General features: G+C 71.6%; 51 protein-coding genes and 1 tRNA gene (2 of these 52 running past the window's edge). 29 read left to right on the top strand and 23 right to left on the bottom strand.

The window, feature by feature from the left end; all coding sequences use genetic code 11:
- A protein-coding gene (metH, locus tag ACH4G3_RS32740; RefSeq protein WP_397627904.1) for a methionine synthase crosses the window boundary here: on the bottom strand, positions 1–1,038 show its 5' portion. Its footprint begins 2,475 nt before the window's first position; 1,038 of the gene's 3,513 nt are visible here — the first part of the coding sequence; the start codon lies at positions 1,036–1,038; its stop codon lies off the left edge, out of view.
- A gap of 362 nt (positions 1,039–1,400) precedes the next feature.
- Here metH and ACH4G3_RS32735 point away from each other — a divergent pair, with 362 nt between their 5' ends.
- The 6 genes from ACH4G3_RS32735 to ACH4G3_RS32710 all read left to right on the top strand — a co-directional run bounded on the left by ACH4G3_RS32735 (position 1,401) and on the right by ACH4G3_RS32710 (position 8,459).
- Positions 1,401–2,174, top strand: coding sequence for an IclR family transcriptional regulator (locus tag ACH4G3_RS32735; protein WP_020276830.1), 774 nt, complete (start codon positions 1,401–1,403; stop codon positions 2,172–2,174).
- Between the two features lie 279 nt (positions 2,175–2,453).
- Complete coding sequence (locus ACH4G3_RS32730; protein WP_397627903.1) at positions 2,454–3,248, top strand: MIP/aquaporin family protein; 795 nt, start codon at positions 2,454–2,456, stop codon at positions 3,246–3,248.
- Between the two features lie 84 nt (positions 3,249–3,332).
- Positions 3,333–4,871 carry a glycerol kinase GlpK gene (gene glpK / locus ACH4G3_RS32725; RefSeq protein WP_397627902.1) on the top strand — a complete coding sequence of 513 codons (1,539 nt, stop codon included), beginning with the start codon at positions 3,333–3,335 and terminating at the stop codon, positions 4,869–4,871.
- A gap of 8 nt (positions 4,872–4,879) precedes the next feature.
- Complete coding sequence (locus tag ACH4G3_RS32720) at positions 4,880–6,496, top strand: glycerol-3-phosphate dehydrogenase/oxidase (protein WP_397627901.1); 1,617 nt, start codon at positions 4,880–4,882, stop codon at positions 6,494–6,496.
- Positions 6,497–6,646: 150 nt separating this feature from the next.
- Positions 6,647–7,318 (top strand): FadR/GntR family transcriptional regulator, encoded by a 672-nt coding sequence (locus tag ACH4G3_RS32715; RefSeq protein WP_020276826.1) that lies wholly within the window; start codon positions 6,647–6,649, stop codon positions 7,316–7,318.
- A gap of 157 nt (positions 7,319–7,475) precedes the next feature.
- Positions 7,476–8,459 carry a PAC2 family protein gene (locus ACH4G3_RS32710; RefSeq protein WP_020276825.1) on the top strand — a complete coding sequence of 328 codons (984 nt, stop codon included), beginning with the start codon at positions 7,476–7,478 and terminating at the stop codon, positions 8,457–8,459.
- Positions 8,460–8,535: 76 nt separating this feature from the next.
- On the opposite strand, the gene mshC is transcribed toward ACH4G3_RS32710, so the two are convergent.
- The 4 genes from mshC to ACH4G3_RS32690 all read right to left on the bottom strand — a co-directional run bounded on the left by mshC (position 8,536) and on the right by ACH4G3_RS32690 (position 12,006).
- A complete protein-coding gene (gene mshC, locus ACH4G3_RS32705; RefSeq protein ID WP_397627900.1) occupies positions 8,536–9,765 on the bottom strand; it encodes a cysteine--1-D-myo-inosityl 2-amino-2-deoxy-alpha-D-glucopyranoside ligase in 1,230 nt (409 codons plus the stop codon).
- A gap of 94 nt (positions 9,766–9,859) precedes the next feature.
- The gene (locus tag ACH4G3_RS32700; protein ID WP_397627899.1) at positions 9,860–10,687 is read right to left on the bottom strand and encodes an SCO1664 family protein; all 828 of its coding nucleotides are present in this window, start codon (positions 10,685–10,687) and stop codon (positions 9,860–9,862) included.
- Entirely contained in the window at positions 10,651–11,241 is a 591-nt protein-coding gene (locus tag ACH4G3_RS32695; RefSeq protein ID WP_086563983.1) for a DUF3090 domain-containing protein, read from the bottom strand. The genes ACH4G3_RS32700 and ACH4G3_RS32695 overlap by 37 nt, the downstream gene beginning before the upstream one ends.
- A 78-nt stretch (positions 11,242–11,319) precedes the next feature.
- Positions 11,320–12,006 (bottom strand): histidine phosphatase family protein, encoded by a 687-nt coding sequence (locus ACH4G3_RS32690; RefSeq protein WP_397627898.1) that lies wholly within the window; start codon positions 12,004–12,006, stop codon positions 11,320–11,322.
- A gap of 61 nt (positions 12,007–12,067) precedes the next feature.
- On the opposite strand from ACH4G3_RS32690, the gene corA reads away from it, so the two are divergent.
- Positions 12,068–13,063: a magnesium/cobalt transporter CorA gene (gene corA, locus ACH4G3_RS32685; protein WP_397627897.1), complete on the top strand. Its 996-nt coding sequence runs from the start codon at positions 12,068–12,070 to the stop codon at positions 13,061–13,063.
- Positions 13,064–13,074: 11 nt separating this feature from the next.
- On the opposite strand, the gene ACH4G3_RS32680 is transcribed toward corA, so the two are convergent.
- Both ACH4G3_RS32680 and ACH4G3_RS32675 read right to left on the bottom strand, forming a co-directional pair.
- Positions 13,075–13,863 carry a ferritin-like domain-containing protein gene (locus ACH4G3_RS32680; RefSeq protein ID WP_397627896.1) on the bottom strand — a complete coding sequence of 263 codons (789 nt, stop codon included), beginning with the start codon at positions 13,861–13,863 and terminating at the stop codon, positions 13,075–13,077.
- 284 nt (positions 13,864–14,147) lie between these two features.
- Positions 14,148–15,203, bottom strand: a complete 1,056-nt coding sequence (locus tag ACH4G3_RS32675; protein WP_397627895.1) for an LLM class F420-dependent oxidoreductase — start codon at positions 15,201–15,203, stop codon at positions 14,148–14,150.
- Positions 15,204–15,371: 168 nt separating this feature from the next.
- Here ACH4G3_RS32675 and ACH4G3_RS32670 point away from each other — a divergent pair, with 168 nt between their 5' ends.
- Both ACH4G3_RS32670 and ACH4G3_RS32665 read left to right on the top strand, forming a co-directional pair.
- Positions 15,372–16,358, top strand: coding sequence for an aldo/keto reductase (locus ACH4G3_RS32670; protein ID WP_355848605.1), 987 nt, complete (start codon positions 15,372–15,374; stop codon positions 16,356–16,358).
- Positions 16,355–18,652: a helix-hairpin-helix domain-containing protein gene (locus ACH4G3_RS32665; RefSeq protein WP_397627894.1), complete on the top strand. Its 2,298-nt coding sequence runs from the start codon at positions 16,355–16,357 to the stop codon at positions 18,650–18,652. The genes ACH4G3_RS32670 and ACH4G3_RS32665 overlap by 4 nt, the downstream gene beginning before the upstream one ends.
- Before the next feature lie 60 nt (positions 18,653–18,712).
- Here the strand turns inward: ACH4G3_RS32665 and ACH4G3_RS32660 are convergent, their stop codons facing one another.
- Positions 18,713–19,423, bottom strand: coding sequence for a hypothetical protein (locus ACH4G3_RS32660; RefSeq protein WP_397627893.1), 711 nt, complete (start codon positions 19,421–19,423; stop codon positions 18,713–18,715).
- Between the two features lie 47 nt (positions 19,424–19,470).
- Between ACH4G3_RS32660 and ACH4G3_RS32655 the strand changes: the two genes are divergently transcribed.
- On the top strand, positions 19,471–19,659 hold the full coding sequence (locus ACH4G3_RS32655) for a DUF5703 family protein (protein ID WP_020276814.1): 189 nt from the start codon (positions 19,471–19,473) through the stop codon (positions 19,657–19,659).
- A gap of 97 nt (positions 19,660–19,756) precedes the next feature.
- Here the strand turns inward: ACH4G3_RS32655 and ACH4G3_RS32650 are convergent, their stop codons facing one another.
- From ACH4G3_RS32650 to ACH4G3_RS32640, 3 genes are all read right to left on the bottom strand, one after another.
- Positions 19,757–20,638: a chaplin gene (locus ACH4G3_RS32650; RefSeq protein WP_397627892.1), complete on the bottom strand. Its 882-nt coding sequence runs from the start codon at positions 20,636–20,638 to the stop codon at positions 19,757–19,759.
- 131 nt (positions 20,639–20,769) lie between these two features.
- Positions 20,770–21,003 (bottom strand): chaplin ChpH, encoded by a 234-nt coding sequence (gene chpH, locus ACH4G3_RS32645; protein ID WP_397627891.1) that lies wholly within the window; start codon positions 21,001–21,003, stop codon positions 20,770–20,772.
- A 150-nt stretch (positions 21,004–21,153) separates the two neighbouring features.
- Positions 21,154–22,479 (bottom strand): M20/M25/M40 family metallo-hydrolase, encoded by a 1,326-nt coding sequence (locus tag ACH4G3_RS32640; RefSeq protein ID WP_397627890.1) that lies wholly within the window; start codon positions 22,477–22,479, stop codon positions 21,154–21,156.
- Between the two features lie 195 nt (positions 22,480–22,674).
- Between ACH4G3_RS32640 and ACH4G3_RS32635 the strand changes: the two genes are divergently transcribed.
- The 4 genes from ACH4G3_RS32635 to ACH4G3_RS32620 all read left to right on the top strand — a co-directional run bounded on the left by ACH4G3_RS32635 (position 22,675) and on the right by ACH4G3_RS32620 (position 28,718).
- Positions 22,675–22,759, top strand: a tRNA-Leu gene (locus tag ACH4G3_RS32635).
- 291 nt (positions 22,760–23,050) lie between these two features.
- Complete coding sequence (locus ACH4G3_RS32630) at positions 23,051–26,917, top strand: Pls/PosA family non-ribosomal peptide synthetase (RefSeq protein ID WP_397627889.1); 3,867 nt, start codon at positions 23,051–23,053, stop codon at positions 26,915–26,917.
- Between the two features lie 69 nt (positions 26,918–26,986).
- Positions 26,987–28,330, top strand: coding sequence for a M1 family metallopeptidase (locus ACH4G3_RS32625; protein WP_397627888.1), 1,344 nt, complete (start codon positions 26,987–26,989; stop codon positions 28,328–28,330).
- Between the two features lie 13 nt (positions 28,331–28,343).
- Complete coding sequence (locus tag ACH4G3_RS32620; RefSeq protein ID WP_397627887.1) at positions 28,344–28,718, top strand: YchJ family protein; 375 nt, start codon at positions 28,344–28,346, stop codon at positions 28,716–28,718.
- A gap of 6 nt (positions 28,719–28,724) precedes the next feature.
- On the opposite strand, the gene ACH4G3_RS32615 is transcribed toward ACH4G3_RS32620, so the two are convergent.
- Positions 28,725–29,426, bottom strand: a complete 702-nt coding sequence (locus ACH4G3_RS32615; RefSeq protein WP_397627886.1) for a FadR/GntR family transcriptional regulator — start codon at positions 29,424–29,426, stop codon at positions 28,725–28,727.
- 137 nt (positions 29,427–29,563) lie between these two features.
- On the opposite strand from ACH4G3_RS32615, the gene ACH4G3_RS32610 reads away from it, so the two are divergent.
- Genes ACH4G3_RS32610 through ACH4G3_RS32595 form a run of 4 tightly spaced genes read left to right on the top strand, consistent with a single transcriptional unit; the run spans position 29,564 to position 33,362 of the window.
- Entirely contained in the window at positions 29,564–30,082 is a 519-nt protein-coding gene (locus ACH4G3_RS32610) for a gluconokinase (RefSeq protein WP_397620417.1), read from the top strand.
- 52 nt (positions 30,083–30,134) lie between these two features.
- A complete protein-coding gene (locus tag ACH4G3_RS32605) occupies positions 30,135–31,532 on the top strand; it encodes a GntP family permease (protein ID WP_354748217.1) in 1,398 nt (465 codons plus the stop codon).
- Between the two features lie 13 nt (positions 31,533–31,545).
- Positions 31,546–32,310, top strand: a complete 765-nt coding sequence (locus ACH4G3_RS32600) for an SDR family oxidoreductase (protein WP_397627885.1) — start codon at positions 31,546–31,548, stop codon at positions 32,308–32,310.
- 20 nt (positions 32,311–32,330) lie between these two features.
- The gene (locus tag ACH4G3_RS32595; protein ID WP_397627884.1) at positions 32,331–33,362 is read left to right on the top strand and encodes an L-idonate 5-dehydrogenase; all 1,032 of its coding nucleotides are present in this window, start codon (positions 32,331–32,333) and stop codon (positions 33,360–33,362) included.
- Between the two features lie 70 nt (positions 33,363–33,432).
- Here ACH4G3_RS32595 and ACH4G3_RS32590 read toward each other — a convergent pair whose 3' ends face one another.
- The 4 genes from ACH4G3_RS32590 to ACH4G3_RS32575 form a co-directional block, all read right to left on the bottom strand.
- Entirely contained in the window at positions 33,433–34,047 is a 615-nt protein-coding gene (locus ACH4G3_RS32590; RefSeq protein ID WP_397627883.1) for a cytochrome b/b6 domain-containing protein, read from the bottom strand.
- Positions 34,031–34,756 (bottom strand): molybdopterin-dependent oxidoreductase, encoded by a 726-nt coding sequence (locus tag ACH4G3_RS32585; RefSeq protein ID WP_397628126.1) that lies wholly within the window; start codon positions 34,754–34,756, stop codon positions 34,031–34,033. The genes ACH4G3_RS32590 and ACH4G3_RS32585 overlap by 17 nt, the downstream gene beginning before the upstream one ends.
- 111 nt (positions 34,757–34,867) lie before the next feature.
- Positions 34,868–36,418 (bottom strand): APC family permease, encoded by a 1,551-nt coding sequence (locus tag ACH4G3_RS32580; RefSeq protein ID WP_397627882.1) that lies wholly within the window; start codon positions 36,416–36,418, stop codon positions 34,868–34,870.
- 36 nt (positions 36,419–36,454) lie between these two features.
- Positions 36,455–37,405, bottom strand: a complete 951-nt coding sequence (locus ACH4G3_RS32575) for a hypothetical protein (protein ID WP_397627881.1) — start codon at positions 37,403–37,405, stop codon at positions 36,455–36,457.
- Between the two features lie 365 nt (positions 37,406–37,770).
- Between ACH4G3_RS32575 and ACH4G3_RS32570 the strand changes: the two genes are divergently transcribed.
- From ACH4G3_RS32570 to ACH4G3_RS32555, 4 genes are all read left to right on the top strand, one after another.
- Positions 37,771–38,676 (top strand): DMT family transporter, encoded by a 906-nt coding sequence (locus ACH4G3_RS32570; protein WP_397627880.1) that lies wholly within the window; start codon positions 37,771–37,773, stop codon positions 38,674–38,676.
- A gap of 48 nt (positions 38,677–38,724) precedes the next feature.
- A complete protein-coding gene (locus tag ACH4G3_RS32565; protein WP_397628125.1) occupies positions 38,725–39,240 on the top strand; it encodes an NUDIX hydrolase in 516 nt (171 codons plus the stop codon).
- Positions 39,241–39,348: 108 nt separating this feature from the next.
- Positions 39,349–39,741, top strand: coding sequence for a YidH family protein (locus ACH4G3_RS32560; RefSeq protein WP_397627879.1), 393 nt, complete (start codon positions 39,349–39,351; stop codon positions 39,739–39,741).
- Entirely contained in the window at positions 39,738–40,073 is a 336-nt protein-coding gene (locus ACH4G3_RS32555) for a DUF202 domain-containing protein (RefSeq protein WP_397627878.1), read from the top strand. Before ACH4G3_RS32560 ends, ACH4G3_RS32555 begins: the two co-directional genes overlap by 4 nt.
- Before the next feature lie 666 nt (positions 40,074–40,739).
- Here the strand turns inward: ACH4G3_RS32555 and ACH4G3_RS32550 are convergent.
- Complete coding sequence (locus ACH4G3_RS32550) at positions 40,740–41,684, bottom strand: NADP-dependent oxidoreductase (RefSeq protein ID WP_397627877.1); 945 nt, start codon at positions 41,682–41,684, stop codon at positions 40,740–40,742.
- Positions 41,685–41,882: 198 nt separating this feature from the next.
- Between ACH4G3_RS32550 and ACH4G3_RS32545 the strand changes: the two genes are divergently transcribed.
- Both ACH4G3_RS32545 and ACH4G3_RS32540 read left to right on the top strand, forming a co-directional pair.
- Positions 41,883–42,905, top strand: coding sequence for a phosphotransferase family protein (locus ACH4G3_RS32545; protein WP_397627876.1), 1,023 nt, complete (start codon positions 41,883–41,885; stop codon positions 42,903–42,905).
- Between the two features lie 5 nt (positions 42,906–42,910).
- Positions 42,911–44,125: an acyl-CoA dehydrogenase gene (locus ACH4G3_RS32540; protein WP_397627875.1), complete on the top strand. Its 1,215-nt coding sequence runs from the start codon at positions 42,911–42,913 to the stop codon at positions 44,123–44,125.
- Positions 44,126–44,194: 69 nt separating this feature from the next.
- On the opposite strand, the gene ACH4G3_RS32535 is transcribed toward ACH4G3_RS32540, so the two are convergent.
- From ACH4G3_RS32535 to ACH4G3_RS32525, 3 genes are read right to left on the bottom strand one after another with little or no spacing between them, the layout of a single operon-like run.
- Positions 44,195–44,788, bottom strand: coding sequence for a TetR/AcrR family transcriptional regulator (locus ACH4G3_RS32535; RefSeq protein WP_397627874.1), 594 nt, complete (start codon positions 44,786–44,788; stop codon positions 44,195–44,197).
- A gap of 28 nt (positions 44,789–44,816) precedes the next feature.
- A complete protein-coding gene (locus ACH4G3_RS32530) occupies positions 44,817–46,481 on the bottom strand; it encodes a class I adenylate-forming enzyme family protein (RefSeq protein WP_397627873.1) in 1,665 nt (554 codons plus the stop codon).
- Complete coding sequence (locus ACH4G3_RS32525; protein ID WP_397627872.1) at positions 46,478–47,251, bottom strand: SDR family oxidoreductase; 774 nt, start codon at positions 47,249–47,251, stop codon at positions 46,478–46,480. Before ACH4G3_RS32525 ends, ACH4G3_RS32530 begins: the two co-directional genes overlap by 4 nt.
- Before the next feature lie 195 nt (positions 47,252–47,446).
- Here ACH4G3_RS32525 and ACH4G3_RS32520 point away from each other — a divergent pair, with 195 nt between their 5' ends.
- Together ACH4G3_RS32520 and ACH4G3_RS32515 are read left to right on the top strand one after the other, a co-directional pair.
- Positions 47,447–48,682: an exo-beta-N-acetylmuramidase NamZ family protein gene (locus ACH4G3_RS32520; protein WP_397627871.1), complete on the top strand. Its 1,236-nt coding sequence runs from the start codon at positions 47,447–47,449 to the stop codon at positions 48,680–48,682.
- Positions 48,683–48,788: 106 nt separating this feature from the next.
- On the top strand, positions 48,789–50,105 hold the full coding sequence (locus tag ACH4G3_RS32515; protein ID WP_397627870.1) for a serine-threonine protein kinase: 1,317 nt from the start codon (positions 48,789–48,791) through the stop codon (positions 50,103–50,105).
- A gap of 19 nt (positions 50,106–50,124) precedes the next feature.
- Here the strand turns inward: ACH4G3_RS32515 and ACH4G3_RS32510 are convergent, their stop codons facing one another.
- A complete protein-coding gene (locus tag ACH4G3_RS32510; RefSeq protein WP_397627869.1) occupies positions 50,125–52,923 on the bottom strand; it encodes a penicillin acylase family protein in 2,799 nt (932 codons plus the stop codon).
- Between the two features lie 266 nt (positions 52,924–53,189).
- Here ACH4G3_RS32510 and ACH4G3_RS32505 point away from each other — a divergent pair, with 266 nt between their 5' ends.
- Both ACH4G3_RS32505 and ACH4G3_RS32500 read left to right on the top strand, forming a co-directional pair.
- Positions 53,190–53,792 (top strand): hypothetical protein, encoded by a 603-nt coding sequence (locus ACH4G3_RS32505; protein WP_243381225.1) that lies wholly within the window; start codon positions 53,190–53,192, stop codon positions 53,790–53,792.
- 75 nt (positions 53,793–53,867) lie between these two features.
- Positions 53,868–54,596 carry a 3-keto-5-aminohexanoate cleavage protein gene (locus tag ACH4G3_RS32500; RefSeq protein WP_397628124.1) on the top strand — a complete coding sequence of 243 codons (729 nt, stop codon included), beginning with the start codon at positions 53,868–53,870 and terminating at the stop codon, positions 54,594–54,596.
- Between the two features lie 236 nt (positions 54,597–54,832).
- Here the strand turns inward: ACH4G3_RS32500 and soxR are convergent, their stop codons facing one another.
- A complete protein-coding gene (gene soxR / locus ACH4G3_RS32495; protein ID WP_397627868.1) occupies positions 54,833–55,297 on the bottom strand; it encodes a redox-sensitive transcriptional activator SoxR in 465 nt (154 codons plus the stop codon).
- 121 nt (positions 55,298–55,418) lie between these two features.
- Here soxR and ACH4G3_RS32490 point away from each other — a divergent pair, with 121 nt between their 5' ends.
- Positions 55,419–55,880: a MaoC family dehydratase gene (locus ACH4G3_RS32490; RefSeq protein WP_397627867.1), complete on the top strand. Its 462-nt coding sequence runs from the start codon at positions 55,419–55,421 to the stop codon at positions 55,878–55,880.
- On the opposite strand, the gene ACH4G3_RS32485 is transcribed toward ACH4G3_RS32490, so the two are convergent.
- A protein-coding gene (locus tag ACH4G3_RS32485; protein ID WP_397627866.1) for a TetR/AcrR family transcriptional regulator crosses the window boundary here: on the bottom strand, positions 55,871–56,203 show its 3' portion. The gene runs 318 nt beyond the window's last position; 333 of the gene's 651 nt are visible here — the last part of the coding sequence; the start codon falls outside the window, past its right edge — the gene reads right to left on this strand; its stop codon occupies positions 55,871–55,873. The genes ACH4G3_RS32490 and ACH4G3_RS32485 overlap by 10 nt on opposite strands.

The raw sequence follows: 56,203 nt of genomic DNA, 5'->3' as shown, positions 1-56,203 counted from the left end.
GTCCTGCCGGAACGGCACGCTCTGGTAGAGGGAGGCGGCGCCCGGCTCGGGCTGCGGGGCGCGCTCGCTCGGGGTGACGTCCCGGACGCGCTCCACCAGCTGCCGCAGGTGCTCCGGCGTGGTGCCGCAGCAGCCGCCGACCAGGGACAGGCCGTAGTCCCGGACGAAGTTCTGCTGGGCGTCGGCCAGACCCTCGGCGTCGAGCGGGAAGTGCGCGCCGTCCTTGGTGAGGATCGGCAGGCCGGCGTTCGGCATGCACAGCAGCGGGATGCGCGAGTGGCGCGTCAGATAGCGCAGGTGCTCGCTCATCTCGGCCGGACCGGTGGAGCAGTTCAGGCCGATCATGTCGATGCCCAGCGGTTCCAGGGCGGTCAGCGCCGCGCCGATCTCGGAGCCGAGCAGCATGGTGCCGGTGGTCTCGAAGGCCATCGAGCACAGCAGGGGCACCTCGACGCCGGTGGCCTCCATGGCCCGGCGGGCGCCGAGGACGGAGGCCTTCGTCTGGAGCAGGTCCTGCGTGGTCTCCACGAGCAGCGCGTCCGCGCCGCCGGCGAGCAGTCCCTCGGCGTTGGCCTGGTAGCCGTCGCGGATGGTGCCGTAGGTGACGTGGCCGAGCGTGGGCAGCTTGGTGCCGGGGCCGATCGAGCCGAGCACCCAGCGCGGCCGGCCGTCCCGGGCGGCGTACTCGTCGGCCACCTCGCGGGCGATCCGGGCACCCGCCTCGGACAGCTCGTGCACCCGGTCGGAGATCTCGTACTCCGCCGCGGCCGTGTGGTTGGCGCCGAACGTGTTGGTCTCGACGCAGTCGACGCCGACCGCGAAGTACGCGTCGTGGACGGAACGGACGATGTCCGGCCGCGTCAGGTTGAGGATCTCGTTACAGCCTTCGAGATTCTCGAAGTCCTCGAGCGTCGGGTCCTGCGCCTGGAGCATGGTGCCCATGGCCCCGTCGGCCACGACCACACGGCTGGCCAGGGCCTCTCGGAGGGCGGACACACGGGTCCGGCTGTCGGAAGGGGTCGGTGGCAACGAGGCCATGTAAGGGGCTCCCTCGAGTGCGACGGCTGTCGGCTATGCGGCTTCCCGGACACACGGGGGGCATCCGGGGGAACGGCGCACGGCGCCAGCGTAACCGGGAGCGGGCCGGGATGGGCAGGGCGTCCACGGGACGGACGCGAGTGGCGTCCCGAACGGCCGTTGTGCCACTGATGTGCCCCTGATGAGCCATCTGTGTCGCACCAGCGCGCGGCGCCGGTGCGACACAGGGCGACCCGCCGACGCAACAAATGGTGACCCGCCATTAGCGAGAGGTCGGCAACGACCGGTAGTGTTCGGCATTGCCGAACAAAGGCTGCGGGCGCCGCTGGTCGGCGGTCGAAGGGGACGGAGGCAGTACGGCGATGGCACGGAACATCCAGTCGCTCGAACGGGCGGCCGCGATGCTGCGGCTGCTCGCGGGCGGCGAGCGGCGGCTCGGCCTGTCGGACATCGCCTCGTCGCTTGGCCTGGCCAAGGGCACCGCTCACGGCATCCTGCGCACCCTGCAGCAGGAGGGCTTCGTGGAGCAGGACGACACCTCCGGGCGCTACCAGCTCGGCGCGGAGCTGCTGCGCCTGGGCACCACCTACCTCGATGTGCACGAGCTGCGGGCGCGCGCCCTGGTGTGGACCGACGACCTGGCCCGCTCCAGCGGCGAGAGCGTCTACCTGGGCGTCCTGCACCAGCAGGGCGTGCTGATCGTGCACCACGTCTTCCGGCCCGACGACAGCCGGCAGGTCCTGGAGATCGGCGCCATGCAGCCGCTGCACTCGACGGCGCTGGGCAAGGTGCTCTCCGCCTACGACCCGGTGGCGCACAGCGAGGCCCTGGAGGCCGACCGCAAGGCGTTCACCGACCGGACCGTGTGCGAGCCGGAGGACTTCGAGCACATCCTCGACGTCACCCGCGCGCGTGGTTACGCGGCGGACGTCGAGGAGACCTGGGAGGGCGTCGCCTCCCTCGCCGCGCCCATCCACGACCGGCGGCGCATGCCGGTCGGCGCGGTCGGCATCACGGGCGCCGTGGAGCGGCTGTGCCGGCCCGACGAGGAGCGAGCACTGCGCCCCGAGCTGATCGCGGCGGTCCGGGACTGCGCCCGCGCGGTGTCGCGGGATCTGGGCGCCGGACGGTTCTGACGGAACACGCGAGGACCGGGGCGCCGCAGGGGCGTTCCGGTCGTCGGCATGCCCGCGCTCACCGGCCACCGGCGACCGCGCTGGAGATCCACGAGGCCGCGGCGATCAGTAACGATCGTGTTTTCGACAACACAGCCCTTGACGTGCTCGTAACGCCGAAGCAAGACTCCCGTCCATCGGTCGACATTGTCGAACAGCTACCGGCAATACGCGCTAGAGTGTGACAACGCCAGGCCGGTATAGAACTTCACCCCTGGACGAAGGACAAAGGAGTCGCGGGTGTCCAGCTCCGACATCTTCATCGGCGAGACCATCGGTACCGCCATACTCATCCTCCTCGGCGGCGGAGTCTGCGCCGCCGTCACGCTGAAGGCTTCCAAGGCCCGCAACGCCGGCTGGCTCGCCATCACCTTCGGGTGGGGCTTCGCGGTGCTCACGGCGGTCTACACGACGGCGCCGCTGTCCGGCGCCCATCTGAACCCGGCCGTCACCCTCGCTCTCGCGATCAAGGACGGCGACTGGAAGAACGTCCCGGTCTACTGGGCCGGACAGATCCTCGGCGCCATGATCGGTGCCGCCCTGGTCTGGATCGCCTACTACGGCCAGTTCCACGCCCACCTCACCGACCGGGAGATCGTCGGCGGTCCGGGTGCGCAGGACACCGCCGCCAAGGCCGTCGAGGCCCAGGAGAAGGGCGCCGGCCCCGTGCTGGGCATCTTCTCCACCGGGCCCGAGGTCCGGGTCGCCTGGCAGAACGTGGCCACGGAGATCATCGGCACCGTCGTGCTCGTGCTCGCCGTGCTCACCCAGGGCCTGAACGACAAGGGCAACGGCCTGGGCACCCTGGGCGCCCTGATCACCGCGCTGGTCGTGGTCTCCATCGGTCTGTCCCTCGGCGGCCCGACCGGGTACGCGATCAACCCGGCCCGTGACCTCGGTCCGCGCATCGTGCACGCCCTGCTGCCACTGCCCAACAAGGGCGGCTCCGACTGGGGCTACGCCTGGGTCCCCGTGGTGGGTCCGCTGATCGGCGGCGCCATCGCGGCAGGCATCTACAACGTCGCATTCGCTTAAGAAGCAATCCTCGCGCCCGTTCGCGAAACTTCCAGCACGCGCCGTACGTAAAGCCCCTTAAACCGGAATTATCAGGAGCACACAGTGACCGACGCGCACACCGCCGGCCCCTTCATCGCCGCCATCGACCAGGGCACCACCTCTTCCCGCTGCATCGTCTTCGACCGCGACGGCCGGATCGTCTCCGTCGACCAGAAGGAGCACGAGCAGATCTTCCCGAAGCCGGGCTGGGTCGAGCACAACGCCACCGAGATCTGGACCAACGTCCAGGAGGTCGTCGCCGGGGCCATCGAGAAGGCCGGCATCACCAGCGACGACATCAAGGCCATCGGCATCACCAACCAGCGCGAGACGACCGTGCTGTGGGACAAGAACACCGGTGAGCCCGTCCACAACGCCATCGTCTGGCAGGACACCCGCACCGACGCCCTCTGCCGCGAGCTCGGCCGCAACGTCGGCCAGGACCGCTTCCGCCGCGAGACGGGCCTCCCCCTCGCCTCCTACTTCGCCGGTCCCAAGGCCCGCTGGCTGCTCGACAACGTCGACGGGCTGAAGGAGCGCGCCGAGGCGGGCGACATCCTCTTCGGCACCATGGACACCTGGGTCATCTGGAACCTGACCGGTGGTGTCGACGGCGGCAAGCACGTCACGGACGTCACCAACGCGTCCCGCACGATGCTCATGAACCTGCACACCATGGAGTGGGACGACAAGATCTGCGAGTCGATCGGCGTCCCGAAGCAGATCCTGCCCGAGATCCGCTCCTCCGCCGAGGTCTACGGCGAGATCACGGGCGGCAAGCTGGGCGACCTGCTCGGCGGCATCCCGGTCGCCTCCGCGCTCGGCGACCAGCAGGCCGCCCTGTTCGGCCAGACCTGTTTCGCCGAGGGCGAGACCAAGTCGACGTACGGCACCGGCACCTTCATGGTGATGAACACCGGTGACAAGATCATCAACTCGTACAGCGGCCTGCTGACCACCGTGGGCTACAAGATCGGCGACCAGGACACGGTCTACGCCCTGGAGGGCTCGATCGCCGTCACCGGCTCGCTGGTGCAGTGGATGCGCGACCAGATGGGCCTGATCTCCACGGCCGCCGAGATCGAGACGCTGGCGCTGTCGGTGGAGGACAACGGCGGTGCCTACTTCGTGCCGGCCTTCTCCGGCCTGTTCGCCCCGTACTGGCGCTCCGACGCACGCGGTGTGATCGCCGGTCTGACCCGGTACGTCACCAAGGCGCACCTGGCGCGTGCCGTCCTGGAGGCCACCGCCTGGCAGACCCGCGAGATCGCCGACGCCATGACGAAGGACTCCGGCGTGGAGCTGGCCGCCCTGAAGGTCGACGGCGGCATGACCTCCAACAACCTGCTGATGCAGACCCTCGCCGACTTCGTGGACGCCCCCGTGGTGCGCCCGATGGTCGCCGAGACCACCTGCCTCGGCGCCGCCTACGCCGCCGGCCTCGCCGTCGGCTTCTGGAACAGCACCGACGACCTGCGCGCCAACTGGCGCCGGGCCGCCGAGTGGACCCCCCGCATGGACGCGGACACCCGCGCCCGTGAGTACAAGAACTGGCTCAAGGCCGTCGAGCGGACCATGGGCTGGCTCGAGGACGAGGAGTAAGAAACCGCATGACCAGTCAGTCCACCCTGCAGTCCGTGCCTGCCCTGGGAACGCACCCGGCCTCCGGCTCGAACCCGAGCCGAGCCGAGACCAGGGAGCAGCTCGCCAAGGCGTCGTACGACCTCCTCGTGATCGGCGGCGGCATCCTGGGCATCTCCACCGCCTGGCACGCCGCGCAGTCCGGCCTCAGGGTGGCTCTGGTCGACGCCGGCGACTTCGCCGGTGCCACCTCCTCCGCCTCCTCCAAGCTGCTCCACGGCGGTCTGCGCTACCTGCAGACCGGCGCGGTGAAGCTGGTGGCGGAGAACCACTTCGAGCGCCGTGCGGTCTCCCGCCAGGTGGCCCCCCACCTGGCGAACCCGCTCACCTTCTACCTCCCCGTCTACAAGGGCGGGCCGCACGGCGCGGCGAAGCTCGGGGCGGGCGTCTTCGCCTACTCCGCGCTCTCCGCCTTCGGTGACGGCGTCGGCCACCTGCTCTCGCCGGCCAAGGCCGCGCAGGACGTGCCGGAGCTGCGCACCGAGAACCTCAAGGCCGTGGCCGTGTACGGCGACGACCAGATGAACGACGCGCGCATGGCGCTGATGACGGTCCGCGGCGCGGTCGAGGCGGGCGCGGTCGTCCTCAACCACGCCGAGGTGACGGGCCTGCGCTTCACCCAGGGCCGGGTCACCGGCGCCGAGCTCAGGGACCGTCTCTCCGGCGACGACTTCGGCGTCAGCGCCCGGCTGGTGCTGAACGCGACCGGCCCGTGGGTCGACCACCTGAGGAAGATGGAGGACCCGAACGCCGCGCCCTCCATCCGCCTGTCGAAGGGCGCGCACCTGGTCCTGAAGCGCACCTCCCCGTGGAAGGCCGCGCTCGCGACCCCGATCGACAAGTACCGCATCACCTTCGCCCTCCCCTGGGAGGACATGCTGCTCCTCGGCACCACCGACGAGGAGTTCGAGGGCGACCCGGCGGACGTCGCGGTCACCGAGAAGGACATATCCCAGATCCTCGACGAGGCCGCCTTCTCCGTCCGCGACCAGCAGCTGAGCCGCGACCTCATCACGTACGCCTTCGCCGGCCTGCGGGTGCTGCCAGGCGGCCCCGGCGACACCGCGAAGGCCAAGCGCGAGACGGTGGTGACCGAGGGCAAGGGCGGGATGCTGTCCGTCGCGGGCGGCAAGTGGACCACCTTCCGCCACATCGGCCGGACCATCATGCAGAAGCTGGAGTCGCTGCCGGGCCACCCGCTGGGCGACGACTTCGAGCCCATCAGCTCGCTGCCGAAGAAGCTTCCGCTGCCCGGCATCGCCAACCCGCGCGCGGTCGCCCACCGGCTGCTGACCGACCGCCCGGCACCCGGCCCGCGCATGGCGGCCGACACCGCCAGGCACCTGGCCACGCACTACGGCTCGCTCGCGTTCGACATCGCCCGCCTGGCGAACGAGAGCCCCGAGCTCGCCGAGCGCGTCCACCCGGACGCCCCGGAGATCTGGGCGCAGGTCGTCTGGGCCCGGGACCACGAGTGGGCCGAGACACAGGACGACGTGCTGCGCCGCCGCACGACCCTGACGATCCGCGGCCTGGCCACCGACGACGTCCGCGCCAAGGTCCAGGACCTGCTCGACAAGAAGTAGGCACGACCCGGGAGGGGTCCCACTGGAGGGACCGGGGGATCCCATTGCCGGAAGGGGCGGTTCCACGCCGACGGAGCCGCCCCTTCCGCGTCCCCGACCCCCCATAATGACCTGATACGTCGGAGGTCTTGAGCGACAGGGAGGCCGGCCATGGCAGTCACCGACGAGGCGATCGAGAAGATCAAGGGCATGATCGTCTCCGGCGCGCTGCGGCCGGGCGACCGGCTGCCGAAGGAGAGCGAACTCGCCGCCGATCTCGGCCTGTCCCGCAACTCCCTGCGGGAGGCCGTGCGCGCGCTGTCCCTCATCCGGATCCTGGACGTCCGGCAGGGCGACGGCACCTACGTCACCAGTCTCGACCCGCAACTCCTGCTGGAGGCGCTGAGCTTCGTCGTGGACTTCCACCGCGACGACACGGTCCTGGAGTTCCTGGCCGTGCGCCGCATCCTGGAACCGGCCGCGACGGCCATGGCCGCGCTGCGGATCAGCGAACAGCAACTGGACGCGCTCACGGCCCAGCTGGACAAGCTCGGCGACGCCCCCTCCGTGGAGGATCTGGTCGCCTGCGACCTGGAGTTCCACCGGGGCATCGTGCAGAGCTCGGGCAACTCGGTGCTGTGCTCACTGCTCGACGGGCTGTCGGGCCCCACCACCCGGGCCCGGATCTGGCGCGGTCTGACCCAGGAGGACGCGGTCAGCCGCACCCTGCGCGAGCACCGGGCGATCCTCGCGGCCCTGCGGGACCGGGACGCCGAGGCGGCGCGCTCCTGGGCGACGGTGCACATCGCGAGCGTGGAGCAGTGGCTGCGCTCCACGCTGTGACCAGGGCCTCACGGACAGCTCGGATCAATCCGGGGTGTTCAGTGGCGGATCGCGGGGCAGTGATGGGTTCACTCCCCCTGCGAGGGGGCTGCGGGCGCCCCCTTGGCACGCCGTAAGGTTGGGGGGTACGCGAGGGCACGTCGGAAGGAGGCGCTGGGTGATCGAGCTCGAGGGGGTTCCCGAGCTGATCGACCCGGTCATGGTGGCCGCGTTCGAGGGCTGGAACGACGCCGGCGACGCCGCCTCCACCGCGGTCGCGCATCTGGACAGGGAGTGGAAGGGCGAGGTCTTCGCGGCGCTGGACGCCGAGGACTACTACGACTTCCAGGTCAACCGCCCCACGGTGTTCATGGAAGCGGGCGTCCGGAAGATCACATGGCCCACCACGAGGCTGTCGGTCGTCCGGGTCGGCGGGGACAAGCCACGTGATCTCGTCCTCGTCCGGGGTATCGAACCGTCCATGCGATGGCGTTCGTTCTGCAACGAACTGCTGGGCTTCGCGCACGAACTCGGCGTGGAACTGGTGGTCGTCCTGGGCGCCCTGCTCGGTGACACCCCGCACACCCGCCCGGTTCCGATCAGCGGGACGACGTCCGACCCGGACCTGGCCCGCCGCATGGACCTGGAGGAGACCAAGTACGAGGGGCCCACGGGCATCGTCGGCGTCCTCCAGGAGGCCTGCACGCACGCGGGCGTGCCGGCCGTCTCACTGTGGGCGGCGGTGCCGCACTACGTGTCGCAGCCGCCGAACCCGAAGGCCACGCTGGCTCTGCTGAACCGGCTGGAGGACCTGATCGACGTGCGCATCCCGCTGGGCGAGCTGCCCGAGGACGCGCGCGCCTGGCAGGTCGGCGTGGACCAGCTGGCCGCCGAGGACAGCGAGGTCGCCGAGTACGTCCAGTCGCTGGAGGAGGCCCGGGACACCGCCGAGCTGCCGGAGGCGTCGGGTGAGGCGATCGCCCGCGAGTTCGAGCGCTATCTGCGGCGCCGGGACGGCGGCGGACCGACCGCCTCCGGCGGGCACGCCACGGCGGACGGCAGCGACAGCACGTCGTACCTGCGGGACAACCCCAGCGGCCGTACGCGCCCGCCGAAGCCGCCCAAGCCGGGCACGGACGACGAGGAGTCGTCGGAGGACTGAGCGGGACCGAGTACGGCAGAAGGACAGCAGAAGGGGCGCCTCCCGGCCGGGAGGCGCCCCTTCGCGTTCCGTACGGCTACAGCGCCACGCCCAGCAGGGCGTCCACCGCCCGGGAGACCACCCCGGGGGCGCCCTCGTCCGTGCCGCCGCTCCGCTCCTGGAGCGCGGCCCAGCGGTCGACGGCGGTGAGCGCGGCCGGTGCGTCCAGGTCGTTGGCGAGTGCCTCGCGGATCTCCTGCACGAGCGCCTCCGCCGGCGGCCCGTCGGGCCGGGACACGGCGGCCCGCCAGCGGCCGAGCCGTGCGACGGCGTCCTGGAGGACCTGGTCGGTCCACTCCCAGTCCGCGCGGTAGTGGTGGGCGAGCAGCGCGAGCCGGATGGCGGCCGGGTCGACGCCGTCGCGCCGGAGCGTGGAGACGAAAACCAGGTTGCCCTTGGACTTGGACATCTTCTCGCCGTCGAGGGCGACCATGCCGGCGTGCACGTACGCCTTGGCCATGGGGAACTCGCCGGTGAGGGCCTGGGCGTGCGAGGCGCCCATCTCGTGGTGCGGGAAGGCCAGGTCGGAGCCGCCGCCCTGGATGTCGAAACCCATGCCGAGGTGGTCGAGGGCGATGGCCACGCACTCGATGTGCCAGCCGGGCCGTCCGCGCCCGAGCGATCCGCCGTCCCAGCTGGGCTCGCCCTCCCGGGCCGCCATCCACAGCATCGGGTCGAGCGGGTTCTTCTTGCCCGGGCGTTCCGGGTCGCCGCCGCGCTCGGCGGACAGCAGCCGCATCGCCGCGGCGTCGAGCCCGGAGACCTTGCCGAAGTGCGGGTCGGCTTCGACGGAGAAGTAGACGTCGCCTTCGAGTTCGTAGGCCGCGCCCATGTCCCGCAGGCGCTCGACGAGCGGGACGATCCCGGGTATCGCCTCGACGGCGCCTATGTACTGTCGCGGCGGCAGCATCCGCAGGGCCGTCATGTCCTCGCGGAAGAGGGCCGTCTCCCGCTCGGCGAGCGCGGCCCAGTCGAGGCCGTCGCGCTGCGCCCGCTCAAGGAGCGGGTCGTCGACGTCGGTGACGTTCTGGACGTAGTGAACCTGCCGCTTGGTGTCGAGCCACACGCGCTGCACGAGGTCGAACGCGTTGTAGGTCGCCGCATGTCCTATGTGCGTGGCGTCGTACGGGGTGATGCCACAGACGTAGATACGGGCGACGGGACCGGGGTCGAGGGTGACGAGGCCGCCGGTCGCGGTGTCGTGGATCCTCAGGTCGCGGCCCTGACCAGGCAGGGCGGGGACCTCGGAAGCGGGCCAGGCATGCATGCCTTGAGCCTAACCGGACTGAAGTTCCATATACGAATGGGAGCGGGCCGGACGGCCGAGAAGGCGCTCTTGCGGTAGTTCGGCCTGTGTGCTGCTACACGGGTGGCCAGGGGATCGCCGGCCACTCACCGCTCGGCTCGGGATGCTTCCCCGAGGCGAGCAGCGCGGCGACCCGCGCGCGGGTGGCGTCGATCTCCGCGCCGGTGATCAGCGGCTGGAGCCGGGCGGTGAGGGGACCGCCGTCCGCCAGGTCCTTCCTGAGGCCTTCGAGGACATCGACGGCCTCCTGGGTGAGGGGCTCCCCCGCCCACCCCCACAGCAGGGTCCGCAACTTGTTCTCGACGTTGAAGGTGACCCCGTGGTCGATCCCGTACAGCCGCCCCTCGCCGGTCGGCAGGAGGTGCCCGCCCTTGCGGTCGGCGTTGTTGACCACGGCGTCCAGCACCGCGAGCCGCCGCAGCCGCTCGTCGTCCGCGTGCACGAGCAGCGCGGTGCGGCCCTCGCCGACCTCGGCGAAGCCGATGGCCTTCCAGCCCGGCTCCGGTTCCTCCCCGTCGACCAGGGCGAGCAGCTCCGCCTCCGGCACCGCCTCGACCCACAGCTGGCACATGCCCTCGCCGTAGGGGCCCTCCCGCAGCACGGTGGGCGGGACGAGGCCCCAGCCGGTCGCCTCGGAGACCTCGTACGCGGCGACCTCGCGCTGGGCGAGCGTCCCGTCGGGGAAGTCCCACAGGGGCCGCTCCCCGGCGACCGGCTTGTAGATGCAGGCCGCGTCCTGGCCGTCGTACGAGACGGTGCAGTACAGGGCCGCGTTGGACGCCTCACGGATGCGTCCGCGCACGGTGATCTCGCCCCGGGCGAGCAGCTCGGCGGCGTCCGGAGGTGTCACGCTCCGCGGCGGTATCCGTTCTGGCGCGGACATACGTGTCCTTCCGGGTCGAGCGGGAGGCTGCACAGCGGGCACGGCGGCCGCCCGGCGTTGACGATGTCGAGGGCGCGCTTGGCGAAGGCCCTCGCCTGCGCACCGGTGAGCCGGACCCGCAGCATCGGGGGCCCGTTCTCCTCGTCCTGGAGCAGCCGCTCCTCGGCCTCGGCGAGGTCCTCCTCGGTGTCGGCGTCGAGCTCGACGAGCGCCTGCGCCTCGACGATCATCAGCTGCTCCTCGCCGTCCCAGGCGAGCGCCATCGTGCCGACCCGGAACTCCTCCTCGATGGGAGTGTCCAGCGGGGCGGTGTCGGTGATGTCCGACGGTGCGACGGCGGGGACGGAAGCGCTGCCTCCGCTACGGCGTACGACCTCGTCGAGCAGTTCGTCCATACGTTCGGCGAGCGCGGCGACCTGGGTCTTCTCCAGGGCCACGCTGGTCACCCGGGAGCCGGCGGAGGCCTGGAGGAAGAACGAACGGCGCCCGGGCAGTCCGACCGTGCCGGCCACGAAACGCTCCGGATGGTCGTAGAGGAACACCTGACGGGACACGTCCTGTCTCCATTGGAATCGTGGGAACCGTGTGACCACGGCACTGCTGCGACCGCTTCACCCTACTGCGGCCGACGATCACGGTGCGCCCGCACCACCTCCGACGGGGGCTTCGTCGCCCGGCGGTTCCTCGCGCGGCACCAGGGACGTGAAGTCGCCGGTGTCGCCGAGGCGGACGAGAAACGGCCGCAGCCGGGTGTAGCGGATCGCGGTGATGGAACACGGTTCAACAGAAATCCGCTGGAAGAGGTCCAGATGAAGTCCGAGTGCGTCGGCGACGAGCGACTTGATGATGTCGCCGTGCGAGCACATGAGGTAGACGGCGTCGGCGCCGTGGTCGCGCTCCACGCGCGCGTTCCACTCGCGTACGGCCTCGGCGGCGCGTGTCTGCATGGCCCGCATCGACTCCCCGCCGGGGAACGCCGCCGCGGACGGATGGGCCTGCACGACCTCCATCAGGGGCTCGTCCTTGAGCTCGTCGAGCTTGCGCCCCGACCAGTCGCCGTAGTGGCACTCGCCGATGCGCTCGTCGGTGTGCGGGCTGAGGTCCGGCCGGGCCTGGAGCAGGGGCCCGATCGTCTCCTGGCAGCGCTGGAGCGGGCTGGTGACGATCTCGGCGAGGGGCAGTTCGGCGAGCCGCCCGGGCAGCGCGGCGGCCTGCGCGGTGCCTCGTTCGTCGAGGGCGACACCGGGCGTCCAGCCGGCGAGCAGTCCCTCGGTGTTGGCGGTGGAACGTCCGTGCCGGACCAGGATCAACGTGGGCATGCGGTCCAGCGTAGGCGCACGCGCGCGTACGGTGTCGTTCGAGTGACGGGAGACTCTCTTAGTGATCGTCGACTGTGCCATCTACCGCGAGGGACACCGGTCGGAAGGGCCGGAGGACTTCTCCGACGCCCTGGGTGAGGCCCGCAGGGCGGGCGGTTTCGTGTGGATCGGGCTGCACGAGCCGACGGAGCGCGAATTCGACCATGTGACGCAGGAGTTCGGACTGCATCCCCTGGCCGTCGAGGACGCCCTCAAGGCCCACCAGCGGCCCAAGCTGGAGGTGTACGACGACTCGCTCTTCGTGGTGCTCAAGCCCGTGGTGTACGAGCCGCAGAGCGACACCGTCTCCGCCGGCGAGATCATGATCTTCCTGGGCGACGCGTTCGTCGTCACGGTCCGGCACGGCGAGGGCGCCCCGCTCAAGGCCGTACGGCACCGGCTGGAGCAGGAGCCGGACCTGCTGGGCACCGGCCCCACCTCCGTGCTGTACGCCGTCGCCGACGCCGCCGTCGACCACTACCTGGAGGTCGCGACCGAGCTGCAGGCCGACCTGGAGGGACTGGAGGCGGAGGTCTTCTCACCGGACGACGGGGGCTCGCGGCACACCGCGTCCCGGATCTACAACTTCAAACGGCAGGTCCTGGAGTTCCGGCGGGCGACCGGGCCGCTGGCCCTGCCGATGAGCCGCCTGGCGGGCACGGCACCGTCCGGCGTGGCCGTACCGTTCGTGGACGACCGGGCCCGGCCGTTCTTCCGGGACGTCAGCGACCACCTCACGCGTGTGAACGAGTCCGTGGAGAACCTGGACCGGCTGGTGTCCGACATCCTCAACGCGCATCTGGCGCAGATGAGCGTCCGGCAGAACGACGACATGCGGAAGATCTCCGCGTGGGCGGCCATGGCCGCGATCCCCACGATGGTCGCGGGGATCTACGGCATGAACTTCGACCACATGCCCGAGCTGCGCTGGGAGTGGTCCTATCCGGCGCTGATCGCGGTGATGGCCGTTCTCGAGGTGCTGGTGTTCCGGCTGTTCAAGCGCCGGGGCTGGTTGTAGAGCGGGCCGGCTCAGGCGAACTCGGGCTCGGCGGACGCGGGTCCGCCGAGGGCGTCACGGCGCTCGGGCATCTTCAGCGACACCATCCGGCGCCAGCCGCCCAGCCGTTCGTAGGCGTACATCGCGTGGATGCCCGCCGCGAGCACCGCCGACTTGGCCCTGGACCAGCCGAGGATGCGGCCCATGTGCGCCATGACCGCGAGGCTGACGTCCCGGTAGATCCGGATCTCGGCGAGCGCGCACGCGCGCAGGGTCCGCTGGATGGCCCGGCCGTGGCCCGCGTAGGCGAAGCGCAGCAGTTCCTCGTGGCAGTAGGCGAGGTGGTTGTCCTCGTCGTTGGAGATCTGCTTGACCGCCCGGCCGATGTCGGGGTCGTCGGCGAAGTGCTTGCGGAGCAGTTGCATCTGCTCGGAGGCGCGCTGTTCGGTGACCCTGCTGTGCGAGAGGTAGGTGACGATGTCCTGGACCGTGAGCCGCTCGTCGCGGCCGAGCTGCTCGTGCGCGAGGCCGATGCCGTTCTTCTCCAGGAGCATGGTGTAGTCGGTCTCCGGCGGGACCGGGACGGGGTCGAGGGCGCGCTTCTTCATCAGGGCGCTGAAGATCCGGCCGTGCTTGTCCTCGTCGGCGCCGTGCCGGGTGATCTTGGGGGCGAGCTCCCGCTCGCTGTCGGGGACGAGCGCGGCGATCCGGGCGTTCTCCCAGCCGCCCTGGGACTCGCCGCTCGCGGCGATGGAGCAGAACAGGGCGAAGGACTCGTCGTTGGCGAGGATCTCCTGGAACACACTCTTGGCCGAAAGCATCGTGAGCACCTCTCCCGCGCGCGTGCGCGTGCTGCGTGATTCCGCAGGTTCGTCGCAAAGAACGAGTCAAGTGCGCGGCAGCAGGCGCTGCAACAGGTGCGACGGACAACTCCGCCAAATGAGGGACAGGTGCGTCCGCCACGGCCGCGGGGGTCTCTGCCGCAGGGCGGCGAGCTCCCGGCGTAACCGCGGGAGGCGCGGGGCGTTGTTCTGCGTGACGGCCGTGGCGGGGAAGACCCCCGAGCCCCCACCACGGCCGCAGACAACTCCGAGATTCCGGCGTGTCAGGCGAGCCCGGCGCGTTCCAGGGCCTCGGTGCCGGCGCGGAGGGACGCGAGCCGCTCGTCGAGGGTGAAGCCCGCCGGGGCGAGGCTCAGGGTGGTGACGCCGGCCGCCGCGTAGGCCTTCATCCGGTCCGCGATCCGGTCGACGGACCCCAGCAGCGTCGTCTTGTCGATCAGCTCGTGCGGCACGGCGGCCGCGGCGCCCTGCTTGTCGCCGGACAGGTACTTGCCCTGGATCTCGGCGGCCTCCTTCTCGTAACCCATGCGCTGGGCGAGCTGGTTGTAGAAGTTCTGCTTGGGGCTGCCCATGCCGCCGACGTACAGCGCGGTGTAGGGGCGGAAGGTGTCGGCGAGCGCGGCGACGTCCTTGTCGTCGCCGACGGCGATCGGGACGGTCGGGCAGACGTCGAAGCCGTCGAGCGCCTTGCCGGCCTTCTCGCGGCCGGCGCGCAGGTACTTGATCGTTGTCTCCTCCAGGTGGTCGGCGGAGGGGAAGATCAGCAGGGCACCGTCGGCGATCTCGCCGGTCTGCTCCAGGTTCTTCGGGCCGATCGCGGCGATGTACAGCGGGATGTGCTCGCGCTGCGGGTGCACGGTCAGCTTGATGGGCTTGCCCGGGCCGCCGGGCAGGGGGAGCGTCCAGTGCTGCCCCTCGTAGGACAGGCGCTCGCGCGTCATGGCCTTGCGGACGATCTCGACGTACTCACGCGTGCGTGCCAGCGGCTTGTCGAACTTGACGCCGTACCAGCCCTCGGAGACCTGCGGGCCGGAGACGCCGAGGCCGAGGCGGAAGCGGCCGCCGGAGAGGGAGTCGAGGGTGGCGGCCGTCATGGCGGTCATCGCGGGCTGACGGGCCGGGATCTGGAAGATGGCCGAGCCGACGTCGATGCGTTCGGTCTGGGCCGCGACCCAGGTCAGTACGGTGGCGGCGTCGGAGCCGTAGGCCTCGGCGGCCCAGCAGACGGCGTATCCGAGCCGGTCGGCCTCCTGGGCGACGGCCAGATTGTCCGCGTCCATTCCGGCACCCCAGTAGCCGAGGTTGATACCGAGCTGCATGCCGTATCCCCTTACCGATCAGTAACGTGCACGTGCGGAGACCTTAGCGCGCGGCTCGGCGGGGGCCTAGCGACGGGCAGCGGTGCCGGACAACTCACGGCCGGGCCCGTGAAATCGGCTGTCCACAGCACACCACAGGGAAGGCTCTGGCCAGTAATCTCGGCGTTCATGGAGCAGAGGCATCTCGGCCGCACCGGCCTGCGTGTGTCCCGGATCGGGCTCGGCACCCTGACCTGGGGACGGGACACCGACGAGCACGACGCCGCGGACCTGATGAAGACGTTCTGGGAAGCGGGCGGGACCCTCGTCGACACCGCGGACGTGTACGGCGACGGGGACGCCGAGTACCTGCTCGGCAGGCTCATGGACGGCCTGGTGGCCCGCCGGGACCTGGTCATCTCGACCAAGGCCGGCAGCGTGCCCGATCCCGACCGCCGCTTCGACACCTCCCGCGGCCATCTGCTCTCCGCGCTGGACGCCTCGCTCTCCCGGCTCGGCACCGACTACGTCGACCTGTGGCACGTGCACGCCTTCGACCCGGACACCCCGCTGGAGGAGACCCTCCAGGCCCTCGACCTCGCGGTCGCCAGCGGCCGGGCCCGCTACGCCGCCGTCTCCAACTTCTGCGGCTGGCAGCTCGCCAAGGCCGCGACCTGGCAGCTGGCGGCCCCCGGCACGCGGACCCGGCTGGCGGCCACGCAGCTGGAGTACTCGCTGCTCCAGCGGGGCGTCGAGCGCGAGGTCCTGCCGGCCGCGCTGGACCTCGGCATCGGGCTGCTGCCGTCCTCGCCGCTGGGGCGCGGGGTGCTCACGGGCAAGTACCGGGGCGACACGACGCCACCGGACTCGCGCGGTGCCTCGGAACACCTCGCGCCGTTCGTCGCGCCGTACCTGGACGACACCGCCAGGCGCATCGTGGACGCCGTGACGACCGCGGCCGACGGTCTCGCGGTGACACCGCTCCAGGTGGCGCTGGCCTGGGTCCGCGACCGGCCCGGGGTGGCCGCGCCCATCGTCGGCGCGCGCAACGCGCAGCAGCTCACGGCGGCGTTGTCAGTGGAGACCCTTAGTCTTCCTGACGAGATCTGCCGGGCGCTCGACGACGTGTCGGCGCCTGTGCACCGCTATCCCGATCACGACTGGAGCACGCTGTGAGCACGGAGCCGGAGACCACGGAGGACGCCGAGCCGGGGACGCCGACCGGTGGTGCGGAGACCGAGGGGGTCCAGGGGCCCACGGGGGAAGCAGCCGGTTCCGGTGAGGTGTCCGAGGGCGAGGGGACCGAGGCGGCTGCGCCCGGTTCCGGTGAGGTGTCCGAGGGCGGGGGCACCGAGGGGGACGCAGCCGATGCCGGTGACGTGTCGGAGGCCGAGGCCGAGCTGCGGGCCCAGCGCGCGGAGCGGGAGCGGATCGAGCAGCGCAAGGCCGGGAAGAAGGCGCCGATCGAGGCCGGCACCAAGCTGAGCGGCAAGGCCGCCGATCTGCTCGCGGCCGTACGCGCCGTGGAGAGCGGCGAGAAGCCGGTCGCCGCGGTGTTCGCGGAGCCCGAACCCGCCCCCCGGCGCTCCGCCCCTGAGCCGGTACGACGGCCGCAGCCGGTGGCGGCCGAGGCCGTCGCCGCGTCGACGGCTCCCGCACCGGCGGCGGTGCAGGCCGTGCGGCAGGTGCTCGGCGAGGGCGGTGCCCCGGAAGTGCTCGCGCCGCAGGTCGCGGCCGCACTCGGCGAGGGCGCCGACGAGCTGCTGCGGGCCGACCCCTGGCAGTTGCTGCGGGTCGCCGGCGTGCGGCCCGAGCAGGCCGACGGGTTCGCCCGGGCCCTGCTCGGCGCCGAGTGCGGCCCCGACGACGAGCGACGGGGCCGGGCCGTCACCGTCTGGCTGCTGGAGCAGGCCGCGCTGGCCGGGCACACCGCGCTGGAGATGCCAGCGCTCCTCGCGGCCCTGGCCCAGCGGGGCGTGCCGGAACCCGACGGTGCCGTGCAGGACGCGATCGCGGAGGGCGAGGCGCTGGTCTTCCAGGACGCGCTGGAGGAGACCAGTGGCGCCTCGGCCCGGGCCGAGGAGGAGGACACGGAGGAGGACGAGGAACGTCCGGTCCGCGTCCTGGTCGGGCTCGAGCGGTACGCGCTCGCGGAGGAGAGCCTGGCCGACGGTCTGGCCCGGCTGGTGAACTCGGTGCCCAAGCAGGACGGTTCGGCCGAGGACTGGGAGCGGGCCGCCGCCGGGGCCCGGGGTTCGACGGCTGAGCTGCTCCGCGCGGTCGCCGCGCACGGCCTGGTCCTGCACACCGGCGGTGAGGCCTCACTGACCGAGCCCGCGGCACTGCTGACCGCCGCGCACACCCTGGGCCTGCGCGCCTGGGCTGCCACCCACGGCCCGATCGGCCGCACCCGCTTCGCCGCCCTGCTGCGCCGGTCCGGCCACCCGTCCGGCCCGGCAGCGGCGTCGGACCTCCCCGGGCAGGCCGCCGAGACGCCCGGCGCCGCGCCCGGCGCCCCCTCCCCCGTGGCCACCGTCGCCGGGCTGCTCTCCGGGGCCGAAGGGCCCGGCCGGGACGGAGACGGGGCACTGGATCTCGATCTGCTCGTCGTGCTCGACGCGCCGCAGCTGGATGTCGAGACGGCCGCGCTGCTGACGGAGTCGCTGCCGGACGGGGCGCGGCTGGTGCTGGCCGGGGATCCGGCGGTGCTGTGGTCCGTGGGTCCGGGCCGGGTGTTCGCGGATCTGCTCGCGGCGCGGATCTGTCCGCAGGTCGCCTCGCGGCAGCCGGACCCCGGGCCGCTGGGCGAGCTGGTCTCCGGAATCGGCGTCGGTGAGCTGAACCAGGTCGAGGCCCCCGGCAAGGAGGTCGTGATCGTGCCGGTGCGGGACGCCGGCGAAGCCGTGCACCGGACCGTGCAGCTCGTCGTGGACTCGGTGCCGCGGGCGATCGGTGTACCGGCCGAGCAGACGCAGGTGATCACGCCGGGGCACGGCGGCGCCGTCGGCACGCGCGCGCTCAACGCGGCGTTGAAGGAGCGGCTCAATCCGGGCCCGGGCCGCTTCGGCGGCTTCGACCCCGGTGACCGGATCGTCTACTCCCCCGTGCCGGGCCGTGCGCTCCCGGGCCGCGTGGTCAAGGCGGATGCCCAGGGGCTGCACCTGGCGTGCGAGGGCGAGGACGTCGTCGTGCCGAAGGAGCGCGTGGAGCAGTCCGTGCGGCACGGCTGGGCGCTCACCGCGCACCAGGCGGTCGGGAGCCGGTGGCCCGCGGTGGTCGTGGTGCTGCCCGGCGATGCGGCGCAGGCCCTGAGCCGGCCGTGGGTGTACACCGCGTTCGGGCGGGCCGACCGCCATCTGTCCGTCGTGCACGGCGTGGAACAGGCGTTGCCGAGGGCCGTGGCCGAGGTGCCGGCGAAGCCCCGGACGACCCGGCTTCCGGTGCTGCTCGCCCCGCAGATCAGCAGCTGACGACGGCGGTGGTCACGGGCGGGCCCGTGACCACCGCCGTCGGGTGGCTGACGTGTGCGCTCAGCGGCGGTCCGCGTCGAGCGGCTCCAGGTCCTCGTCCTCGTCCAGATCGGTGTCGAGGTCGTCCTCCAGCTCCTCCGCCTCGTCCTCATCGTCGTCGACGTCGTCGATCTCGTCGTCGAACACGGCGCTGACATCGAAGCGGCAGACGACGCTCTGCGGATCGACCTGCTCGAACGGCGCCTCGAGCCACTCGCCGGGGTCCGCCGGTTCCTCCGACGCCGTCACCCAGAGTGTGGAGTCGCCCTCCTCCAGCCCGAACTCCTTGTGCCGGGAGGCGATCTCGTCGGGTTCGAACTCGCCGAAGAGGAGACCGAGCGCACCGTGGATCGTCCCGGAGGCGGCCGGGCCGTCCTCGCCCTCCGCGGCCTCGATCCGCTGCGCGTGCGCCAGCAGCCGCTGTGGCTCCGCCACCGCGTAGTCGCGGCGGATCAGCACGCTCAGCGCGTTCGGTTCCTCGGGCCCGGTGTACGGGGGCAGCGCGTCCTCCGTACCGGGGATCTCGAAGGGTGTGACCTCGTCGTAACGGTCGTAGAGCAGTTCGTCGTACACCTCTGCGGCCGCGGCCAGCTGGTTGAACGCCTCGTAGACGGCCGGGTCGTCCTCCCCCGACCTGCGTTCGACCGCGGCCAGGTGGCGGTCGAGCGCGGTCTTGACCGCCTCGGCGGCGGCGCGTACCTCGGCAGCGGTGGGCTGCGCAGCATCAGACATAGTGCAGACGCTATCCGTACCAGGCCCCAGCCCGCACAATAGATGCGATGCCGGAATACGAATTTGTCGACGTGTACGTGCCGCGGGGGGTCTCCCGCAAGGAAGCGGCGCGTCTGCTGACGGACCATGCCGAGTACGGACACTGGGAGTTGGATCGTCTGAGCCTGCTGCGCGACGGCAGCCGCAAGGTGCGGTTGCGCCGGCGGATCATCCGTCAGGTGCGGGCCACGTGGTGAGCTGAGACGGGGCACTGGGAGAAGGCACACACGGGAGCGGGCCCCGCATCGGCGGGGCCCGCTCCGTTTCCGCGGGTGTCAGGCCTTTCCCGGGGTGTCAGGCCGAGGTGCGCGCCTTGCGGTAGAGGATCGAGCCCGCGAGCAGCGCGCCCGCGCCGGCCGGCAGAGCGAGGCCGAGCGGCAGGTCGCTGCCGGTGCTGGCGAGCTGGGAGTCGCCCTTGGGCTGGGTGACGAACTGGCCGCCCGGTTCGTTGCCGTGCGAGGAGCCGCCCGGCGTCTCGTCGTCCGCTCCGGGCGGGGTGCCGGGGTCGCCCGGGTTTCCGGGGTTTCCGGGGTCGCCCGGGTTTCCGGGGTCGCCCGGGTTTCCGGGATCGCCCGGATCACCGGGGTCGCCCGGGTTCCCGGGGTTGCCGGGATCACCGGGGTTGCCCGGGTTCCCGGGGTCGCCCGGGTTTCCGGGATCACCCGGGTCGCCCGGCTGTCCCGGGTTCTCGTGGCCGCCGCCGGGCGGGTCGGTGTGGTGCCCGCCGGAGCCGCCGTTCGCGCAGTCGTTGCCCGTGCTGGAGTTGCCGGCGCCGATGACGTCGACGCTGTTGCCGCAGACGTTCACGGGGACGTGGATCGGCGCTTGCACGTGGTTGCCCGAGCCGACGCCGGGCGAGTCACTGGCATGGCCGCCGGCGTGCGAGCCGCCGTTACCGCCCGAATCGCCGTATCCCCCCGACGACGATCCGCCACCCTCGTTGGCGCACGAGTTGCCCACCGACGGGTTGAGGACACCGATCACGTTGACCGTGTTCCCGCAGACGTTGACCGGAGCGTGCACCGGCGCCTGCACCGTGTTCCCGGACAGCACGCCGGGCGAACCCGAGCCGGCGCCCTGGGCGCCCGAGTCGGCGTGCGCGGAGCCGCCCGCGGCGGCGATCACGCCGGTCGCGGCCGCCACGGTCATCAGACCCTTGCGGGTGACCTGTCGCATTTCCTGAATACCTGCCTTCGACCTGTCTCGAATTCTTCTCGAATTCCTCGAAAGAAGCGTTCGGTCCCGGAGCGCATGGCATGCGCTCCGGGACCGATGGCTTTAGAACTCCCCTCGAAGAGGGGGGAGCGTCACTTGTTGACGCAGGTGTTGCCGAAGGCGGGGTTCAGCAGCCCGATCACGGAGACCGTGTTGCCGCAGGCGTTCACCGGGATGTGAACGGGCACCTGAACAACGTTGCCGGACAGGACGCCCGGGGAGTGCACGGCAGCACCCTGGGCACCCGAGTCGGCGACGGCCAGGCCCGCGCTCGCGAGAACCAGCCCACCGGTGGCAGCCGCAGCAGCGACGACCTTCTTGATCATTATTCCTCCTAGTTGGCAAAGCGACCCATCTTGCGATCGCATTACCTGTAACGAGGAGGGAGTAATGAGGCTACGAGCTTATGGTCGCATTCACCCTTCCCAGTCGATCTCGCACGCCCGACCGAATAACGGTGTTTCGTATGGGCGGTTTCAGGACGCGTCGATGAACCGGTCGAGCACCCGCGCGCCGAACTTCAGGCCCTCCACCGGCACCCGCTCGTCCACGCCGTGGAACATGCCGGCGAAGTCCAGCTCCGGCGGCAGCTTCAGCGGCGCGAAGCCGAAGCCCCGGATGCCCAGGTCGTCGAAGGACTTCGCGTCCGTCCCGCCGGAGAGCATGTAGGGGATCGCCTTGGCGGTCGGGTCCTCGGCCAGCAGCGAGGACTGCATCGCCTCCACGAGCGCCCCGTCGAAGGTGGTCTCGACGGCCTTGTCGGCGTGGACGTCCTCGCGCCGCACCTTCGGGCCGAGGATCCGGTCGAGGTCGGCGAGGAACTCCTCCTCGTGCCCGGGCAGGAACCGTCCGTCGACGTGGGCGGTCGCCTCGCCGGGGATGACGTTGACCTTGTAACCGGCGCCCAGCTGCGTGGGGTTGGCCGTGTTGCTCAGCGTCGCGCCGATGAACTTGGCGATGCCGCCGAGCCTCACGAGGGTCGACTCCATGTCCTCCGGGTCGAGCTCGGTGCCGAGCGCGTCACCGAGCTCGTCGAGGAAGGCGCGGGTGGTCTTGGTGACCCGCACCGGGAACTTGTGCCGCCCCAGCCGCGCGACGGCCTCCGACAGCTCGGTGATCGCGTTGTCCCGGTGGATCATCGACCCGTGCCCGGCCGTGCCGGCCACGGTGAGCTTCATCCAGTGCATGCCCTTCTCGGCCGTCTGGATCAGGTACAGCCGCCGCTCCTCGCTCACGGTGAACGAGAATCCGCCCACCTCACTGATCGCCTCGGTGACGCCCTCGAAGAGGTCCGGGTGGTTGTCGACGAGGTAGCGGGCCCCGTACGTGCCGCCCGCCTCCTCGTCCGCGAGGAACGCGAGCACGATGTCGCGCGGGGGCTTGCGCCCGCTGCGCATCCGGTCCCGCACGACCGCGAGGGTCATGGCGTCCATGTCCTTCATGTCGACGGCACCGCGGCCCCACACGCAGCCGTCGGCGATCTCGCCGGAGAAGGGGTGGTGGGTCCAGTCGTCGGCGTTGGCCGGTACGACGTCGGTGTGGCCGTGGATGAGGAGCGCGGGCCGGGACGGGTCCTCGCCCTCGATCCGGGCCACCGTGGAGGCGCGGCCCGGGTGCGACTCGAAGATCTGCGGTTCGAGCCCCACCTCGGCGAGCTTCTCGGCGACGTACTCCGCCGCCTTGCGCTCGCCCGGACCCGAGTGGTCGCCGTAGTTGCTGGTGTCGATCTGGATCAGCTCGCGGCAGAGGTCCACGACCTCGTCCTCGCCGGTGACGCTCCTGGCCGTGTCCGTCTCGCTCACGTGCTTCCTCCCGCTGTCACTGCTGGTGGGTCCTCCTCATCCTCCCCCTCCACGGCCCGCACCCCAAGACCGGTCCCGGCCCGTCACACGCCGTTCACGCCCGGCGGGGTGCGGGCGGGGGGTGATCGGCCACCCCTGAGAGCCTGGTAATGTTTACGTCGTCGCCGCGGGGAGAACCCGCGCGACAGACACCTTGTCCGGGTGGCGGAATGGCAGACGCGCTAGCTTGAGGTGCTAGTGCCCTTTATCGGGCGTGGGGGTTCAAGTCCCCCCTCGGACACAGATCGAAAAGCCCCTCTTGTCGAGGGGCTTTTCGTCGTTTCCGGGGAGCGAGGTCTCCCGCGGGAGGAATGTGGGCGACATCTCGCCAGGCCGGCAGAAGCACAGGTGGGAGCCGGGGCGCCGGGCCTACGGGATGTCCCGCGTTTGCCTCCGAGTGGCGGACATGACAGGGCGAAGTCACCCGACCACTAGAGTATTGGGCTTGTTCGCACCGGAACGGAACATCCCCAGGCAGACCTGCGGGCCCGCCGGCGCCCCGGATGGTCCGGGTTCGAGACTCGAGGATCCGATGGCCGCCCTGCCCGAAAGCCCTGACCTCAACGTGCTGGACCGGGAGCTGAGCACAGCCCTGAGCGACGTGGCCCGTTTCTCCGCCGGTCCCGCGGCCTCCCCCCGCACCCTGGTCGACATCTTCGAGGCGTCCGTGCGTTCGTACCCCGACGAGCCCGCGCTCGACGACGGTCACCGGCTGCTCACCTACCGCGCGCTGGCGGTCGAGGTGGAGCACCTGCGGCAGCGGATGGCCGCCGTGGACGTCGGGCTCGGGGACCGCGTCGGTGTCCGGGTGCCGTCGGGCACCAACGACCTGTACGTGGCGATCCTCGCGGTGCTGGCCGCCGGTGCCGCGTACGTGCCCGTGGACGCCGAAGACCCCGACGAGCGGGCCGATCTGGTGTTCGGCGAGGCCGGGGTGCGGGCGGTCATCGGAGCCGGTCACGAGCTGACCGTCCGAGGCGCCGCCGGTCACACCGCCGCCCGGCCCGGTGCCGGGCACGACGCGTGGATCATCTTCACCTCCGGCTCCACCGGGAACCCCAAGGGCGTCGCCGTGAGCCATCGCAGTGCCGCCGCGTTCGTGGACGCCGAGGCCGGGTTGTTCCTCACCGAGGAGCCGATCGGGCCCGGCGACCGGGTCATGGCCGGGCTGTCCGTGGCCTTCGACGCGTCCTGCGAGGAGATGTGGCTGGCCTGGCGGTACGGGGCCTGTCTGGTGCCCGTGCCGCGCTCGCAGGTGCGCAGCGGCGCCGATCTCGGGCCCTGGCTGGTCGAGCAGGAGATCACGGTCGTGTCGACCGTGCCGACGCTCGCCGCGCTGTGGGAGCCCGAGACCCTCAACGACGTACGGCTGCTGATCTTCGGTGGTGAGGCGTGCCCGCCCGAGCTGGCGCAGCGGCTGGTGACGGAGGGGCGCGAGGTGTGGAACACCTACGGGCCGACCGAGGCCACCGTCGTGGCGTGCGCGTCGCTGATGAGCGGCGAGGAGCCGATCCGGATCGGGCTGCCGCTGGACGGCTGGGAGCTGGCCGTCGTGGACGAGGCCGGGGAGCCGGTGCCGATGGGCGGCAGCGGGCAGCTCGTGATCGGCGGGGTCGGGCTCGCCCGGTATCTCGACGCCGAGAAGGACGCGGAGAAGTACGCGCCCCTGGAGTCGCTCGGCTGGGAGCGCGCGTACCGCAGCGGTGACCTGGTGAAGGCCGAGCCGGAGGGGCTGGTGTTCCTCGGGCGGGCCGACGAGCAGATCAAGCTCGGGGGGCGGCGGATCGAGCTCGGTGAGGTGGACGCCGCGCTGCAGGCGCTGCCCGGTGTCGCCGGCGCGGCCGCAGCCGTGCGTACCGCTCGCAGCGGAAATCAGCTCCTCGTCGGGTACGTCGTCATCCAGGAAGGGTGGGATCAGGCCGCCGCCGTCGAGAAGCTGCGTGCCGAACTGCCCGCCGCTCTGGTGCCGCTGCTCGCGCCGGTCGACGAGCTGCCGACCCGTACGTCCGGCAAGGTCGACCGGAACGCGCTGCCGTGGCCGCTGGAGGGCCTGGTCGGCGGTGGGCCGGCCGAGGAGCTGTACGGGACCGAGGCGTGGCTCGCCGAGCAGTGGGGCGAGGTGCTCGGCGTCCCGGTGGGTAGCGCCTCCGACGACTTCTTCGCCATCGGCGGGAGCAGTCTGGCCGCCGCCCAGCTGACGACGAGGCTGCGCACCCGCTACCCGAGTGCGGCGGTGCTGGACCTCTACCAGCACCCGACGCTGCGCAAGCTGGCCCGGCACCTGGAGGAGTCCGCGCAGGGCGACGGCTCCCGGCGGGTGGTAGAGCCGGTGCCGGTACGAGCCGGGGTGCTGCAACTCCTCCTGCTGCTTCCGCTGTTCACGCTGCTCGGGCTGCGCTGGATGGTGCCGCTGGCCGTCCTCGGGAACGTGCTGGGGGCGTACGCCTGGCTGCCGACCGCTCCCTGGTGGGTCGTGGGCGCCGGGGCGTTGCTGTTCTTCAGTCCGCCCGGACGGCTGGCCATCGCCGCCGGTGGGGCGCGGCTGCTGCTGCGCGGGGTGACGCCGGGTCGCTACGCACGCGGCGGGAGTGTGCATCTGCGGCTGTGGACGGCCGAGCGGCTCGCCGAGTTCAGTGGCGCGGCCTCGCTCACCGGTGCCTGGCTGGAGAGGTACGCCCGGGCGCTCGGAGCCAGGGTCGGGTCCGACGTGGATCTGCACTCGCTGCCGCCGGTGACCGGGATGCTCAAGCTCGGGCGGGGTGCCGCCGTGGAGTCCGAGGTGGATCTGTCGGGCTACTGGCTGGACGGTGACCGGCTGGAGATCGGGCCGGTCAAAGTGGGTGCCGGTGCGGTGGTCGGGACGCGCAGCATGCTGTTCCCGGGTGCGCGCGTGGGTAAGCGGGCCGAGGTCGCGCCCGGTTCCGCCGTCGCCGGGCAGGTGCCCACCGGGCAGCGCTGGGCCGGGGCGCCCGCCGTGAAGCTCGGCAAGGCCAAGCGGAACTGGCCCAAGGAGATGCCGGAGAAAGGCGTGTTCTGGCGGGGGATGTACGGCATTTCCGGGTTCGGGCTGAGTGCTCTGCCCCTTCTCGCCGGACTCGCCGCGCTCCTCACCGTCAGCCTGTTCGTGGCGCCCGGCGCCGGGCTCGGTGAGGCGTTGCGGGGCGCGGCGCTAGCGCTGGTTCCGGCGACCGTGGCCTTCGGTGCGGTGTACGCGCTGCTGCTGCTCGTCGCCGTACGGCTGCTGAGCCTCCGGCTGCGCGAGGGCACGCACCCGACGCACAGCAGGGTCGGCTGGCAGGCCTGGACGGTCACGCAACTGATGGACCAGTCCCGGGAGATGCTGTTCCCGCTGTACGCCGGGCTGGTCACGCCGGTGTGGCTGCGGCTGCTCGGTATGCGGATCGGGCGGGGCGCCGAGGTGTCGACGGTGCTCGCGCTGCCCAGCCTGACCACGGTGGGCGACGGCGCGTTCCTCGCGGACGACACGCTGACCGCGCCGTACGAGCTGGGCGGCGGCTGGATGCGGATCGGGCGCGCGCAGATCGGGCGCCGGGCGTTCCTCGGGAACTCGGGGATGACCGCGCCGGGGCGCAGCGTGCCGGACGGCGGGCTGGTCGGGGTGCTGTCGGCGACGCCGAAGAAGGCGAAGAAGGGCAGCTCGTATCTGGGGCTGCCGCCGGTGAAGCTGCCGCGCAACGCGGGCGGCGGCGACCAGAGCCGGACGTACGAGCCGCCCGCGCGGCTGCTGTGGGCGCGGGGCCTGGTGGAGTTGTGCCGGATCGTTCCGGTGCTGTGCTCGGCCGCGCTGGCGGTGCTGACGGTGGCGGCGCTGAGCGCGCTGGGTGGCTGGGCGTGGCCGTTGGGCGGGGTCGTGCTGCTGGCGGTGGGGGCTGCGGGGTGCGCTCTGTCCGTGCTCGCCAAGTGGCTGCTCGTGGGGCGGCACCGCAGTGGTGAGCACCCGCTGTGGAGCTCCTTCGTGTGGCGCAACGAGCTGGCTGACACGTTCGTCGAGGTGGTGGCGGTGCCGTGGCTGGCCGGGCGCGTGCCCGGTACGCCGCTGATGACGCTGTGGCTGCGCGGGCTCGGTGCCCGGATCGGCCGGGGCGTGTGGGTGGAGAGCTACTGGCTGCCGGAGACCGACCTGGTGACGCTCGGCGACGGGGCGACGGTGAACAGGGGCTGTGTCCTCCAGACCCACCTCTTCCACGACCGGATCTTGCGGACGGATACTGTGGTCCTCCGTGAGGGCGCCACACTGGGCCCGGGCGGAATCGTCCTGCCCGGCAGCGCCGTCGGGGCCCGCACCACGCTGGGTCCGGCGTCCCTGGTCATGGCCGCGGAGTCCGTTCCCGACGACACGCGCTGGCTGGGCAACCCGATCGAGGCATGGCGTCGCTAGGCGGGACCCCCGCGGGGCCGGGGGGCTGACGGACGTCGTACGAGCGCAGTGCAGGGAGCGGACGCAACAGTGGCGGTTCAGCAGTCAGTGGGTCAGGATCCGTACTTCCCGGGCAACGGTGACCTCCGGTACCGGGTGCATCGGTACGAGCTCACGCTGGACTACCGCCCCGCGCCGAACCGGCTGTCGGGAGCGGCGCGGATCAACGCCATCGCCGGCCGTGGCCAGCTCACCGAGTTCCAGCTGAATCTCGCGGATTTCCGGGTGGGCCGGGTGAGGGTCGACGGTCGCGCGGCGCACTACACGCACCGGGGCGGCAAGTTGCGCGTCCGCCCGCCGAAGCCGCTGCGCACCGGTGCCGCGTTCACCGTCGAGGTGCAGTGGTCGGGTAACCCCCGGCCGGTGAGCAGCCCCTGGGGCGGCCTCGGCTGGGAGGAGCTGGAGGACGGGGCGCTGGTGGCGAGCCAGCCGGTCGGGGCGCCGTCCTGGTACCCGTGCAACGACCGGCCCGCCGACAAGGCCTCGTACCAGATCTCGGTGACGACGCCGTCGGCCTATGCGGTGGTGGCCGGTGGACGCCTGCTCACCCGCACGACGAAGGCCTCGACGACCACCTGGGTGTACGAGCAGGCGGCACCGACCTCCAGCTATCTGGTGGGGCTGTCGATCGGGAAGTACCAGACCGTACTGCTGGGCGACCCGGGCCCGGGCGGGGTGCCGCAGCACGGGCACATTCCGGCGCACCTGCTCCCCCGGTTCTCCCGGGACTTCGCACGGCAGCCCGCGATGATGGAGCTGTTCCAGGAATTGTTCGGGCCGTACCCGTTCGATGAGTACGCGGTCGTCGTGACCGAGGAGGAGCTCGACGTCCCAGTCGAGGCGCAGGGGTTGTCGCTGTTCGGGTCCAATCATGTGGACGGAGCGCGGGGTTCGGAGCGGCTGGTCGCGCACGAGCTGGCGCACCAGTGGTTCGGCAACAGCGTGTCCATCGCCGACTGGCGGCAGATCTGGCTGAACGAGGGGTTCGCGAAGTACGCCGAGTGGCTGTGGTCGGAGCGCTCGGGAGGCCGCGGCGCCCAGCAACTGGCCGCCGCCGCACACCGGTCGCTGTCCGCGCTGCCGGAGGACCTCAAACTCGCCGATCCGGGGCGGAAGTCGATGTTCGACGACCGTCTCTACCAGCGCGGCGGGCTCACCCTGCACGCGGTGCGGTGCGCCCTGGGTGACGACGCGTTCTTCCGCATGCTGCGCGGGTGGGCGGGCCTGCACCGGGGCGGGGCGGTGACCACGGCGGCCTTCACCGCGCATGTGGCGCGGTTCGCGGACGAGCCGCTGGACGAGCTGTTCGACGCGTGGGTATACAGGACGGCGCTGCCGCCACTGCCTTCCTCCGGGACGGGTGCGGCCGTCTAGGACAATGACCGGCATGACCATACGTTCCTGCCCCTGCGGCCTCCTGGGGGCCTACGGCGACTGCTGCGGCCGCTACCACTCGGCAAGCGCCGCCGCACCGACCGCCGAGGCGCTGATGCGGTCGCGGTACAGCGCCTTCGTGAAGGGGGACGCCGGATATCTGCTGCGGACCTGGCACCCGCGGACGCGGCCCGGGACGCTGGAGCTGGATCCGCGGATGCGGTGGACCGGGCTGGAGATCCTGGACACGAGTGACGGGTCGGCGTTCCACTCCGCTGGGACCGTGGAGTTCCGGGCGTCGTACCGGGGCGGCTCGCTGCACGAGCGGAGCCGGTTCGAGCGGGTCGACGGGGCCTGGGTGTACGTCGACGGGGAGTTTGTGCAGTAGCGGGTGCTACGGCGCCAGGATGTCCAGTTCCTGGAGGGCGCCGACCGTGATCTCGCGGGTCAGTTCCTCCGCGCGGGCCGCGTCGCCGGCGCGGACCGCCTCGGCGACCTGGACGTGCAGGGTGACGGCCGCCGGGTCGGGGTCCTCGAACATCACGTCGTGGTGGGTACGGCCGGCCAGGACCTCGGCGACGACATCGCCGAGGCGGGCGAACATCTCGTTGCCGGAGGCGTCCAGGATGACGCGGTGGAAGGCCATGTCGTGGACGAGGTACTCCTCCAGCTTGTGGCCCCGTGAGTTGGCGACCATGCCGAGGGCGCACTGGGTGAGTTCGGCGCACTGCTCGGCGGTGGCGTGCCGGGCGGCGAGGCCCGCGGCGGCCGGTTCGATCGCCGAGCGCAGCACCGTGAGGGAGCGCAGCTGGGGGGCGCGGTCCTTGCCGGCCAGGCGCCAGCGGATGACCTGCGGATCGTAGACGTTCCACTCCGACTTCGGGCGCACGGTCACGCCCACGCGGCGGCGGGACTCGACCAGGTGCATGGACTCCAGGACGCGGACCGCCTCGCGCATCACCGAGCGTGACACGTCGAAACGCTGGGCGAGCTCGTCGGTGCGCAGCACGCTGCCCGGCGGGTACTCGCCCGCCGTGATCTCGGGGCCGAGGGTGTCCAGAACATGGCCGTGCAGCCCCCGGCCCGGTGTGCTCATGCACTCAGCGTACGTGGTAGATCACGGAGACAAAAAGTCAGACTTATTCGTCACGGACTCTTGAATTCGTCGTACCTAATGGGTTTCAGTTGCGTCGACATCACGTGTCGACGGAGACAGCAGACAGTGAGGCAGCGATGAACACCCCCCACGTCGTCGTGGTCATGGGCGTCGCCGGCACCGGCAAGACCACCATCGGTCCCCTGCTCGCGGCCCGGCTCGGCGTTCCGTACGCCGAGGGCGACGACTTCCACCCGCAGGCCAACATCGCCAAGATGTCGGCCGGTACCCCGCTCACCGACGAGGACCGCCTGCCCTGGCTGGACGCCATCGGCACGTGGGCGCACGGGCGGGCCGGGCTCGGCGGGGTGGTCAGCTGCTCGGCGCTGAAGCGGTCGTACCGCGACCGGCTGCGGGCCGCCGCGCCCGGCGTGGTCTTCGTGCACCTCACGGGTGACCGCGCACTCATCGAGGACCGGATGTCGCACCGGCAGGGGCACTTCATGCCCACGGCGCTGCTCGACTCCCAGTTCGCCACGCTCCAGCCGCTCCAGGCGGACGAGGCCGGGGTCGACGTGGACGTCTCGGGCAGCCCGGAGGAGATCACCGAGCGGGCGGCGCTCGCCCTGGAGGACCTCCCCGAGCCCGTCCAGTAGCCCCTGACGGTCCCGTCCTGCACTCCCCTCCAACGCAAGGGAAACCCACCCCGTGACCAGACTCAGCGTCGAGATGCTGGCAGCGGACGCACCCGAGCCGATCACCTCGGCCGGCCACGCTCAGCTGGGCATCGCCGTCCTGGCGGGCATCGCCGTCATCGTCCTGCTCATCACCAAGTCCAAGCTGCACGCCTTCCTGGCGCTGACCATCGGGTCACTGGCGCTCGGCGCTATCGCCGGGGCGCCGCTGGACAAGGTCCTCACCAGCTTCAGCACCGGCCTCGGCACCACGGTCGCCGGCGTCGGCGTACTGATCGCCCTCGGTGCCATCCTCGGCAAGATGCTCGCCGACTCCGGGGGTGCCGACCAGATCGTCGACACCATCCTCGCGAAGGCGGGCGGGCGGTCGATGCCGTGGGCCATGGTGCTCATCGCCTCCGTGATCGGACTGCCGCTGTTCTTCGAGGTCGGCATCGTGCTGCTGATCCCGGTGGTGCTGATGGTCGCCAAGCGCGGCAACTACTCGCTGATGCGGATCGGCATCCCGGCGCTCGCGGGCCTGTCCGTGATGCACGGGCTGGTGCCGCCGCACCCCGGTCCGCTGGTCGCGATCGAGGCGGTCAAGGCCGACCTGGGCGTGACACTGGCGCTGGGTGTCCTCGTCGCCATACCCACGGTGATCATCGCCGGCCCGGTGTTCTCGCGGTACGCGGCCCGCTGGGTGGACGTGCCGGCCCCGGACCGCATGATTCCGCAGCGGGCTTCGGAGGACCTGGACAAGCGCCCCAGTTTCGGCGCCACCCTGTTCACGATCCTGCTGCCGGTGATCCTCATGCTGGCCAAGGCGCTCGTCGACATCGTCATCGACGACCCGGAGAACCTGGTCCAGCGGGTCTTCGACGTGATCGGCGCGCCGATGATCGCGCTGCTCGCCTCGGTGCTGGTCGGCATCTTCACGCTGCTGCGGCCAGCCGGGTTCTCCAAGGAGCGGATCTCCCCGCTGGTCGAGAAGAGCCTCGCGCCGATCGCGGGCATCCTGCTGATCGTCGGCGCGGGCGGCGGCTTCAAGCAGACCCTGATCGACACCGGGGTGGGCCAGATGGTCCTGGACATCTCCAAGGACTGGTCGATCCCCGCGCTGCTGCTGGCCTGGCTGATCGCGGTGGTGATCCGGCTGGCGACCGGTTCGGCGACGGTGGCGACGGTCTCGGCGGCCGGTCTGGTCGCCCCGCTCGCGGCCGACATGTCGACCACGCACGCGGCCCTGCTGGTCCTGGCCATCGGCGCCGGCTCGCTGTTCTTCAGCCATGTCAACGACGCCGGGTTCTGGATGGTGAAGGAGTACTTCGGGCTGAGTGTCGGCCAGAACATCAAGACCTGGTCCGTCATGGAGACGATCATCTCGGTGGTCGCCGGCGGCATCGTCCTGCTGTTGTCCCTCGTGATCTAGGAGTGCCACGGCCATGACGGCTCACCCTCTCTTCGACATCAGCGGCCGTACGGCGCTGGTGACCGGCTCCAGCCGGGGCATCGGACTCGCGCTCGCCCGTGGTCTGGCGGAAGCCGGCTGCACGGTCGTCCTGAACGGACGCGACAAGGACCGGCTCGCCGAGGCCGCCGCCGGGCTGCCCGGCGACCGGGTGCACACGGCGGCGTTCGACGTGACCGACGGCCCGTCGGTGACGGACGGGATCGCGGACGTCGAGGAGCGGGTGGGCCCGCTCGACATCCTCGTCAACAACGCGGGCATGCAACTGCGCGCCCCGCTGCTGGAGTTCACCGACTCCGACTGGCACCGGATCCTGGACACCAACCTGACCAGTGCCTTCCTGGTCGGCCGGGAGGCGGCGCGCCGGATGACGGAACGCGGCCACGGCAAGATCATCAACATCTGCTCCCTGCAGAGCGAGGTGGTTCGGCCCGGGATCGCGCCGTACGCCGCCACCAAGGGCGCGCTGAAGATGCTCACCAAGGGCATGTGCGCGGACTGGGGTCCGAGCGGTGTGCAGGTTAACGGGCTCGGCCCGGGCTACATCGAGACCGAGCTGACGCGGCCGCTGGTCGACGACGAGGAGTTCAGTGCCTGGGTGCGGAGGCGCACCCCGGCCGGCCGCTGGGGTCGCACCCAGGACCTGGTGGGCGGGGTGCTGTTCCTCGCCTCCCCCGCGGCCGACTTCGTCAGCGGGCAGGTGCTGTATGTCGACGGCGGTATGACGAGCGTGCTGTGAGCACCTGCCGGGAGGCTGTGATGCTGGGTTGTGTGATCCACGGTCAGGGTGACCTGCGCGTGGCGGAGTTGCCGGTGCCCGAGCCCGGGCCGGGACAGGCGCTGGTCGCCGTGCGGTACGGCGGGGTGTGCGGGTCCGATCTGCACTACTGGCGGCACGGCGGGGTCGGTGACTTCCGGCTCCGGGAGCCGATGGTGCTGGGGCACGAGGTCGTCGGGACGGTGGTCGAGTACGGTGCAGGCGCATCGGGGCCGGCACCGGGTACCGCCGTCGCGGTGCATCCGGCGACCCCGTGCGGGGTGTGTCCGGAGTGCTCGGACGGGCGGCGGAACATCTGCCGGGACACGCGGTACCTGGGCAGTGCGGCGCGCTTTCCGCACGTCCAGGGGGGATTCGCGGCGCGGGTGGTCGTGCCCTGCGAGCAGGTGCGGGCCTTGCCGGACGGTCTGGAGCTGCGCCGGGCCGCGCTCGCCGAACCGTTGTCCGTCGCGCTGCACGCGGTGCGGCGGGCCGGGGAGGTGGCCGGGCGGCATGTCCTGGTGACCGGTGCGGGGCCCATCGGCTGTCTGGTGGTCGCGGCGGCGAAGGCGGCGGGGGCTTCGCGGGTGACCGTCACGGATCTGCTGCCCGAGGCGCTGGAGTACGCACGGGTCGCCGGTGCCGGGACTCTCGTACGGGCCGATGATCCTGACGACCCGGGGTGGCCTTCCGAAGTGGACGTCGCGATCGAGGCGTCCGGGGTGGCTGCCGGGCTCGACACGTGTCTGCGGCGGGTGCGGCGGGGTGGGGTCGTCGTGCAGTTGGGGATGCTGCCGGCGGGGCACAGTGCGTTCGCGGGGAACCTCGTGGTGAGTCGGGAGATCGAGTTGCGGGGGGCGTTTCGGTTCGACGGGGAGTTCGATCAGGCGCTGGAGCTGCTGGCGAGGGAGGGGGCGTTCGACGGGCTCGTCAGTGCGGTGGTTCCCGTGGGGGATGCCGAGTCGGCGTTTGCCCTGGCCGCCGATCGGAGTCGGTCTTGCAAGGTGCTGTTGGATTTCGCCGTGGCGCCGTAGGGGTTGGTGTTGTGGGGCGGGTGCGGGTGCGTTGGGGTTGTTCGCGCAGTTCCGCGCCCCTGTAGGAAACCTACTGGCGCCATAGAGGGTGCTCTCGGTTCGCCCACTCTCTGCTCACCGAACCCGTGCGCATGCCTCTTCTGGATTCCGGGTCGGCCAGGGCCATGCCGATGTGGCCGGCCAGGACGATGCCGATCGTGAGGGCCAGCCAGTCGTGGACGAACGTCGCGCTGGTGCGCCAGAGCAGGGGGGTGAGGTGGGTGAACCACATCATCAGGCCGGTGCCGAGCATGACGAGGGTGGCGCCGGCGATCCAGGACGCGTAGAGCTTCTGGCCGGCGTTGAACTTGCCGGCGGGGCGGGACGCCGGGCGCTTGTCGCGGTGCAGGGCGGCGCGCAGCCAGGTCCGGTCGTGCGGGCCGAAGCGGTTGAGCCGGCCGAGGTCGGCACGGAAGGCGCGGGAGGCGAGGCCCGCCAGGACGGGGACGGGCAGGGCGAGGCCGGCCCACTCGTGGATCCGGACGACCAGTTCGCGGCGGCCGACGAGTTCGGCGAGCTGGGGGACGTAGAGGCAGGCCGCCGTCAGGACGCAGACGCCCATCAGCGCGGCCGTCGTGCGGTGCACCCAGCGCTCGGTCGGGCTGAAGCGCCGGACACCGGCCGGGGCGTCAACTCGTAGGCTCATCGTCACGTCCGTTCGAGCGGCCCACCCAGGCGTCGACGTCGTAGCCGCGCTCCTCCCAGTAACCCGGCCGGACCTCGTCGGTGACGGTGATGCCGGAGAGCCACTTGGCGGACTTGTAGAAGTACATGGGCGCCACGTAGAGGCGGACCGGGCCGCCGTGGGAGTGGCCGAGGTCCTTGTCCTGCATGCGCAGGGCGACCAGGACGTCCGCGCGGCGGGCCTGGCCGAGGGTGAGGCTCTCGGTGTAGGTGCCGTCGAAGCAGGTGAAGCGGATGGCCTTCGCGGTGGGGCGGACCCCGGCGGTGTCGAGGAGGCGGGACAGGCGTACGCCCTCGAAGGGGGTGTCGGGGACGCGCCAGCCGGTGACGCACTGGACGTCACGGACCAGTCGGGTCTGGGGCAGGGCCTTGAGGTCGGCCAGGGTGTAGGTCGTGGGGTGGTCGACCAGGCCGTCGATCGTCAGGCGGTAGCTGTCTGCGTTCTTGCGGGGAACGGACGAAGCGACCGAGTAGTAGCGGAAGCCGCCGCCGTTGGGGAGGAGGCCGGTCAGGCCCGTGGGGTCCTTGTCGGCCGCGCCGCCGAGGAAGGCCTCCAGGCCGCGTTGCAGCGGGGGCGCGGCGACCACGCCCGCAGCGCCCAGGGCAAGGGTGCCGAGGAAGACGCGGCGGCCGATCGGGGTGCCCCGCTCTTCGGGGCGTTCGTCGTTCACACCCTGGTGTACGTCCTCGTTCACGTTCTCATTCGAACACCCGCGGTCCCGTGAGGACAGGGATCGCGGGTGCTCGTCAGAGTTCCGTAACCATTCCTTACGTGGCCGGGGTCAGGACGACGCCGCCTTGTCCAGCTGGAACGCCTCGTTGCCGAGGCCGATCCGGGCGTGCTTCTCGGGGGCGCGGGCGCGCAGCACCAGGCCCAGGACCAGGCCGGCGACCAGGGCGAGGCCGATGATGCCGGGCAGCACCCAGCTCAGCGAGGAGTCCGGGCCGGCGCCGACGAGGACCTCGAAGTCCTTCACCGTGTAGCCGGCGATCACGAGCAGGGAGAGGCCCGCCAGCGCGGAGGTGACCAGCCGCCAGGCCTGGGCGCCCGCGGCTCCCCGGCGGACGAAGAAGACGACGACCGACAGCGAGGCCGCCGCCATCAGCACGATCACGCCGAGGGCGCCGATGTTGCCGAGCCAGGTGAACAGCTGCAGGACCGGTGCGGTCGGGTCGCCGACCGGCTTGTCGTCGGCGATCGCGAAGGCGACCACGACGACGACGGCCACGACGGTCTGGAGCAGCGAGCCGGTGCCGGGAGCGCCGCTGGTGCCGCTGGTGCGGCCGAAGGCGGCGGGCAGCAGGCCCTCGCGGCCCATGGCGAAGGCGTACCGGGCGACGACGTTGTGGAAGCTGAGCAGCGCGGCGAACATGCCGGTGACGAACAGGACGTGCAGGACGTCCGTGAAGGTGCCGCCGAGGCGGGACTCGGTGAGGAAGAACAGCAGTCCGGCGCTCTGCTTCTGGGCCGTGCCGACGATCGCCGAGGGGCCGGTGGCGACGGTGAGGGCCCAGCTGCTCAGCGCGAAGAAGACGGCGACTCCGCCGACGGCCAGGAACATCACGCGCGGCACGAGGACGTGCGGGCGGCTGGTCTCCTCGGCGTAGACGGGTGCCTGTTCGAAGCCGAGGAAGGCGGCGATGCAGAAGCACAGCGCGGTGCCGACGCCCGCGCCGGTGAGGGTGTCCGGGTTGAAGGCGTGCAGGGAGAGGCCTTCCTTGCCGGGGTCGGCGAGAGCGGCGACGTCGAAGATGACGACGAGGAGCACCTCGATGACGAGCAGCACGCCGAGCACGCGCGCGTTGACGTCGATCTTCAGCCAGCCCAGCAGGCCGACGGCGAGCGCGGCCAGGAGCGCCGGTATCCACCAGGCGATCTCCACGTCGGCGTAGGTGGCGAGGAGTCCGGAGACCTCGAAGCCGAAGATGCCGTAGATGCCGATCTGGAGCGCGTTGTAGGCGACGAGGGCGACCAGGGCGGCGCCCGCGCCGGCGGTGCCGCCGAGGCCGCGGGAGATGTACGCGTAGAAGGCGCCCGCGTTGTGGACGTGGCGGCTCATCTCGGCGTACCCGATGCTGAAGAGGATCAGGACGACGCCCAGGACGACGAAGAGCAGCGGCTGCCCGACGATGCCCATCACCGCGAATGTAGTGGGCATGACACCGGCGACCACCATGAGCGGGGCGGTCGCGGCGAGGACGGAGAGCAGCAGACCCCCGGTGCCGAGCCGGTCTGCGCGCAGGGCGCGCTCCTGCCCCTTGAACGTACTGATGCCGCCGGCTGCGGATGTGCTCGTACTCGTATGCGTGCTCGAACTACTGTCCGTGGTCATCGGGAGAGCATCCTCACTTCTGGATTTCCGGGGGTGTCAGGCCGTGCCGAGCGCGCCGGCGCGGGCGGCGGCGAAGGCGGTGTGCGGGTCGCGGTCCGGGTACGACCAGGGCGCCGGGGTGGCGTACCGGCCGATCCGGTGGAACAGGGCGGCGGCCTCGGCGCCCCGCCCCTCGCAGTACTTGGCGTGGGCGAGGAAGTTCAGGTCGATCAGCCGGCGCGGGTGCCCTTCCAGTTCCCACTCCAGCCACCAGTCGAAGGCGGCCTTCATGACCTGCCGGGCGCGGCGGCCGGTCCAGTGGCCCGAGGTGGCCGGGTCGGCGGATTCGTGCCCGGCTGCGGCAAGCGCGCGGTAGCGCTCGGCGTGCGCGATGACCGGCAGGATCGCGAGCGGGGAGTCGGCGGGTGCCTGTTCGGCGGCCCAGTTGGCGAAGTCGTAGACCTCGTGCAGCGGGTCAGGACCGGCCTCGGTGCGGCGTCCGGCGAGCCGGGCGACCATCAGGTGGTGGGCGTGGTGGTGGTCGGCGTACCGGGCGCGGACCTGCTCGAAAGTGCGGACCACGTCCTGGTCGGTGCCGAGCGCGCACTCCAGCAGGAGCAGGCCGAGCCAGGGGGTGGGGTCGGCGGGGGCGCGGGCGGCGGCGGTCGCGCAGGCCTCGCGGGCGCCGGCCGGCTTGCCCTTGCCGTGCAGGGCGCGCCGGACCTGGGCGAGGGCGAGCAGGACGGAGGCGTCGGCGGACTCGGGTTCGGCGAGCAGCCACTCACGGGCCCATGCGGCGCAGTAGGGCTCCCGGGCGAGGACCGTGACGCGGTGGCCGCGCCGGTCCCAGTCGTCTCCGGTGTGCACCAGCAGGGAGCGGGCGTTCTGCCAGCGGCCCTGCGCCAGCGCGGCGCGCGCGGCCACGAGGTCGGCGTCGTCGAGGGCCTCGTCGAAGGCCTGAGACGCACGTCTGCGGCCACGGCCGAGGGGAGGCGGGGGTGGGGGCACCGCGGAACTTCCTCACGCGCTCTTCTTGTGTTTCGGCTCACGGCGGTCGATGGAGCGCATGTGTGCGCTTCGCCATGAACTGATCACGCACAGCCAACCCCCAGCCAATGCTTGACGTCAAGGCCGGCAAGGGCGTTACACGCGTCAACTGCTGCCACTTGTGAGGATTTTGTGATCAGCGAGGCCTCAGAGGTGGGCGAGGCAGGCATCCGATTTTTCCGTTTCGCCCTTTGTGGCGTGCGTCATAGTGCTGGGCGGCCAGCACCGCGCACCATGGCATGACGTACGGGCGCGCCGGGCGGAGCCGGCCGGTACAGTCGGCCCCTACGCCATCGTGACCCGACCTGATGATCGAGGTACACCGCGTGTCGGTTCTGGTACTGGTGCTCGCCATGAGCGCCGCTTGCTGTCTTGGCTTCGGTTTCGTGCTTCAGCAGAACGCGGCCCAGCGCGCCCCGCTCAACGACTTCCTGTCCTTCCGGCTGCTGGTCGACCTGGTGAAGGTGCCGCGCTGGCTCGGCGGCATCGCGCTGATGGTGGTCGGCATGGCGCTGGGCGCGGCCGCGCTGGGGCAGGGCGAGCTGTCGCTGGTGGAGCCGCTGCTGGCGACGAACCTGCTGTTCGCCCTCGCGCTGTCCCGTCGGCAGACCCGGCAGCCGCTCGGCCGCCAGGGCTGGGGAGGCCTGCTGCTGCTGGCGGGCGGTGTGAGCGCGTTCATCGTGGCGGGCGAGCCACAGGGCGGCGCCGCGACGGCCGATCCCACCCGGCAGTGGCTGATCATCGGGGCGATGGTCGGGCTCGCCCTGCTGCTCACCGCGCACGCGAAGCGCTCCCGGCTGAGCTCCGGGCCGGTGCTGCTGGCCCTGGGAGCCGGGCTCCTCTACGGCGTGCAGGACGCGCTCACGCGGGTGAGCGGGGAGAGGTTCTCCGAGGGCGGCTTCGCCGAGTTGCTGACCGGGTGGCAGCCGTACGCCGTCATCGCGCTGGGCGTCACGGGGCTGGTCCTCGTGCAGAGCGCCTTCGAGACCGCGTCCCTGCGCAAGTCGCTGCCCGCCCTGACCGCGGCCCAGCCGATCGCCGGGATCATCTGCGGCGTCGGCTTCCTGGGCGACCGGCTGCGGACCGACGCGGTGGCGCTGAGCTGGGAGGCGGGCGGCCTCCTGGCCGTGGTGGCCGGGATCGTCCTGCTGGGTCTGCATCCGGCCATGCCGACCGGGGCGGCGGAGCGGGTGCGTGCGGGGCAGCTTCAGCCGCAGCCGCAGGCGCAGTGAGGCCTCGCGCCCTGCTTGGATGAGGGCATGAGCGCTGCCGACGAGGGCATGAGCCCCGCTGACGAGATCCTCGACATCGTCGACGAGAACGACCGGGTCATCGGGCAGTCGCCCCGGGGCGAGGCCTACGCCGGAGGGCTGCGGCACCGCTGTGTGTTCATCCAGGCCCGGGACGCCGAGGGCCGGATCTTCGTGCACCGGCGGACGCCGACCAAGCTGGTCTTTCCCTCCCTGTACGACATGTTCGTCGGCGGAGTGGTCGGCGCGGGCGAGTCCTACGACGCGGCGGCGCTGCGCGAGGCCGAGGAGGAACTGGGCGTGACGGGTCTGCCGCTCCCCCGGTACCTCTTCAAGTTCCTCTACGACGACGGCGCCGGGCAGACCTGGTGGTCGGCGGTGTACGAGGTCCGGTGCGACCTTCCGGTACAGCCGCAGGCCGAGGAGGTGGCCTGGCACGACTTCCTGCCCGAGGACGAGGTGCGGCGGCGGCTGGACGACTGGGAGTGGGTGCCGGACGGGCTGGCGGCGTACGAGCGGCTCACGGCGTTTCGGTCGGCGGGCTGAGCGGGCTGAGCGGGCTGCCGACCGGGTCGGGCCGCACTGCGGCAGGCCGCACGGTGACGGGCGGCACCGGCAGCGCCCGGCGACGGGGTCCCCGGTAGGGTCGCGCACGTGATCGAGTTCGTACGGAACGTCCGTTTGTGGTTCGCGCCGGCGGAGGTGCGGCGGGACGGCGAGACGCCGGACTACCGGTTCTCGCTGGCGAACGAACGCACCTTCCTGGCCTGGCTGCGCACCGCCCTCGCACTGATCGGCGGCGGCTTCGCCGTGGACCAGTTCCTGCCGGACCTGCGCTGGGGCTGGCGGGTGGGGCTGGCGCTGGCGCTGCTGGCCGCGGGCGTGCTGTGCGCGCTGCGGGCGGTCAACCACTGGGTGCGCTGTGAGCGGGCCATGCGCCGGGGCGAGGACCTGCCGGTGTCCCGGTTCCCGGCGGTGCTGAGCCTCGTCGTCGCGATCGTGGCCCTCGTCATGGTCGTCGTGGTGCTCGTGGGGTGGAAGGGGTGAACGCGCCGGCGGCCCGACGGCAGGACCCCGACCGCGACCCCGGGCTGCAACCCGAGCGGACCCGGCTCGCGTGGCGGCGTACGACGCTGTCGGGCACGGTCGCCGCCGTGCTCGCCGTGAAGACCGCGCTGCAGGGCGGGGCGTCGACGCCCGGGATCGTCGCGTGCGCGCTGTGCGGCGTCCTGTGGCTGGCCTTCCTGACCATCGCCCACCGCCGCATCCGCACGCTCGCAGCCACCACCAGCCCCGCGGCGTTCGCCCCCCGACACGCCACGGCCGCGGTGCTGTGCACGCTGGCGATGGCGGCGTGCGGGGCGGCGCTCGTCCTCTAGGCCGCAGCGCGATGCGGCCGGCCACCGGGGCCGGGACGCCGGTCACCAGGGCGGCGGGCGGCCGCCTGCCAGGGACCGCACCCCGGGCGCGCCAGGCACTCTACGCCGCGCCGCCGATCAGGGGGCCGGCGCTCGTCCGGCCAGGCCACTGCGGGCGGCCGCCGCCGAGGGCCGGGGCGGCGGACCGCAGGGGACCGCACCCGGGCGCGCCGAGTACCGCACGCCGCGGGCGCCCGATCAGCGAGGGGCGCTCATCAGGCACCACGCGTTGGGGGCGGCTGCCGCCGAGGGCCAGGGGCAGCCGACCGCCTGGGCCGCATGTCGCGAGTGGTGCCTGCCAGGGACCACCTCCCGGCCTCGCCGAGGACCGAACACCGCGGGCGCCCGACCAGCGAGGCGGCACTCGTCCGCCAGGCACCGCGCGTTGCGGGCGGCTGCCGCCGACCGACCGCCGGGGTCGCATGCCGAGCGGTGCCTGCCGGGGACCGCACGCCGCAAGGCGTCGGCCCGGGAACCCGGACCGCAGGACGCCGGAGCGGCCGCTGGAACCACCGACCGCCCTGGCGCCGCCCACCGGAGGTGGGGCGCTGTACGTCCGGGCGTCGCCCGCCGGGCGCACCCTCATGCCAGGGCGCGCGCGTCGGGCGTCAAGGCTCAGGCCTGCGGTTATGTGTCCTCCGGCTCCCAGTCCACCGTCACGACGATCTTGCCGCGCGTGCGGCCCTGCTCGTTCAGTCGGTGTGCGTCGGCCGCTCGTTCCAGCGGGAACGTCTCCGATACGTGCACGCTCAGCACGCCCTGTTCCGCCAGTTCGGACAGCCGCCGGAGGTCCTCGGCGTCGGGGCGGACGAAGTAGTAGCGGCCGCCGTAGTTCACGACGTCGATGTCGGCGATCGACGCCAGGCGGCCCTCGGGGGCCAGCAGGTTCGCCGAGACCTTCAGCGCGTCCCCGCCGACCGTGTCGAACACCGCGTCCACACCTTCGGGCGCCAGCCCGCGCACGCGCTCGCCCAGGCCCTCGCCGTACGTCACCGGCTCCCCGCCGAGGCCACGCACGAATTCATGGTTGCTCTCGCTCGCCGTGCCGATCACCCGGGCACCGAGATGGACGGCGAGCTGCACGGCGATCGAGCCGACCCCGCCGGCCGCGGCGTGCACCAGCACCGTCTCGCCCCGCTTCACCTGGAGCACCTTGACCAGGACCTGGTAGCCGGTGAGCCCGACCAGCGGCAGTCCGGCCGCCTCCTCGAAGGAGAGGTTGCGCGGCTTGCGGGCGAGGGTGCGCAGGGGCGCGGCCACGTATTCGGCGAAGGTGCCGCGGGAGAGGAAGTCCTCGCGCACGTACCCGATGACCTCGTCCCCGACGTCGAACTCCGAGACCGCCACGCCGGGCCGTACGACGACGCCCGAGACGTCCCAGCCCGGCACCACCGGGAACGCGGCTTCGAAGAGCCCCTCGAGGTAGCCCTGGCGGGCCTTCCAGTCGACGGGGTTCACGGACGCCGCCCGCACCTTCACCAGCACCGAGTCCGGGCCGACCTTGGGATCGCGGACCTCCCCGAACGCCAGCACCTCGGGTCCGCCGTACCGTGAGTAGCTGATCGCCTTCATGAATCAGACCTTCCGGGCTCGCAGGGTCGCACGCAAGCCGGATGGCCTGAACGAACCGGCCGAAACCTCCCCGGCGCCCCACGGCGGGAGTCGTCGGCCTATCGTGGCTCCGATCACGTTTCGGCCCCGCTCTGGACGACATACCGACCGGTCGGCATCATGAGTCGGGAACTGTTCACCTGCCCGTAGGAGCGACGCATGAGCCCCGACCACCCGCCCGGACTCGACCTCGACCGGCTGCGCGGCCTGCTCGACCGTGAGCTGCCCGGCCTGGTGAGCGGCGCACTGTCCGGCCGGCTGATCGAGGGCGGACGGTCGAACCTCACCTACGCCGTCTCCGACGGCACCTCCCGGTGGGTCGTACGACGGCCCCCGCTCGGCCATGTCCTGGCCACCGCGCACGACATGAAGCGCGAGCACCGGGTGATCAGCGCGCTGCACCCGACCGCCGTGCCGGTTCCGCGGCCGGTGCTGCTGTGCGAGGACGAGGAGGTGCTCGGCGCGCCGTTCTACGTCATGGAGTTCGCCGAAGGCACCCCGTACCGCACGGCCGACCAGCTCGCCCCGCTCGGTCCGGAGCGGACCCGGGGCGCGGTGCTGAACCTGGTGGACGCGCTGGTGGAGCTGCACGCGGTGGACCCGGGAGAGGTGGGGCTCGCGGACTTCGGCCGGCCCGAGGGCTTCCTGGACCGGCAGCTGCGCCGCTGGGGCAAGCAGCTGGACGCCTCGCGCAACCGCGAGCTGGCCGGGATCGACGAGCTGCACGCGACGCTCGGCCGGCGGCTGCCCTCCTCCCCCGCCCCGGCGGTGGTGCACGGCGACTATCGGCTGGACAACGTCCTGATCGGCGAGGACGACCGCATCAAGGCGATCCTCGACTGGGAGATGTCCACCCTGGGCGACCCGCTCACCGACCTGGGTCTGCTGGCGATGTACAGCATCCCGCTCGATGCGGCGGACTCCCCCGTCTCCACGACCGCCGAGGCACCCGGGCACCCGGACCCGGCCGAACTGATCGAGCGGTACGCCGCGCGTTCGGGGCGCGACGTCTCCGCGGTCTCCTGGTACACCGCGTTCGCCTGGTTCAAGCTCGCCGTGATCCTGGAGGGCATCCACTACCGCTACACCCTGGGCCAGACGGTCGGGCACGGCTTCGACCGCATCGGCGGCCTGGTCCCCGTCTTCATCGAGCACGGTCTCACCACCCTTCAGGAAGGCTGACGGACATGGACTTCGCGTTCGACGCGCGCACCGAGGAGCTGCGCGGCAAGCTGCTGGCGTTCATGGACGAGTACGTCTACCCGGCCGAGGCCGTCGCGCACGAGCAGCGGGCGCAGCTCGGCTCGCCGTGGGAGACCCCGGCGGTGGTCGAGGAGCTGAAGGCCGAGGCGCGCAGGCAGGGCCTGTGGAACCTCTTCCTGCCGGACTCCGAGTACGGTGCCGGGCTCACCAACCTCCAGTACGCGCCGCTCGCCGAGATCATGGGGCGCTCCCCGCAGCTGGCCCCGACGGTGACGAACTGCGCGGCACCCGACACGGGGAACATGGAGGTGCTCACCCAGTTCGGCGACGAGCAGCAGCGCAAGCAGTGGCTGGAGCCGCTGCTGGCGGGCGAGATCCGCTCGGCGTTCGCGATGACCGAGCCGGATGTGGCCTCCTCGGACGCCACCAACATCACCACGCACATCGAGCGGGACGGCGACGAGTACGTCATCACCGGCCGCAAGTGGTACATCTCCGGGGCGATGCACCCGGACTGCAAGATCTTCATCGTGATGGGCAAGACGGACCCCGAGGGTTCCGACATCCGCCGTCAGCAGTCGATGATCCTGGTCCCCCGTGACACGCCGGGTGTGACGATCAACCGCGCGATGCAGGTCTTCGGCTACGAGGACCACTACCACGGCGGCCATGCCGAGGTGATCTTCGACCACGCGCGCGTGCCGGCGTCGAACCTCATCGGCGAGGAGGGCGGCGGCTTCGCCATCGCGCAGGCCCGGCTCGGTCCCGGCCGGATCCACCACTGCATGCGGCTGATCGGGATGGCGGAGCGGGCGATCGAGCTGATGTGCCGGCGGGCGGTGTCCCGTACGGCCTTCGGGAAGACGCTGGCCCAGCAGGGTGTGGTGCACAACTGGATCGCGGATGCGCGGGTGACCGTGGAGCAGTTGCGGCTGCTGGTGCTGAAGACCGCGTGGCTGATGGACACGGTGGGCAACAAGGGGGCGCACACCGAGATCCAGTCGATCAAGATCGCTACGCCCCGGGCGGTGGTGGACATTCTCGACCGGGCGATCCAGTTGCACGGTGCGGGGGGTGTGAGCCAGGACTTCCCGCTGGCGGAGCTGTACGCGGGGGCGCGGACGCTGATGATCGCGGACGGGCCGGACGAGGTGCACCAGCGGTCGCTGGCGCGGCGGGAGTTGAAGCGGTACGTGTGACGCGGCGGGCCGGCGGGGGGGGTTCTCCTCGCCCCCGCCGGCCCCTTGGCACAGCCCGGTATTTCCCGGTTACGGGCGCAGTGCGCGCAGCAGCAGGTCCGCCAGGTGGTCCGCCACCTGCTGAGGGCTCATCGGGCCCTCGGGGCGGTACCACGTCGACAGGTGGTGGACGGACCCGAAGTGGTAGTCGACCACCAGGTCCGCCGGTGTCGCCCTGGAGAAGACGCCCGCCTCCTGGCCCTCCTCGACCAGCGCGCGGAAGCGCTCGTGGTAGCGGCGGCGCTCGGCGCGGACCTGCTTGTTCTTCTCGGGGCTCAGGTGGTGCATGGACCGCCAGAAGATCATCGCGTCGTCGAGGTTGTCGATGGTCGTCACCACGACGTCCGCGGCCGCGGCCCGCAGCCGCTTCTCCACCGGCTCGTCGGCGTCCGCCACGGCGTCCAGTCTCTCCTGCTGGATGCGCAGCACGCGCGCGTACACCTCGTGCAGCAGGTCGTCCTTGGAGCCGAAGTAGTGGTAGAGCGCCCCCTTGGTGACCCCGGCCGCCTCGACGATCTCCTGCACCGAGGTGCGGTCGTAGCCCTGCTCGGCGAAGAGCCGGGTGGCGGCGGCCAGGAGCCGCTGAGGTACGGGGGTGCCGTCCGAGTCCGTCGTCCTGGGCACTGCCGCCACCTGCCTTTCCGTCCTGCTGTCAGTTGCCTTGCGTCCGGGAACGAAGTTCCCGACGGAGGATCTTCCCACTGGCCGTCTTCGGCAAGTCCGGCAGGATCTCCACCTGGCGCGGGTATTTGTAGGCGGCCAGTCTCTCCTTGCAGTAGGCGGCGAGTGCATCCGGGTCCGTGTCGGCGTCCGGGCGCAGGCTGATGTACGCCTTGACGGTCTCCCCGCGATACCCGTCCGGCACGCCCACCACGGCGGCCTCGCGCACCGCCGGGTGCGTGTAGAGCACGTCCTCGACCTCGCGCGGCCACACCTTGAAGCCGGACGCGTTGATCATGTCCTTCTTGCGGTCGACGACGTACAGCCAGCCCTGCTCGTCCATGAAGCCGATGTCGCCGGTGCGCAGTTCGGCGCCGGGGAACGTCGCCGCGGTGGCGTCGGGGCGCCGCCAGTAGCCGGGCACGACCTGCGGCCCCCGTACGACGATCTCGCCCTGTCCGCCGAACGGCACCTCGTCGCCGTTGTCGTCGACGATCCGTACGACCGTGTCGGGGCCGGGCAGACCGACCGCGAGGGTCCCGGAGACCGGGTCGACGGGCGCCTGAAGACCGGGCGGCACGGAGGCGCACGGCGCGGTGCACTCGGTCAGCCCGTAGCCGTTGCGAATGTACGGCCCGAAGCCCGCCCGGAACTTCTCCACCAGCGCGGGCGGCAGCGGGGCGCCGCCGGAGGAGATCACCCGGAAGGAGGAGAAGTGGTCCCGGGTGACGGACGGGTGCGCGGCCAGCGCCATGAAGGCCGTGGACGGGCCGACGGTGTAGTGCGGGCGGTGCTCGGCGAACGCGTCGAGCACCACGCCGGCCTCGAAGCGGTAGGCCAGCACGAGCGTGCCCGAGCTGCTCAGGCAGGCGCCGAACTGGCAGACCATGCCGGTGATGTGGAACAGCGGCGCCAGCGCGAAGTAGACGGGCCGCTCGGGCAGTCCCAGGCCGGTCCGCTGGCGCTCGGCGTTGTACATGATGTTGCCGTGCGTGTTGGTGGCACCCTTGGGCGCGCCGCTGGTGCCCGAGGTGTAGCTGATCAGCGCGATGTCGGAGGGGCCGCGGTCCCGGTCCTCGGGTGCCTTGTGCCCGGCCCGCGCCACGGTCACGAGGTCGTCGGCGTCCGGGGCCTGCGGCAGGCGCTCGAAGGTCAGTACGCGCGCGTCGTCGCGCGTCTGGAAGTCCAGCTCGCACCCGGTGAGCACGATCCGCACGGGCGAGTCCGCCGCCGTCTCGCGCAGATACGACTCCCACGCCCGGTCCGAGCAGATCAGCGCGGCGACCTCGCCGTCGCGCAGGACGTGGGACACCTCGCCCGACTTGTACATCGGGTTGACGGGTACGACGACCGCGCCCGCCTTCCAGGCGCCCAGCACGGCGAGCACGAAGTGCGGGGAGTTCTGGAGCAGTACCGCGACCCGGTCGCCGCGCTCCAGGCCGCGCGCCGCGAGATGCCCGGCGACGGAGTCGCTGAGTTCGTCGACGTCCCGGTAGGTCAGGCGGCCGTCGAAGTAGGCCAGGAAGTCGCCGTCCGGCGTCTCGGCCACGGCCCGGCGCAGGGCGTGCACGAGGGAGTCGGCAGGGCTTATCGCGCCCTTCTGGGCGTCGTCGAGCAGCTCCAGCCAGGGCTTGGCCGCGTAACGGGACTCGGTCACCGGTTCTCCTCCCACTGCTGCTGGATGCGGTTCATGCCGGTGAGCCACCGGTCGGGGTCACCGGCCCGGGCCTGGTGGTAGGCGGCGACCTCGGGGTGCGGAAGGATCAGGAAGCGGTCCTCCTCGATGCCCTTCACCAGGGCGTCCGCCACGGCCTCCGGCTCGATCGCGGTCGGCTGGAGCACCAGGTCGCCCGCACTGCCGGTGGCGGCCAGCATGTCGGTGCGGACGCCCTGCGGGCAGATGGCGTGGACCTTCACACCCCGGTGCCGGTACGTCAGCGACAGCCACTCGGCGAAGGCGAGGGCGCCGTGCTTGGTGACGGCGTAGGGCGCGGCGCCGATCATGGTGAGCAGCCCGGCGGCGGAGACGGTGGAGACGAACCGGCCGCCGCCCCGCTCCAGCCAGGCGGGCAGCAGCTCGTGAGCGGCCCGGACATGCGCCATGACGTTCACCTCCCAGGAGGTCGCCCAGGCCTTCTCGTCCAACGCCTGACCTGGATCGATGCCGTCGAAGGCGACGCCGGCGTTGGCGCAGTACACGTCGACGGTCCCGTCGAGCGCGTCGCGGGCGTCGGCGACGATCGCCGAGGCATCACCGGGCACGGCGACGCCCCCGACCTCGTCCGCGACGTGCTTGGCGCGCTCGGCGTCCAGGTCATTGACGACGACCCGGGCTCCCTCAGCGGCGAAGCGCCGGGCGAGCGCGGCTCCGATTCCGCCACCGGCCCCCGTGACAACGACTCCAGCCCCTTGAAAGGCTCCCACCATCGGTCTCCTCAGACGCGGCTCGGCAATGGCGCCAGACTAACCGGTCGGTATGTGCCACGGAAGGGGCGTGGGCAACGCCCCTGAAGGAGGGCGGGGAACTGCGCGACAAGCCACAGGCCGCCCGCAGCCTCCACACGGCCCGCGGGAGCGCATACCGTGCCCATGCCGACCGTCCCGGCTCAAGGAGGTCACCGCATGCACCCTTCCAGACGAGCAGTCCTCACCACGGCCACGGCGGCAGCCGTCGCGGCCGCCCCCGGCACCGCCGCCGCCCAGCGCCACAGGCTACTGCGCACCGGCTTCGAACGACTCGCACACGGCGGCTACGCCCTGCTCGACGGCCAGAAGGTCGGCGTCGTCACCAACCCCACCGGCACAACCCGCGACGTCCGCCACATCGTCGACGTCATGCACGAGGACGACCGCGTCGACCTCACCGCCGTCTTCGGCCCCGAGCACGGATTCCGCGGCACCGCCCAGGCCGGCGGCTCCGAGGGCCGCTACGACGACCCGGCGACCGGCCTGCCCGTCTACGACACCTACCTCAAGAGCGGCCGGCCACTCGCCGACATCTTCACCGCGTCCGGCGTGGACACGGTCGTCTTCGACATCCAGGATGTCGGCGCCCGCTTCTACACCTACATCTGGACCCTGTACGACTGCATGGATGCGGCCCGGCTCGCCGGCAAACGGTTCGTGGTCCTGGACCGGCCCAACCCGGTGACCGGCCGGGCGGCCCTGGGGCCCGTCCTGCACAAGGAGTTCGCCACGTTCGTCGGGCGGCAGCCCATCTCCCAGGCCCACGGGATGACCGTCGCTGAGCTGGCACGGCTGTTCAACGAGGAGTTCCTGACCGAGCCGGTACAGCTGGAGACCGTGGCCATGTCCGGCTGGAGACGCTCGGACTTCTACGACGCCTCCGGGCTGCCCTGGGTACCGCCCAGCCCCAACATGCCGACGCCGGAGACGGCCCTGGTCTACTCGGGAACCTGCCTGTTCGAGGGCACGAACCTGTCGGAGGGGCGCGGCACGACCCGGCCGTTCGAGCTGCTCGGCGCCGAGGGCGTCGACCGGCGCTGGGCCGCCGCCGCGAACGAACTCGCCCTGCCCGGTGTGCGGTTCCGGGAGGCGTACTTCGCGCCGACCTTCTCGAAGTTCCAGGGCAGGACGATCGGCGGCGTGCAGGTCCATGTGCACGACCGGGTCGTCTTCGATCCCGTACGGACGGGGATCGCCCTGCTGGTGACAGCCAAAGAGGTCTGGAGCGGCTTCGCCTGGCGTTCCGACCACTGGATCGACAAACTCACCGGCTCCGCACGCGTGCGCACGATGATCGACGCGGGCGCGGACACCGACGAGGTCGTGGCGGGGTGGCGGGAGGAGCTGGCGGCGTTCCGGAGGATGCGGCGCAAGTACCTCCGCTACCGCTGAGCGCGGCATCGCCCGCCCAATGCGCCCGTGACGTATGGCCAAGCTCCCCCGTTGGCAGGACGATGCGCCACATCGTGGCGTAACCCGGGGGAACAGGGGGCCTGTCATGGCGGATCCGGCGATGAGTGTGACGCCCTACTGGGAGCTGACCTTCGACGCGGACGGGGACCCGGCGAGCCGCCCGCGCGACCGGCTGCTCGCCGGGGTGACCGAGCGGAAGGTGCGGGACCTGGTCGTCTTCGCGCACGGCTGGAACAACGACCGCTCGGGGGCGACCCGGCTCTACGACCGGTTCCTGGCGCCCGTTCCGCGGCTGGCCCCGGCGGCCCGGATCGGGTACGTCGGCGTGCTGTGGCCGGCCATGCGGTTCTCCGACGAACCGATTCCGGACTTCCCGCGGGCCGTGGCTGCCGAGGCACCCCGGCGCCCGGTGCTCGACAAGGACACGCGGCACGCGCTGCTGGAGTCCTTCCCGGGCCGGGCGATCCTGGTCGACCAGATCGCCCGGCTGCTGGAGCAGCAGCCGCCGGAGGGGGCCGAGCTGGAGGAGTTCGGGCGGCTGGTGCGGCTGCTGGTGGAGATGGTGGCGCCCGGGCCGCAGGCGCTGTTCGCGGCGGACACGGTGGCGGAGGGTGTGCCGCAGAGCGAGCCGGAGATGCTGGCCGGCTCCTCGGCGGCGGCCTGCGAGGAATTCGCGCGGGCGCTGGCGGAGCTCGACGGGCCCGGCACGCGGCAGGGCTTCCGCCTCCCCAACCCCTGGGAGGGGGCGCACGAACTGCTGCGGCAGGCGACGTACTACGCGATGAAGCGGCGGGCCGGGACCGTCGGGGAGCGGGGTCTCGGGCGGGTCGTCGGGCAGCTGGCGAAGGCGGCGCCGGGCGTGCGCGTGCACCTGGTCGGGCACAGTTTCGGCGCGCGGCTGGTGTCGTTCGCGCTGCGCGGCCTCCCCGAGGGCGTGCGTACGGTGAAGTCGGTGACGCTGCTCCAAGGGGCGTTCTCGCACTACGCGTTCGCGGCCCGGCTGCCGCACGACGCCCGCGCCGGAGGGGTGCTCCAGGGGCAGCAGAACCGCGTCGACGGTCCGGTGGTGTGCTGCCACTCCCGGCACGACACGGCCCTGGGCACGATGTATCCGCTGGCGTCCCGCATGGCCGGTGACAGCCGGACCGTCGCCGGCCTCGACATGGGGCGGGCCCTGGGCGCCAAGTGGGGTGCGATGGGCTACGACGGGGTGCAGGCGGTGCCGGGCACGCGCGCGTACACCCTCGCCGAGGCCCTGCGGGCGAAGCTGCCCGGCTCGGGGTGCGTGAACGTCGACGCGGCTGCGGTGGTCAGACGCGGCGGCCCGCCCGCCGGCGCGCACAGCGACATCCTGCACGAGGAACTGGCCCGGCTGGTGCTGGCGGCGGGCCGTATCCGCTGACCCGCCGCCCGCGCCCGGGTCACCGATGTGAGGTGAACTCCACGACCTGCTGGTAGGTCGGCCGGTTCTGCCAGCTGATCTTGCCGTGCTTGATGCCGCCGAGGGTGCGGTGGATGACCGAGTCGGCGCACCACTGGTCGCCCGCCGAGCACTGGTCGTCGCCGGGGTAGACCTGGGCCGCCGTCTTGCCGGCCGCCTCCTTCAGGGTGCTGACGAGGATGTCACGGCAGGCGCCGAGGTCTCCGCCGCCGCAGTACTCGCGGGCCAGCGGCCCGCGCACCTGCTCGCCGAGCACAGCCCGGATGTCCTTGTCGACGTAGCTCCACCAGCCGTACTGGAAGGAGCTTCCGGCGTGCGACCCGGTCGGGCCGTGCGAGGCCGACGGGGACTCGTCGACGGGCAGGTTGGCGGTCATCGCCCCGAACAGCTCGCTGCCGAGGCCCGGTTCGAACTCGGCCTTCACCAGCAGCGGCCACCAGGCGTCCAGGATGCGGATCGCGTCGGCGTCGGCGTACTTCTTGGATCCGGCCGAGGTCTCCGTGCGCTTGCCGCCCGCTGCGACCCACGCCTGGAGCTTGCTCACGGCGGCCGCGGCGGTGGGGTCGGTGACCGGCGAACTGTTCACGGCCTTCAGCAGCTTGGGCAGGACGTCCTCCGCCCGCAGGTCGGCCGTGGCCGCGTCGGCCATGGCCTTCACCAGCGAGGCCCTGGTCACCCCGCCCTGCCGGACCAGCTTCTGCACGCGGTCCTCCAGGAGGTTGCCGCGGTGCACGGAGCCGTTGCCCCAGGGCGCGGTCGTGTAGTCCTTGGCCTGCTTGTTGTTCCAGGAGATGTAGTAGTCCTGGTCGATGGAGTTGGGGTGGGCGGAGGGCGGGGTGTAGTCGGCCGTGTTGGCCGCCGGGTCCCAGCCCCGCCACTCGTGCGCAGGCCGGGCCCACACCGGGAACTCGGCGTCGACGCCGTTCGCGCGCACCGGGTTGTCGCCGCTGTTGTAGTAGGCGGTGTGCTCGGAGTCGACGTAGAACCAGTTGAAGGTGTAGTTGATGTGCTGCACCGCCTTCTGGAACGACTCCGGTCCCTTCACGTAGTCCGGGTCGTTCAGCATCTGGAAGCCGATGATGGAGTCGGCCTCGTGCATGAAGGAAGAGCGCAGGGTGGTGTAGGCGACCTTCTTGCCGCCGACCGTGGCACGGTACTCGACGGGTCCGTACTTCGTGCGCCAGACCCGCATCGTGTACGAGCCGGCCGCGGTGCCGTCGGCGACCGTCGGCTTCCAGGCGTTCTTCTGCTCGATCTTCTCCATCGGCGTGCAGGTGCCTCGGTAGAGGTAGTGGTAGTCGTCCTTGCACAGTTCGACGGCGAACGTGTCGATGATGTCCTGGCCGGAGGTCGTGGCGCTCCACGAGTAGTCCTGGCCGCGGCCGAGTTCGACGTACATGCTCAGGCCCGCGAAGGAGGCGCCGCGGGCGCTGATGCCCGGGCCCTGGAGCTCCTGGAGCAGCAGCAACTGGGGGGCGAAGTAGCCGGTCTGCGGGCCGAACACGGCGACCGGGTGGCCGCTGGCGGTGTGCTCGCCGCTGACCACGAGGGCGTTGGACATGCCGCGCTTGGCGGAGGACAGGGCCGACTTGGCCGCCTCGCCGGACGCGCCGGTGGCACTGGCCGTGGTGGCGCTGCCGGTGCGGTCGTAGACGAGCGGCTCCGGCTTCACCGAGCCGGCGTCCGGCATTGCCGCGCCCTGCGGGTCGTCCGGCTTGGTCACGTACGGGAAGCTGCCCTCGTGGACGGTGAGGACGGCCTCCGGGTCGTTGCGCTCCCGGAAGGATTCCCACACCTTGGTGCCTTCCGCCACCCCGTACTTCTCCTGGGCGGCGAGCAGGGAGAGGGCGTTGTTGACCTCGCCGCCTCCGCCGGAGCCGAACAACGCGCCGATGACGGACCCCAGCGCGACCATGTCGGTGATCTTGAAGTGCTCGATCTTCCCGGCGTTGGTGACTGAGTCCTTGTGCCCGGTGAGGACGTACTCACCGGGGAAGTACCGGCCGCTGTCGGAGGCGTCGATGTAGGCATTGATGCCGTCGAGGTAGGCCTCGGCGTCGGCGAGGGCCTGCTTGCCGCGCTCGCCGTTGGTGGCGACGGCGTTGTCGATCTGCGCCTGGAGGTCGGCCTCGCTGTAGGGCGCGTGCCGCCAGAACTGCTGTTCCAGGCCCTGGTTGGAGGGCGCGCCGCCCGCGAAGGAGGTCACCTGTCCACGCCCGACGTGCCGGAAGACGTCCATCAGCCACAGCCGGTCCTGTGCGGCGGCATAGCCGGCCCCGAACTCCGTGCCGTACCTGGTGGTACCGGTGATGTGCGGCACACCGGTCTTCTTGTCCCGGACGATCGTCACGTCACCGCGCCCGGCCGGTTTGACGGTGGAGGCGACCTGATCCGCCGGGACCCCGAACGACGCGTCGTTGAAGAAACTGCTGATCTTGTCGTTGGTGAGGCCGGTGTACCCCTTGGCGAGGTCGGCGTAGGGCCCGAGCTGGTCTTCCGCATGCTCGGGCTGAGTGCCGAAGGCCTGGTTCAGGAGGACCTGGGCCAGGGTGGCGTTGCCGTTCTGGCCGGGCGGGAGGATGTCCGAACACTGGTTGCCGCAGTGGTCGTTCGCCGCGGCCGTGGCCTGCGCGGTCCCCGTCTCCGAGGCGGCCGCCTGTGACAGTGGCGACAAAAGACCCGCGATCAGCGCGCATACCGATGCGGTCTTCAGGAACCCGGGGATTCCGCGGGGAGTTCTCATTCTGTCGAGAACGGTGCGTGGGTTACGCCGTGGCATGTGGGGGGCTCCTCCCGACGGGGGTGGGCGGGGATGTTACCGCCGGTATCCCCGCGATTGAAGATGAGCAAGCGTCACTTTTTGGAGTCAGCACAACAGGCACACGGACCACGGCAGTCGACTCGAGGCCTCGTCGGGCGGCTTATGGAGGCCATTTGAAATCGGATGGAGCCGATTCGCTTGTCGATACGTCTATTCGGCGACGTCCTTACGACGACGCCGAAGTGACCGGATTACAGGTGCAGGTGTGACGGAGGTGCAGGACGATGGCCGGTTTCCGGAGTCTGGCGAGACAGGTCCGCGATCCGCGGTGCGATCTGGCACTGCGGCGCTATTCGCTGCGCAAGTGCCTTGAGAGGTTCGCCCCTTACGGGCACAGGGCGACCTGGGACCATCTTTGTTCCCGGGCCGGGTTCGGTCCTGAGGACCGGTCCCCCGATCCGGTGCGGCTCGTGGCCGCACTGGACGAACTGGAGGAGGCGCGGGCGGTCTGGCTGGCCTACGAGGTCGAGTTCGCCGAGCGCCGCAAGAAGGAGAAGCACGACGGACTGCGCCGGCCGGGCAGTGTGGACGACTGGCACCGGCTGACCTGGGGCGGTTTCGGCGTGGCGTGGTGCGACGATCCGGCGGTCCATCCCCGTGAACCGCTGGCGGAGGTGCTGCGCCGGCTGATCGCCGCGCTGGAGCGGGAGCCGGGCTCGACGTGTCCGGTGTGCGGCGGGGAACAACTCGCCTGGAAGTACGACCTGGACCACGAGCCTTCGGCGGGTCCGGTCTGCACGGACTGCGGAATTCTCGTACCGCGTCCGGTGCTCACGCCCGAGTCTCTGGCGGACGCCAGGCGGGCGAGGCTGTTGGTGTCGGCTTGACGAGTGCGGGTGCGCGGGGGGTGCGCCGGGGATGCCGCACCCCCACTGTCAGTGAGGGCTGACACCATCGTCGACATGGTGCAGGTGTGTCTGAACGGTCCGCGGACCGCCGCCGACGGTACGGCGGTGCCGCTGACGCCCGAGGCCATGGCCGACTCCGCCGCGGACGCCGTCGCGGCCGGGGCCACGGACATCCATGTCCATCCCAAGACGCCGTGCGGGCGGGACACGTTGTCGCCCAGGGTGCTTGCGGAGACGCTCTCGGCGATTCGCTCGCGCGTGCGGGTGCCGGTGGGTGTGACCACGGGGGCATGGGCCGAGCCGGACCCTGCCGCCCGGCTGGAGCGGATACGGAGCTGGACCGACCTGCCCGACCACGCCTCGGTCAACTGGCATGAGCCCGGTGCGGAGGAGGTTGCCGCCCTGCTCCTGGATCTCGGGGTGGGCGTGGAGGCCGGCATCTGGTCCGGGACGGACGGTGCGGAGCGGTTCGCTGCCTCGCCGCTGGGGCCGAGGGTGCTGCGGGTCCTGGCCGAGGTGACGGATACCGGCCCTTCGAGTGCGGTGGCTTCTGCGCGGGGGCTGCTGTCCGAGCTCGGGGCCGCGCACGGGCGTCCCGTGCTGCTGCACGGGGAGGACGGGGGTGCGTGGCCGGTGCTGCGGCTTGCGGGCGAGCTGGGGTTGGCCACGCGGGTCGGGGTGGAGGATGTGCTGGTGCTGCCGGACGGGAGGCCGGCCGGGTCCAACGCGGAGCTGGTCACGGCGGGGTCGGTGGAGTACGAGGCAGGTCGGCGAGGCTGCTGAGGCCGGGGCGTTGGGCAGCTCGGCCCGACGAGGTGCCGCTGCGCCCACCCGTGCCGCCCCAAGCGGCACGACTGCCCGCAGCTGAGCGGGACCGACGGCCCGCAGCGCGGCGGTTACGGCTGCTGCGCAGACCGCCGCGCGCCCGCGCACGGCGAGGAGGGGACGTGCCGGGGTCCGACCGCGGCGGTTGGCGCGTCAACGCCGGTCAGTCGGTAGGTGACCCACCCGCACAGGCGCTACCCGCGCCCCTTGTCCACCATCAGGCGTGACCCCGCCCGGCTCTCGCCGAAGACGTCGCCCGGGTTGGAGAGGACGCATGTGTCGAGGGAGAGGCAGCCGCAGCCGATGCAGTCGGTGAGGTGGTCGCGGAGGCGGTTCAGCTGCTTGATGCGCTCGTCCAGTTCCGAGCGCCAGGCCTCCGACAGATGCGCCCAGTCCTCCCGGGTCGGCGTCCGCTCCTCGGGCAGCTCCGCCAGCGCCTCGCGGATCGTCGCCAGCGGGATGCCGACCCGTTGCGCGGCCCGGATGAAGGCGACCCTGCGCAGCGTGTCACGCGAGTAGCGGCGCTGGTTGCCGGCGGTCCGGCGACTGCTGATCAGGCCCTTCGACTCGTAGAAGTGCAGGGCGGAAACGGCGGCCCCGCTGCGCGCCGCCAGCTGGCCGACCGTGAGCTCGTGGATCTTCTCTGAAATCTGGGGCACCCTTCGAACCCTACCGATCGACCCCACCGAGTCCGTTGACACGGCCCCCGCAGCCGACCATGCTAAGCAGTCGCTTAGAGATTCAAGCGCACGCAGACTTCCTGACGCGAGAGGCCGGGACATGGCACAGCCGAGGATCTTCACATCCGTCGACGACCTGAAGTCGGCGGTGGGCGAGCAACTGGGGTACACCGACTGGCTCGACATCGACCAGAAGCGGATCGACCTCTTCGCGGAGGCCACCGGCGACCACCAGTGGATCCACGTCGACCCGGAGAAGGCCGCCGCGGGCCCCTTCGGCACCACCATCGCCCACGGCTATCTCACGCTGTCGCTGCTCCCCCTCTTCGGACCGCAGCTGATCTCCGTCGAGGGCGTGAAGATGGGCGTCAACTACGGGACGAACAAGGTCCGTTTCCCCTCCCCCGTCCCCGTCGGCTCCCGGCTCCGCGCCACCGCGACCATCAGCGCCGTCGACGACGTGCCCGGCGGCGTCCAGGTGACCGTCGCCTTCACCGTGGAACGCGAGGGCGGCGACAAGCCCGTCTGCGTCGCCGAGTCCGTCGCCCGCTACTACTTCTGACCTCGGCGGGCCGCCGCTGCGCCGTCCCCCACCATCCGCAGCACGAGGTCGGCGTACAGCGCGCCGACCTCGTCCGGCGTCCACGGCCCGTCGACGTTGAACCAGCGCGCCACGTCGATGCAGAGCGAGAGCACGGCCAGGGTCGTGCCCTTGACGTCCAGCACGTCGAACTCACCGGCGGCCACGCCGTCCTCGATGATCGCCCGCACCTCGGCGTCGCACTGCCGCCGCAGCGCGAGGATCTCGTCACGGGCGTCCGGACCGAGCGAGTCCAGCTCGTACTGGACGACCCGCGCGGTGGTGCGTCCGCCGGCGTGCCAGCG

This window comes from Streptomyces afghaniensis (assembly GCF_044327915.1).
Lineage (GTDB): Bacteria > Actinomycetota > Actinomycetes > Streptomycetales > Streptomycetaceae > Streptomyces > Streptomyces afghaniensis.
Note: the sequence above shows the minus strand (reverse complement) of the source record. Positions and strands in the feature narration are given on the sequence as shown.

Coding starts and splice junctions, on each gene's coding strand:
- ACH4G3_RS32735 (WP_020276830.1), top strand. CDS start 1,401: ATGGCACGGAACATCCAGTCGCTCGAACGGGCGGCCGCGATGCTGCGG.
- ACH4G3_RS32720 (WP_397627901.1), top strand. CDS start 4,880: ATGACCAGTCAGTCCACCCTGCAGTCCGTGCCTGCCCTGGGAACGCAC.
- ACH4G3_RS32715 (WP_020276826.1), top strand. CDS start 6,647: ATGGCAGTCACCGACGAGGCGATCGAGAAGATCAAGGGCATGATCGTC.
- mshC (WP_397627900.1), bottom strand. CDS start 9,765: ATGCATGCCTGGCCCGCTTCCGAGGTCCCCGCCCTGCCTGGTCAGGGC.
- ACH4G3_RS32700 (WP_397627899.1), bottom strand. CDS start 10,687: ATGTCCGCGCCAGAACGGATACCGCCGCGGAGCGTGACACCTCCGGAC.
- ACH4G3_RS32690 (WP_397627898.1), bottom strand. CDS start 12,006: ATGCCCACGTTGATCCTGGTCCGGCACGGACGTTCCACCGCCAACACC.
- ACH4G3_RS32680 (WP_397627896.1), bottom strand. CDS start 13,863: ATGCTTTCGGCCAAGAGTGTGTTCCAGGAGATCCTCGCCAACGACGAG.
- ACH4G3_RS32675 (WP_397627895.1), bottom strand. CDS start 15,203: ATGCAGCTCGGTATCAACCTCGGCTACTGGGGTGCCGGAATGGACGCG.
- ACH4G3_RS32670 (WP_355848605.1), top strand. CDS start 15,372: ATGGAGCAGAGGCATCTCGGCCGCACCGGCCTGCGTGTGTCCCGGATC.
- ACH4G3_RS32660 (WP_397627893.1), bottom strand. CDS start 19,423: ATGTCTGATGCTGCGCAGCCCACCGCTGCCGAGGTACGCGCCGCCGCC.
- ACH4G3_RS32655 (WP_020276814.1), top strand. CDS start 19,471: ATGCCGGAATACGAATTTGTCGACGTGTACGTGCCGCGGGGGGTCTCC.
- ACH4G3_RS32650 (WP_397627892.1), bottom strand. CDS start 20,638: ATGCGACAGGTCACCCGCAAGGGTCTGATGACCGTGGCGGCCGCGACC.
- chpH (WP_397627891.1), bottom strand. CDS start 21,003: ATGATCAAGAAGGTCGTCGCTGCTGCGGCTGCCACCGGTGGGCTGGTT.
- ACH4G3_RS32630 (WP_397627889.1), top strand. CDS start 23,051: ATGGCCGCCCTGCCCGAAAGCCCTGACCTCAACGTGCTGGACCGGGAG.
- ACH4G3_RS32620 (WP_397627887.1), top strand. CDS start 28,344: ATGACCATACGTTCCTGCCCCTGCGGCCTCCTGGGGGCCTACGGCGAC.
- ACH4G3_RS32615 (WP_397627886.1), bottom strand. CDS start 29,426: ATGAGCACACCGGGCCGGGGGCTGCACGGCCATGTTCTGGACACCCTC.
- ACH4G3_RS32610 (WP_397620417.1), top strand. CDS start 29,564: ATGAACACCCCCCACGTCGTCGTGGTCATGGGCGTCGCCGGCACCGGC.
- ACH4G3_RS32600 (WP_397627885.1), top strand. CDS start 31,546: ATGACGGCTCACCCTCTCTTCGACATCAGCGGCCGTACGGCGCTGGTG.
- ACH4G3_RS32595 (WP_397627884.1), top strand. CDS start 32,331: ATGCTGGGTTGTGTGATCCACGGTCAGGGTGACCTGCGCGTGGCGGAG.
- ACH4G3_RS32590 (WP_397627883.1), bottom strand. CDS start 34,047: ATGAGCCTACGAGTTGACGCCCCGGCCGGTGTCCGGCGCTTCAGCCCG.
- ACH4G3_RS32580 (WP_397627882.1), bottom strand. CDS start 36,418: ATGACCACGGACAGTAGTTCGAGCACGCATACGAGTACGAGCACATCC.
- ACH4G3_RS32565 (WP_397628125.1), top strand. CDS start 38,725: ATGAGCCCCGCTGACGAGATCCTCGACATCGTCGACGAGAACGACCGG.
- ACH4G3_RS32550 (WP_397627877.1), bottom strand. CDS start 41,684: ATGAAGGCGATCAGCTACTCACGGTACGGCGGACCCGAGGTGCTGGCG.
- ACH4G3_RS32545 (WP_397627876.1), top strand. CDS start 41,883: ATGAGCCCCGACCACCCGCCCGGACTCGACCTCGACCGGCTGCGCGGC.
- ACH4G3_RS32540 (WP_397627875.1), top strand. CDS start 42,911: ATGGACTTCGCGTTCGACGCGCGCACCGAGGAGCTGCGCGGCAAGCTG.
- ACH4G3_RS32525 (WP_397627872.1), bottom strand. CDS start 47,251: ATGGTGGGAGCCTTTCAAGGGGCTGGAGTCGTTGTCACGGGGGCCGGT.
- ACH4G3_RS32520 (WP_397627871.1), top strand. CDS start 47,447: ATGCACCCTTCCAGACGAGCAGTCCTCACCACGGCCACGGCGGCAGCC.
- ACH4G3_RS32515 (WP_397627870.1), top strand. CDS start 48,789: ATGGCGGATCCGGCGATGAGTGTGACGCCCTACTGGGAGCTGACCTTC.
- ACH4G3_RS32510 (WP_397627869.1), bottom strand. CDS start 52,923: ATGCCACGGCGTAACCCACGCACCGTTCTCGACAGAATGAGAACTCCC.
- ACH4G3_RS32505 (WP_243381225.1), top strand. CDS start 53,190: ATGGCCGGTTTCCGGAGTCTGGCGAGACAGGTCCGCGATCCGCGGTGC.
- ACH4G3_RS32500 (WP_397628124.1), top strand. CDS start 53,868: ATGGTGCAGGTGTGTCTGAACGGTCCGCGGACCGCCGCCGACGGTACG.
- ACH4G3_RS32490 (WP_397627867.1), top strand. CDS start 55,419: ATGGCACAGCCGAGGATCTTCACATCCGTCGACGACCTGAAGTCGGCG.